Annotated in this window: 52 protein-coding genes and 5 tRNA genes (2 of these 57 cut by a window edge); 24 read left to right on the plus strand and 33 right to left on the minus strand. The window is 54.7% G+C overall.

The genetic code is table 11. From position 1 onward, the window contains the following. The 15 genes from G364_RS0107150 to G364_RS0107220 all read right to left on the minus strand — a co-directional run. Positions 1-463, minus strand: partial view of an assimilatory sulfite reductase (NADPH) flavoprotein subunit gene (locus G364_RS0107150; protein ID WP_019934465.1) — the beginning only. The gene continues 1343 nt to the left of window position 1, outside the view; only the first 463 of its 1806 coding nucleotides appear in the window; its start codon is at positions 461-463; its stop codon lies off the left edge, out of view. A gap of 170 nt (positions 464-633) precedes the next feature. After that, positions 634-4842, minus strand: coding sequence for a DNA-directed RNA polymerase subunit beta' (gene rpoC, locus G364_RS0107155; RefSeq protein WP_019934466.1), 4209 nt, complete (start codon positions 4840-4842; stop codon positions 634-636). Between the two features lie 86 nt (positions 4843-4928). Continuing rightward, positions 4929-8957: a DNA-directed RNA polymerase subunit beta gene (gene rpoB / locus G364_RS0107160; RefSeq protein ID WP_019934467.1), complete on the minus strand. Its 4029-nt coding sequence runs from the start codon at positions 8955-8957 to the stop codon at positions 4929-4931. A 223-nt stretch (positions 8958-9180) separates the two neighbouring features. After that, positions 9181-9549, minus strand: coding sequence for a 50S ribosomal protein L7/L12 (gene rplL / locus G364_RS0107165; protein ID WP_019934468.1), 369 nt, complete (start codon positions 9547-9549; stop codon positions 9181-9183). 54 nt (positions 9550-9603) lie between these two features. Beyond that, positions 9604-10107, minus strand: coding sequence for a 50S ribosomal protein L10 (gene rplJ / locus G364_RS0107170; protein WP_019934469.1), 504 nt, complete (start codon positions 10105-10107; stop codon positions 9604-9606). 245 nt (positions 10108-10352) lie between these two features. After that, on the minus strand, positions 10353-11048 hold the full coding sequence (rplA, locus tag G364_RS0107175) for a 50S ribosomal protein L1 (protein WP_019934470.1): 696 nt from the start codon (positions 11046-11048) through the stop codon (positions 10353-10355). A gap of 4 nt (positions 11049-11052) precedes the next feature. Beyond that, positions 11053-11481, minus strand: coding sequence for a 50S ribosomal protein L11 (gene rplK, locus G364_RS0107180; RefSeq protein ID WP_019934471.1), 429 nt, complete (start codon positions 11479-11481; stop codon positions 11053-11055). A 129-nt stretch (positions 11482-11610) separates the two neighbouring features. After that, a complete protein-coding gene (gene nusG, locus G364_RS0107185) occupies positions 11611-12153 on the minus strand; it encodes a transcription termination/antitermination protein NusG (RefSeq protein ID WP_019934472.1) in 543 nt (180 codons plus the stop codon). A 9-nt stretch (positions 12154-12162) separates the two neighbouring features. After that, the gene (gene secE / locus G364_RS0107190) at positions 12163-12534 is read right to left on the minus strand and encodes a preprotein translocase subunit SecE (protein WP_019934473.1); all 372 of its coding nucleotides are present in this window, start codon (positions 12532-12534) and stop codon (positions 12163-12165) included. Positions 12535-12599: 65 nt separating this feature from the next. After that, positions 12600-12676, minus strand: a tRNA-Trp gene (locus tag G364_RS0107195). A 52-nt stretch (positions 12677-12728) separates the two neighbouring features. Beyond that, positions 12729-13913 (minus strand): elongation factor Tu, encoded by a 1185-nt coding sequence (tuf, locus tag G364_RS0107200; protein ID WP_019934474.1) that lies wholly within the window; start codon positions 13911-13913, stop codon positions 12729-12731. Between the two features lie 98 nt (positions 13914-14011). Further along, positions 14012-14087, minus strand: a tRNA-Thr gene (locus tag G364_RS0107205). A gap of 2 nt (positions 14088-14089) precedes the next feature. After that, a tRNA-Gly gene (locus tag G364_RS0107210) sits at positions 14090-14164 on the minus strand. Between the two features lie 66 nt (positions 14165-14230). Further along, a tRNA-Tyr gene (locus tag G364_RS0107215) sits at positions 14231-14315 on the minus strand. A 10-nt stretch (positions 14316-14325) separates the two neighbouring features. Next, positions 14326-14401, minus strand: a tRNA-Thr gene (locus G364_RS0107220). A gap of 244 nt (positions 14402-14645) precedes the next feature. On the opposite strand from G364_RS0107220, the gene coaA reads away from it, so the two are divergent. From coaA to G364_RS0107240, 4 genes are all read left to right on the plus strand, one after another. Further along, positions 14646-15587 (plus strand): type I pantothenate kinase, encoded by a 942-nt coding sequence (coaA, locus tag G364_RS0107225; RefSeq protein ID WP_019934475.1) that lies wholly within the window; start codon positions 14646-14648, stop codon positions 15585-15587. 85 nt (positions 15588-15672) lie between these two features. Next, positions 15673-15924 (plus strand): GlsB/YeaQ/YmgE family stress response membrane protein, encoded by a 252-nt coding sequence (locus G364_RS0107230; protein ID WP_019934476.1) that lies wholly within the window; start codon positions 15673-15675, stop codon positions 15922-15924. A gap of 78 nt (positions 15925-16002) precedes the next feature. Next, complete coding sequence (locus G364_RS16430) at positions 16003-16404, plus strand: NUDIX hydrolase (protein WP_019934477.1); 402 nt, start codon at positions 16003-16005, stop codon at positions 16402-16404. A gap of 258 nt (positions 16405-16662) precedes the next feature. Further along, positions 16663-18096, plus strand: coding sequence for an aspartate ammonia-lyase (locus G364_RS0107240; protein WP_019934478.1), 1434 nt, complete (start codon positions 16663-16665; stop codon positions 18094-18096). A gap of 61 nt (positions 18097-18157) precedes the next feature. On the opposite strand, the gene metL is transcribed toward G364_RS0107240, so the two are convergent. After that, positions 18158-20590, minus strand: a complete 2433-nt coding sequence (metL, locus tag G364_RS0107245) for a bifunctional aspartate kinase/homoserine dehydrogenase II (protein ID WP_019934479.1) — start codon at positions 20588-20590, stop codon at positions 18158-18160. Further along, on the minus strand, positions 20591-21751 hold the full coding sequence (gene metB, locus G364_RS0107250) for a cystathionine gamma-synthase (protein WP_019934480.1): 1161 nt from the start codon (positions 21749-21751) through the stop codon (positions 20591-20593). Between the two features lie 176 nt (positions 21752-21927). Here metB and metJ point away from each other — a divergent pair, with 176 nt between their 5' ends. Continuing rightward, positions 21928-22254, plus strand: a complete 327-nt coding sequence (gene metJ, locus G364_RS0107255) for a met regulon transcriptional regulator MetJ (protein ID WP_019934481.1) — start codon at positions 21928-21930, stop codon at positions 22252-22254. Positions 22255-22408: 154 nt separating this feature from the next. On the opposite strand, the gene cysQ is transcribed toward metJ, so the two are convergent. After that, positions 22409-23221: a 3'(2'),5'-bisphosphate nucleotidase CysQ gene (cysQ, locus tag G364_RS0107260; protein ID WP_019934482.1), complete on the minus strand. Its 813-nt coding sequence runs from the start codon at positions 23219-23221 to the stop codon at positions 22409-22411. 2 nt (positions 23222-23223) lie between these two features. Next, complete coding sequence (nudE, locus tag G364_RS0107265) at positions 23224-23781, minus strand: ADP compounds hydrolase NudE (protein ID WP_019934483.1); 558 nt, start codon at positions 23779-23781, stop codon at positions 23224-23226. 158 nt (positions 23782-23939) lie between these two features. On the opposite strand from nudE, the gene hslR reads away from it, so the two are divergent. The 3 genes from hslR to pckA all read left to right on the plus strand — a co-directional run bounded on the left by hslR (position 23940) and on the right by pckA (position 27134). Then, on the plus strand, positions 23940-24332 hold the full coding sequence (hslR, locus tag G364_RS0107270) for a ribosome-associated heat shock protein Hsp15 (protein ID WP_019934484.1): 393 nt from the start codon (positions 23940-23942) through the stop codon (positions 24330-24332). Positions 24333-24353: 21 nt separating this feature from the next. Continuing rightward, positions 24354-25217, plus strand: coding sequence for an Hsp33 family molecular chaperone HslO (gene hslO / locus G364_RS0107275; protein ID WP_019934485.1), 864 nt, complete (start codon positions 24354-24356; stop codon positions 25215-25217). Positions 25218-25520: 303 nt separating this feature from the next. After that, a complete protein-coding gene (gene pckA / locus G364_RS0107280) occupies positions 25521-27134 on the plus strand; it encodes a phosphoenolpyruvate carboxykinase (ATP) (RefSeq protein ID WP_019934486.1) in 1614 nt (537 codons plus the stop codon). Positions 27135-27192: 58 nt separating this feature from the next. Here pckA and G364_RS0107285 read toward each other — a convergent pair whose 3' ends face one another. Then, the gene (locus tag G364_RS0107285; protein WP_019934487.1) at positions 27193-29682 is read right to left on the minus strand and encodes a putative bifunctional diguanylate cyclase/phosphodiesterase; all 2490 of its coding nucleotides are present in this window, start codon (positions 29680-29682) and stop codon (positions 27193-27195) included. A 58-nt stretch (positions 29683-29740) separates the two neighbouring features. After that, complete coding sequence (locus G364_RS0107290) at positions 29741-30643, minus strand: LysR family transcriptional regulator (protein ID WP_019934488.1); 903 nt, start codon at positions 30641-30643, stop codon at positions 29741-29743. Positions 30644-30785: 142 nt separating this feature from the next. Between G364_RS0107290 and G364_RS0107295 the strand changes: the two genes are divergently transcribed. Both G364_RS0107295 and G364_RS0107300 read left to right on the plus strand, forming a co-directional pair. After that, positions 30786-33077: an FdhF/YdeP family oxidoreductase gene (locus G364_RS0107295; RefSeq protein WP_019934489.1), complete on the plus strand. Its 2292-nt coding sequence runs from the start codon at positions 30786-30788 to the stop codon at positions 33075-33077. 314 nt (positions 33078-33391) lie between these two features. Continuing rightward, positions 33392-33868 (plus strand): Lrp/AsnC family transcriptional regulator, encoded by a 477-nt coding sequence (locus G364_RS0107300; RefSeq protein ID WP_026344760.1) that lies wholly within the window; start codon positions 33392-33394, stop codon positions 33866-33868. Between the two features lie 194 nt (positions 33869-34062). Here the strand turns inward: G364_RS0107300 and tdh are convergent, their stop codons facing one another. Beyond that, the gene (tdh, locus tag G364_RS0107305; RefSeq protein WP_019934491.1) at positions 34063-35088 is read right to left on the minus strand and encodes an L-threonine 3-dehydrogenase; all 1026 of its coding nucleotides are present in this window, start codon (positions 35086-35088) and stop codon (positions 34063-34065) included. 11 nt (positions 35089-35099) lie between these two features. Further along, a complete protein-coding gene (locus G364_RS0107310; protein WP_019934492.1) occupies positions 35100-36290 on the minus strand; it encodes a glycine C-acetyltransferase in 1191 nt (396 codons plus the stop codon). Positions 36291-36578: 288 nt separating this feature from the next. Between G364_RS0107310 and rfaD the strand changes: the two genes are divergently transcribed. Then, the gene (gene rfaD, locus G364_RS0107315) at positions 36579-37535 is read left to right on the plus strand and encodes an ADP-glyceromanno-heptose 6-epimerase (protein ID WP_019934493.1); all 957 of its coding nucleotides are present in this window, start codon (positions 36579-36581) and stop codon (positions 37533-37535) included. Between the two features lie 88 nt (positions 37536-37623). Beyond that, entirely contained in the window at positions 37624-38727 is a 1104-nt protein-coding gene (locus tag G364_RS0107320) for a glycosyltransferase family 4 protein (protein WP_019934494.1), read from the plus strand. Between the two features lie 2 nt (positions 38728-38729). Here the strand turns inward: G364_RS0107320 and G364_RS0107325 are convergent, their stop codons facing one another. Further along, on the minus strand, positions 38730-39428 hold the full coding sequence (locus G364_RS0107325) for an RIO1 family regulatory kinase/ATPase domain-containing protein (RefSeq protein ID WP_156816471.1): 699 nt from the start codon (positions 39426-39428) through the stop codon (positions 38730-38732). A 6-nt stretch (positions 39429-39434) separates the two neighbouring features. Next, positions 39435-40508 carry a glycosyltransferase gene (locus G364_RS0107330; RefSeq protein WP_019934496.1) on the minus strand — a complete coding sequence of 358 codons (1074 nt, stop codon included), beginning with the start codon at positions 40506-40508 and terminating at the stop codon, positions 39435-39437. Between the two features lie 143 nt (positions 40509-40651). Between G364_RS0107330 and G364_RS17030 the strand changes: the two genes are divergently transcribed. From G364_RS17030 to waaA, 3 genes are read left to right on the plus strand one after another with little or no spacing between them, the layout of a single operon-like run. Further along, positions 40652-41752, plus strand: a complete 1101-nt coding sequence (locus G364_RS17030) for a glycosyltransferase (protein ID WP_083928706.1) — start codon at positions 40652-40654, stop codon at positions 41750-41752. A gap of 56 nt (positions 41753-41808) precedes the next feature. Beyond that, positions 41809-42840 (plus strand): lipopolysaccharide heptosyltransferase II, encoded by a 1032-nt coding sequence (gene waaF / locus G364_RS0107340; RefSeq protein ID WP_026344761.1) that lies wholly within the window; start codon positions 41809-41811, stop codon positions 42838-42840. Between the two features lie 2 nt (positions 42841-42842). Then, positions 42843-44108 (plus strand): lipid IV(A) 3-deoxy-D-manno-octulosonic acid transferase, encoded by a 1266-nt coding sequence (gene waaA / locus G364_RS0107345; protein WP_019934499.1) that lies wholly within the window; start codon positions 42843-42845, stop codon positions 44106-44108. Here the strand turns inward: waaA and G364_RS0107350 are convergent. Continuing rightward, a complete protein-coding gene (locus tag G364_RS0107350) occupies positions 44093-44803 on the minus strand; it encodes a 3-deoxy-D-manno-octulosonic acid kinase (protein ID WP_019934500.1) in 711 nt (236 codons plus the stop codon). The two genes, waaA and G364_RS0107350, sit on opposite strands and share 16 nt — an antisense overlap. An 85-nt stretch (positions 44804-44888) precedes the next feature. On the opposite strand from G364_RS0107350, the gene G364_RS0107355 reads away from it, so the two are divergent. Both G364_RS0107355 and G364_RS0107360 read left to right on the plus strand, forming a co-directional pair. Continuing rightward, entirely contained in the window at positions 44889-45950 is a 1062-nt protein-coding gene (locus tag G364_RS0107355) for a glycosyltransferase family 9 protein (protein ID WP_019934501.1), read from the plus strand. Beyond that, positions 45947-46723: a glycosyltransferase family 2 protein gene (locus tag G364_RS0107360; RefSeq protein WP_019934502.1), complete on the plus strand. Its 777-nt coding sequence runs from the start codon at positions 45947-45949 to the stop codon at positions 46721-46723. The genes G364_RS0107355 and G364_RS0107360 overlap by 4 nt, the downstream gene beginning before the upstream one ends. Here G364_RS0107360 and G364_RS0107365 read toward each other — a convergent pair. Continuing rightward, positions 46692-47711 carry a glycosyltransferase family 9 protein gene (locus G364_RS0107365; RefSeq protein ID WP_019934503.1) on the minus strand — a complete coding sequence of 340 codons (1020 nt, stop codon included), beginning with the start codon at positions 47709-47711 and terminating at the stop codon, positions 46692-46694. The genes G364_RS0107360 and G364_RS0107365 overlap by 32 nt on opposite strands. A 78-nt stretch (positions 47712-47789) precedes the next feature. Between G364_RS0107365 and coaD the strand changes: the two genes are divergently transcribed. Next, complete coding sequence (gene coaD, locus G364_RS0107370) at positions 47790-48275, plus strand: pantetheine-phosphate adenylyltransferase (protein ID WP_019934504.1); 486 nt, start codon at positions 47790-47792, stop codon at positions 48273-48275. Between the two features lie 340 nt (positions 48276-48615). Here the strand turns inward: coaD and mutM are convergent, their stop codons facing one another. The 4 genes from mutM to radC all read right to left on the minus strand — a co-directional run bounded on the left by mutM (position 48616) and on the right by radC (position 50747). After that, positions 48616-49428, minus strand: coding sequence for a bifunctional DNA-formamidopyrimidine glycosylase/DNA-(apurinic or apyrimidinic site) lyase (mutM, locus tag G364_RS0107375; protein WP_019934505.1), 813 nt, complete (start codon positions 49426-49428; stop codon positions 48616-48618). A gap of 93 nt (positions 49429-49521) precedes the next feature. After that, on the minus strand, positions 49522-49692 hold the full coding sequence (gene rpmG / locus G364_RS0107380; protein WP_019934506.1) for a 50S ribosomal protein L33: 171 nt from the start codon (positions 49690-49692) through the stop codon (positions 49522-49524). 11 nt (positions 49693-49703) lie between these two features. Continuing rightward, positions 49704-49940: a 50S ribosomal protein L28 gene (rpmB, locus tag G364_RS0107385; RefSeq protein WP_014291125.1), complete on the minus strand. Its 237-nt coding sequence runs from the start codon at positions 49938-49940 to the stop codon at positions 49704-49706. A gap of 132 nt (positions 49941-50072) precedes the next feature. Further along, entirely contained in the window at positions 50073-50747 is a 675-nt protein-coding gene (gene radC / locus G364_RS0107390) for a RadC family protein (protein WP_019934507.1), read from the minus strand. Positions 50748-50863: 116 nt separating this feature from the next. Between radC and coaBC the strand changes: the two genes are divergently transcribed. The 4 genes from coaBC to mscS are packed head-to-tail and all read left to right on the plus strand — an operon-like array spanning position 50864 to position 54022. Then, on the plus strand, positions 50864-52072 hold the full coding sequence (gene coaBC / locus G364_RS0107395) for a bifunctional phosphopantothenoylcysteine decarboxylase/phosphopantothenate--cysteine ligase CoaBC (RefSeq protein ID WP_019934508.1): 1209 nt from the start codon (positions 50864-50866) through the stop codon (positions 52070-52072). Beyond that, positions 52059-52514 carry a dUTP diphosphatase gene (gene dut / locus G364_RS0107400; RefSeq protein WP_019934509.1) on the plus strand — a complete coding sequence of 152 codons (456 nt, stop codon included), beginning with the start codon at positions 52059-52061 and terminating at the stop codon, positions 52512-52514. Before coaBC ends, dut begins: the two co-directional genes overlap by 14 nt. Positions 52515-52526: 12 nt before the next feature. After that, on the plus strand, positions 52527-53126 hold the full coding sequence (slmA, locus tag G364_RS0107405; RefSeq protein ID WP_019934510.1) for a nucleoid occlusion factor SlmA: 600 nt from the start codon (positions 52527-52529) through the stop codon (positions 53124-53126). 41 nt (positions 53127-53167) lie between these two features. Further along, complete coding sequence (gene mscS / locus G364_RS0107410; RefSeq protein ID WP_019934511.1) at positions 53168-54022, plus strand: small-conductance mechanosensitive channel MscS; 855 nt, start codon at positions 53168-53170, stop codon at positions 54020-54022. Between the two features lie 52 nt (positions 54023-54074). Here mscS and pyrE read toward each other — a convergent pair whose 3' ends face one another. Continuing rightward, entirely contained in the window at positions 54075-54716 is a 642-nt protein-coding gene (pyrE, locus tag G364_RS0107415; RefSeq protein WP_019934512.1) for an orotate phosphoribosyltransferase, read from the minus strand. A 46-nt stretch (positions 54717-54762) separates the two neighbouring features. Then, complete coding sequence (gene rph, locus G364_RS0107420) at positions 54763-55485, minus strand: ribonuclease PH (RefSeq protein ID WP_019934513.1); 723 nt, start codon at positions 55483-55485, stop codon at positions 54763-54765. Positions 55486-55638: 153 nt separating this feature from the next. On the opposite strand from rph, the gene G364_RS0107425 reads away from it, so the two are divergent. After that, positions 55639-56502: a YicC/YloC family endoribonuclease gene (locus tag G364_RS0107425; protein WP_019934514.1), complete on the plus strand. Its 864-nt coding sequence runs from the start codon at positions 55639-55641 to the stop codon at positions 56500-56502. 88 nt (positions 56503-56590) lie between these two features. Continuing rightward, positions 56591-57287, plus strand: the 5' portion of a protein-coding gene (locus tag G364_RS16435; RefSeq protein ID WP_019934515.1) for a glycosyltransferase family 32 protein. It continues 110 nt past the right edge of the window; the window shows 697 of its 807 coding nt (coding positions 1-697); its start codon is at positions 56591-56593; its stop codon lies off the right edge, out of view.

A 57287-nucleotide genomic window follows, 5' to 3' on the forward strand; every position in this document is an offset into this window, starting at 1 on the left:
GGCCAATCACGCCGTAGCTCAGGCCATCCAGCTTGCCGGCCTTGCCGGACTTCAGCTGCTTGTGGAATTCAATGGCATCATCGGGCGCTTCGCCCTCACCGTTGGTGCTGGCCACAATGATCACATGGGTTTCTTTCTTGAGCTGCTTGATTTTGTAGTCGGCAACATTATACAGCTCGGCAGCAATGCCGCTGGCATCAGCCTGGGCCTTGAGGGTCTCGGCCACCCCTTTGGCATTGCCGGTTTGTGAGGCGTAGAGAATCGTCAGCTTGCCTGCGGGCTGAGCCGCCACAGCGGCAGTGGGAGCAGCCGCAATGGCCTGGCCGTGCTGGCTGATGCCGTAAAAATAACCGCTGACCCAGGCCAGCTGAGTGGCGTTGAGCTCGGCCGCCACCTGAGTGAGCTTGTGCACCTGTTGTTCGTTCAGCGGGCTGGCGGCCGCCGCAAGTTCTTTTAAAAGCATGACATTGCCTTCCACTTTTCCAGAGTGGATACAGCTTAAGCCATATTTATACTTAACAATAAAGAATAAAGGGTGATTTTTTATGCATTAAAAGAATATCCAAATATGCTTACCAATAAAAAAGGGCTTCCTTGCGGAAGCCCTTGTCTTATCAGCGAGTTAGTTACTGCTTATTCACCAGTGTTACCGGCGTTCAGCAGATCGGCCAGGCTCTGCTCTGCTTCATCGGCAGAGATTTTCACCGGCTGCTCTGGCTGACGGCGGGCCTGACGCTTCTGATGGTAGGCAAAACCGGTACCAGCCGGTACCAGACGACCCACAATCACGTTCTCTTTCAGACCACGCAGATCGTCTACCTTGCCGGCCACGGCCGCTTCGGTCAGTACGCGGGTGGTTTCCTGGAAAGACGCCGCCGAGATAAAGGACTCGGTGCTCAAAGACGCCTTGGTAATACCCATCAGAACATGACGGTAAGCAATGGTACGCTTGCCTTCGGCTTCCAGAGCACGGTTAGCCTGACGGATGCGAACCACTTCGGCCTGTTCACCAGTGATAAAGTCGGAATCACCGGCGTCCATGATCTCGGCACGACGCAACATCTGACGAACCACGGTTTCAATGTGCTTGTCGTTGATCTTAACGCCCTGCAGACGGTAAACCTCCTGCACCTCGTTAACGATATAGTTCGCTACCGGGCTGATGCCACGCAGACGCAGAATATCGTGCGGAGACTCAGGACCGTCGGCCAGTACTTCGCCCTTCTCAACCTTTTCACCTTCAAACACGTTGAGGTGACGCCACTTCGGAATCATCTCTTCGTAGGCATCGCCTCCTTCCAGCGGCGTGATCACCAGACGGCGCTTGCCTTTGGTTTCCTTGCCGAAGGAAATGGTACCGGAGACTTCGGCCAGAATGGCCGGCTCTTTCGGCTGACGGGCTTCGAACAGATCCGCAACACGCGGCAGACCACCGGTGATGTCCTTGGTACCGCCGGATTCCTGCGGAATACGGGCCACCGCATCACCCACGTTTACCTGAGCACCGTCTTCCAGGCTCACGATGGCGCGGCCGGGCAGGAAGTACATGGCAGACAGGTCGGTGTCGGGAATAAACACGTCCTTGCCGGCGTCGTCCACCAGTTTCACAGTGGGCCGCAGCTCTTTACCGGAGCTGGGACGCTCGTTCACGTCCATCACGACGATGCTGGACAGACCGGTCAGTTCATCGGTCTGACGGCTGATGGTCACGCCGTCGATCATGTCGATAAACTTAACCCGGCCCGCCACTTCGGTAATGATGGGATGAGTGTGCGGATCCCAGTTGGCTACCACCTGACCAGCCTGCACCTGACCGCCGTCCGGCTGCTCCAGCAGGGCACCGTAAGGTACCTTGTGGTTTTCCCGGGTCTGACCCATCTCGTCGATAATGGTCAGCTCGGAAGAGCGGGACACGATAACGGTCTTGCCGTCCATATTGGTAACGGTCTGAGCATTCTGCAGCTTGACGGTACCGCTGTGCTTGATCTGAATGCTGCTTTCCGCCGCTGCCCGCGATGCCGCACCACCAATGTGGAAGGTACGCATGGTCAGCTGAGTACCCGGCTCACCGATGGACTGGGCAGCGATAACACCGACTGCTTCGCCCTGGTTAACCAGATGGCCACGAGCCAGGTCACGACCGTAACAGTGAGCACAGACGCCGTGATCGTTATCACAGGTAATAACGGAGCGTACTTTCACCCGGTCTACCGAGCTGTCTTCCAGCAGGTCACACAGTTTCTCGTCGAGCAGCGTGTTGCGGGCTACCAGAATTTCGCCGTCAGAGGCAGGCTTGATCACGTCTTCCGCAACCACCCGGCCCAACACCCGCTCACGCAGGGGCTCAACCACGTCACCACCTTCAATCAGCGGCATCATCCACAGACCTTCGTGGGTACCACAATCGTCGGTAGTGATCACCAGATCCTGGGCCACGTCGACCAGACGACGGGTCAGGTAACCGGAGTTGGCGGTTTTCAGTGCGGTATCGGCCAGACCCTTACGGGCACCGTGAGTCGAGATGAAGTACTGCAGTACGTTCAGACCTTCACGGAAGTTCGCAATAATCGGCGTTTCAATGATGGAGCCATCCGGCTTGGCCATCAGACCACGCATACCCGCCAGCTGACGGATCTGGGCAGCACTACCCCGGGCGCCGGAGTCGGCCATCATAAAGATACTGTTAAAGGAGTCCTGCAGCTCTTCTTCACCGTCACGGTTAATAACGGCATCTTTCGACAGGTTTTCCATCATCGCCTTGGACACGCGCTCGTTGGCACTGGCCCAGATATCGATAACCTTGTTGTAACGCTCACCGGCGGTGACCAGACCAGACTGGAACTGATCCTGAATCTCGGTTACTTCGGCTTCGGCTTCATCAATGATGTGCTTCTTGGCATCCGGAATCACCATGTCGTTAATGCCGACAGACACACCAGACAGAGTGGCGTAGTGGAAACCGGTATACATCAGCTGGTCGGCGAAAATAACAGAGTCTTTCAGACCCAGCATACGATAGCAGCCGTTCAGCAGACGAGAGATCTGCTTCTTGCCCATGGCCTGATCGATCATGCTAAAAGGCATACCTTTGGGCACGATCAGACTCAGAATGGCCCGGCCAATAGTGGTATCGCGAATCGCCGTTTTTTCTACCAGGGTACCGTCTTCCATTTTTTCAAAGTCGGTAATGCGCACCTTGACCCGGGCATGCAGCTCGGCGTGACCGGCACGGTAAACCTTTTCGGCTTCCTTGGCACTGGTCAGCAGCATACCTTCGCCCTTGGCGTTGATCTTGTCGCGAGTCATGTAATACAGACCCAGTACCACGTCCTGAGACGGAACAATGATCGGCTCGCCGTTGGCGGGAGACAGAATGTTGTTGGTGGACATCATCAGCGCACGGGCTTCGAGCTGGGCTTCCAGGGTCAGCGGCACGTGTACCGCCATCTGGTCACCGTCGAAGTCGGCGTTATAGGCCGCACACACCAGCGGGTGCAGCTGAATGGCCTTACCTTCAATCAGTACCGGCTCAAACGCCTGAATACCCAGACGGTGCAGGGTCGGCGCACGGTTCAGCAGTACCGGATGCTCACGGATCACCTCATCGAGGATATCCCACACCACAGCCTCTTCCCGCTCAACCATTTTCTTGGCCGCCTTGATGGTGGTGGCCAGGCCGCGGGTTTCCAGCTTGCCGTAGATGAAGGGCTTGAACAGCTCCAGCGCCATCTTCTTGGGCAGACCACACTGATGCAGACGCAGGGTCGGACCCACGGTAATAACGGAACGACCGGAGTAGTCGACGCGCTTACCCAGCAGGTTCTGACGGAAACGACCCTGTTTACCCTTGATCATGTCGGCCAGGGACTTCAGCGGGCGCTTGTTGGAGCCGGTGATGGCGCGGCCACGACGGCCGTTATCCAGCAGGGCGTCCACGGACTCCTGCAGCATGCGCTTTTCGTTGCGCACGATAATATCGGGCGCGGCCAGATCCAGCAGGCGCTTCAGACGGTTGTTCCGGTTGATCACCCGGCGGTACAGATCGTTCAGATCGGAGGTCGCAAAGCGGCCACCGTCCAGGGGTACCAGCGGACGCAGATCCGGCGGCAGCACCGGCAGCACTGTCATCACCATCCACTCGGGCTTGTTGCCGGAGAAATGGAAAGCTTCCATCAGCTTCAGGCGCTTGGTGATCTTCTTGCGCTTGGTTTCGGAGTTGGTCTGATCCAGCTCTTCGCGCATGGTGTTGATCTCGCCTTCAAGATCAATATCACGCAGCAAAGACAGCACGGCTTCGGCACCCATCTTGGCGTCGAATTCGTCACCCCACTCTTCCAGCGAGTCCAGATACTGTTCTTCAGACAGCATCTGACCACGCTCCAGGCTGGTCATGCCCGGCTCGATCACTACATAGGACTCAAAATACAGCACCCGCTCGATATCGCGCAGGGTCATGTCCAGCAGCAGGCCGATACGGCTCGGCAGCGACTTCAGGAACCAGATGTGGGCAACCGGGCTGGCCAGCTCAATGTGGCCCATGCGCTCACGGCGCACCTTGGTCTGGGTCACTTCAACGCCGCACTTTTCACAGATCACGCCACGGTGCTTGAGACGCTTGTACTTGCCGCACAAACACTCATAGTCCTTGACCGGACCAAAGATCCGGGCGCAGAAAAGGCCGTCACGCTCCGGCTTGAAGGTACGGTAGTTGATGGTCTCAGGCTTTTTGACTTCGCCAAAGGACCAAGAGCGGATCATGTCGGGCGAGGCCAGACCGATTTTGATACCGTCAAACTCTTCAGTCTTGTTCTGCGCTTTCAAAAACTTAAGCAAGTCTTTCACGTTAGTCTCCTGTGAGGAGTTCTACCTGGGTGCCCCACCCTGTTAACAAGCGAGGGGCACCGTTATTTCCGAGGCAGTCTGATGCCTTAATTTTCTTCCAGCTCGATGTTGATACCCAGGGAGCGGATTTCCTTCAGCAGTACGTTGAAGGACTCGGGCATGCCCGGCTCCATGCGGTGATCGCCGTCCACTATGTTCTTGTACATCTTGGTACGGCCATTTACATCGTCCGACTTGACGGTCAGCATTTCCTGCAAGGTATAGGCGGCACCGTAAGCTTCCAGTGCCCACACTTCCATCTCACCGAAGCGCTGACCACCAAACTGGGCCTTACCGCCCAGCGGCTGCTGGGTGACCAGACTGTAGGAACCGGTAGAACGAGCGTGCATCTTGTCGTCCACCAGGTGGTTCAGCTTCAGCATGTACATATAGCCCACGGTCACCGGACGCTCAAAGGCGTTACCGGTACGGCCGTCGAACAGGCGGATCTGACCGGACTCGGGCAGGTCAGCCAGCTTCAGCAGACGCTTGATTTCATGCTCGCGGGCACCGTCAAACGCCGGCGTGGCAATGGGCATGCCGTTGCGCAGGTTATTGGCCAGTACGCGCACTTCGTCGTCGGAGAAGGTAGACAGATCCACTTTCTGACGAACACCGTCACCCAGATTGTAGACTTCCTGAATGAATTCGCGCAGACGGGCCAGCTCCTGCTGCTCCTTGATCATGCGGTCAATCTTTTCACCGATACCCTTGGCAGCGAGGCCCAGGTGGGTTTCCAGAATCTGACCGATGTTCATCCGCGAGGGTACACCCAGCGGGTTGAGCACGATATCGACCGGACGGCCCTGCTCGTCGTGAGGCATGTCTTCAACCGGGACAATGGTGGATACCACACCCTTGTTACCGTGACGACCAGCCATCTTGTCACCGGGCTGAATGCGACGCTTCACCGCCAGGTAGACTTTAACGATCTTGAGCACGCCCGGTGCCAGGTCATCGCCCTGCGTGATTTTGCGGCGCTTGTTCTCGAACTTCTTGTCGAAGTCGGCCTTCAGCTCGGCGTACTGCTCGGCGATCTGCTCAAGCTCAATCTGCTTGCCTTCGTCGTCCAGGGCCTGCTCCAGCAGTTTTTCGCGGGCCAGTTTGGCGACCTTGTCGGCACTCATGCCGGCCGCAGTCAGCACAGAGCGGGCACGGGCGAAAATGCCGTCTTCCAGAATGCTGAATTCTTCGGTCAGATCTTTCTTGGCCTGCTTGAGCTGCATGTGCTCAATGTCCTGAGCACGCTTGTCCTTCTCGACGCCGTCACGGGTAAAGACCTGAACGTCGATCACGGTACCGTACACAGAGTTGGGCACGCGCAGGGAAGAGTCTTTAACGTCAGACGCCTTCTCACCGAAGATGGCACGCAACAGTTTCTCTTCCGGGGTCAGCTGGGTTTCGCCCTTGGGCGTTACCTTACCTACCAGAATGTCACCGGGCTTCACTTCCGCACCCACATACACAATACCGGACTCATCCAGCTTGTTCAGGGCGGCTTCACCCACGTTGGGAATGTCGGCAGTGATCTCTTCCGGACCCAGTTTGGTGTCGCGGGAGATACAGGACAGTTCCTGCACATGAATGGTGGTCAGGCGATCTTCCATCACCACCCGCTCGCTGAGCAGAATGGAGTCTTCGAAGTTGTAGCCGTTCCAGGGCATAAAGGCCACGCGCAGGTTCTGACCCAGCGCCAGTTCACCCAGGTCGGTAGACGGGCCGTCGGCCAGTACGTCACCGCTGATCACCCGCTCACCCGGCATCACGCAGGGACGCTGGTTAATACAGGTGTTCTGGTTGGAACGGGTGTACTTGGTCAGGTTGTAGATGTCGATACCGGCTTCGCCGGGCAGCATCTCTTCCTCGTTCACCTTCACCACGATGCGGGACGCGTCAACGTAGTCAACCACACCGCCACGCTTGGCCACGGCGGTTACGCCGGAGTCAACGGCCACGGCGCGCTCAATACCGGTACCTACCAGCGGCTTGTCCGCCTTAAGGGTCGGCACGGCCTGACGTTGCATGTTCGAGCCCATCAGTGCCCGGTTGGCGTCATCGTGTTCCAGGAACGGGATCAGTGAAGCAGCCACAGACACAATCTGCTGCGGGCTCACGTCCATATACTGAACCTGATCGGCGTTCATGTAAGTGGCTTCGCCCTTGTGACGGGACGGTACCAGCTCATCAAGCAGACGACCTTCTTCATCGATGGCGGCGTTGGCCTGGGCGATCACGAAGTGACCTTCCTCGATGGCAGACAGGTAATCCACTTCATCGGTGATTCGACCATCCACTACCCGGCGGTACGGAGTCTCGAGGAAACCGTACTCGTTGGTGCGGGAGTAGCAGGACAGCGAGTTGATCAGACCGATGTTCGGGCCTTCAGGGGTCTCGATGGGGCACAGACGACCATAGTGGGTCGGGTGTACGTCCCGCACCTCAAAGCCGGCGCGCTCACGGGTCAGACCGCCCGGGCCCAGAGCCGAAATACGACGCTTGTGAGTCACTTCGGACAGCGGGTTGTTCTGATCCATAAACTGGGACAACTGGCTGGAACCGAAGAATTCCTTCACCGCGGCGCTGATCGGCTTGGCGTTGATCAGATCCTGCGGCATCAGGGTATCCAGATCGCCCAGAGACAGACGCTCTTTCACTGCGCGCTCAACACGAACCAGACCTACACGGAACTGGTTTTCGGCCATTTCGCCCACGGAGCGAATGCGGCGGTTACCCAGGTGATCGATATCGTCGACTTCGTCGTTACCGTTACGAATGGCGATCAGCTGCTTCATGACGTCGACAATGTCGGACTTGGTCAGGGTACCCGGACCATTCAGCTCTTCACGCAGCAAACGACGGTTGAACTTCATGCGGCCAACGGTAGACAGATCATAACGATCATCGCTGAAGAACAGGTTTTCGAACAGGGTCTCGGCGGCTTCGCGGGTGGGCGGCTCGCCCGGACGCATCATGCGATAGATTTCCACCAGCGCTTCAAGGCGGTTGGTGGCGGAATCGATACGCAGGGTCTCGGACATGTAAGCGCCGTGATCCAGTTCGTTGGTGAACAGGGTCTCGAACTGCTTGATGCCGGCCACAGACAGATTGGCCATGGTTTCCAGGCTAAGCTCGCTGTTGGCAGCCACAATCACTTCGCCGGTATCGGCGTTGATGTAATCCTTAGCGGCCACTTTACCAACGGCATATTCAACCGGTACTTCCAGCTGCTCAACGCCGGCTTTTTCCAGCTGACGAATATGGCGTGCAGTAATGCGACGACCGGTTTCCACCAGTACTTCGCCGTCAACCATAATGTCAAAGGAAGCCGTATCGCCCCGCAGACGCTCGGGCTTAAGCTCCATCATCAGCTTGCCGTCGATCACTTCAAAACGGGTAGTTTCAAAGAAGGTCGACAGTATGTCTTCAGTGGTGAAGTCCAGGGCACGCAGAATAATAGACGCCGGCAGCTTGCGGCGACGGTCAATCCGGACAAACAGGTTGTCTTTAGGATCGAATTCAAAATCGAGCCAGGAACCACGGTAAGGGATCACGCGGGCGTTATACAGGACCTTACCGGAGGAGTGGGTCTTGCCGCGATCGTGATCGAAAAACACACCCGGGCTGCGGTGCAGCTGGGAGACGATTACCCGCTCGGTACCGTTAATAACAAAGGTACCGTTCTCAGTCATGAGCGGGATTTCGCCCATGTAGACTTCTTGCTCTTTGATGTCCTTGACAGTACCGGCCGCAGCCTCTCTGTCGTACAGGACCATACGCAACTTGACGCGCAACGGCGCCGAGTAGGTCACGCCACGGATTTGACATTCCTGCACGTCAAATACGGGCTCACCCAGACGATAGCTGACATACTGCAGCTCGGCAGTGCCAGAATAGCTAGTGATAGGGAAAACGCTGCGGAAAGCCGCTTCCAGACCGTACTCGCCCTGAGGATCTGCTTCAATAAACTGTTTGAAGGAGTCAAGCTGGATTGACAGCAGGTAAGGCGTGTCCAAGACCTGGTCACGCTTACCGAAGTCCTTACGAATGCGTTTTTTCTCTGTATAAGAGTAAACCATAGGGTTCCTCAGCTCGCTGATAAGTGACCCACTCTGCCCAAATGGGACAGCTCTGATAACATCGTTTCTTATTGGCCGAATGTCTCGACAACACTCGGTGGCTGGAACAACGAGAGGCTAAAACGAGGTGAAAATTCCTCTCATCCCACAGCGCAAAAGGGCCGGTGAATAAAGATTCACCAGCCCTAGCCCGATTGCTCAGGCCGCTAAGCTATAGTCTAGCTTATTTGAGCTCAACAGAAGCACCGGCTTCTTCGAGTTCTTTCTTCAGAGCTTCGGCTTCGCCTTTGCTCAGAGCTTCTTTGATCGCAGCCGGGGCGGACTCAACCAGACCTTTGGCTTCTTTCAGGCCCAGGCCGGTAGCACCACGAACGGCTTTGATAACGGCAACTTTGTTAGCGCCGGCACCGGTCAGGATTACGTCGAACTCGGTCTGCTCTTCAGCAGCAGCAGCACCGGCGTCGCCAGCTACAGCAACAGCAGCAGCGGCAGAAACGCCGAACTTCTCTTCCATAGCTTCGATCAGTTCAACAACCTGCATTACAGACATTTCTGCAACGGCTTCGATGATTTGGTCTTTAGTGATAGACATGACTCAAATTCCTAATGTTCTGAAGTATACGGTAATCAAGCAGCCAAACGCGCCTTAGGCGGCTTCGGCTTCTTTCTTGTCGCGCAGGGCAGCAAAGGTACGAACCAGCTTGCCAGCGGAGGCTTCTTTCATGGTCGCCATCAGCTTCGCAATTGCTTCGTCGTAAGTCGGCAGCGTGGCGAGGCGGTCAATGTCGGCCGCAGGGATAAATTCGCCCTCGAAAGCCAGACCTTTCACCTCAAACTCTTTCTGTTCTTTAGCAAAATCTTTGAACAGACGAGCAGCCGCACCGGGATGCTCGTTAGAGAATGCGATCAAAGTAGGACCAACGAATACGTCTTTCAGACATTCGTAGCTGGTCTCTTCCACTGCCAGGCGAGCCAGAGTGTTACGGACTACCTTAAGGTAGATACCGTTTTCACGGGCTTGCTTGCGCAGAGTGGTCATGGCAGCCACAGTTACGCCGCGAGAATCGGCAACAACTGCAGACAGGGCGCCCTTGGCAGCTTCGTTGACTTCAGCAACAATTGCTTTTTTGTCGTCGAGTCTTAATGCCATTGGCTAAACTCCTGGATTCCACCTGGGAAATTCCCAGATTAAACACACGCCTCTGTTCAGAGGCACCAAGGTGGCGAATTCCAGAAGAAAGGAAAATTTTTCTGCTTTCTAACTGGGTCCCGGCACCATCTACGCTGGAACATTAAGCCTTACGGCTCCAGCGGTCTTGGACGGGAGTCGAAGCCCCCAACCAAATAACAAGGCGCAAGATCTTACGAAAAACCCCGCGCCTTGTAAATGCTTAATTAAGCGTCAAGACCAGCCTGATCAACAGTCAGGCCTGCACCCATGGTGGTGGACAGGCTGACTTTCTTGATGTACTGGCCTTTGGAAGAGGCCGGCTTGGCACGCTTCAGCGCACCCAGCAGGGCTTCCAGGTTGCCTTTCAGCTGTTCAGCGTCAAAGTCAGCCTTGCCGATGGTGGTATGGATGATACCGTTCTTGTCGTTACGGTAGCGCACCTGACCCGCCTTGGCATTTTGCACGGCTTCGGCAACGTTCGGGGTTACTGTGCCAACCTTGGGGTTAGGCATCAGGCCGCGCGGACCAAGGATCTGGCCCAGCATACCCACAACGCGCATGGCGTCGGGAGACGCGATAACCACGTCGAAGTTCAGCTCACCGGCTTTAACTTGCTCGGCTAGGTCTTCCATGCCCACCAGGTCAGCACCGGCAGCCTTGGCGGCCTCGGCGTTGGCACCCTGAGTGAACACGGCAACGCGTACGTCACGACCGGTGCCGTGGGGCAGTACAGTGGCGCCACGAACGTTCTGGTCGGATTTACGAGCGTCGATGCCCAGGTTAACGGCAACGTCGATGCTTTCAACAAACTTGGCAGTGGCCAGTTCTTTCAGCAGAGCGATGGCTTCATTGATTTCGTACTCGCGAGTGGCATCTACACGCTCACGGATGGTACGCATACGCTTGGTCAGTTTAGCCATTGTCTCAGCCCTCCACTACCAGGCCCATGGAACGGGCAGAACCTTCGAGGCAACGCACGCGGGCGTCAACGTCAGCACCGGTCATGTCCGGCGCTTTGATGCCGGCAATTTCTTCCAACTGAGCGCGGGTCAGAGTACCAACCTTGTTCTTGTTCGGTTCACCGGAACCGGATTTAACACCAGCAGCTTTCTTCAGCAGGAAGGCAGCAGGAGGAGTCTTGGTTTCAAAGGTGAAGGAACGGTCGCTGTATACGGTGATAACAACCGGGATCGGAGAACCCTTTTCCAGGCTTTCTGTACGGGCGTTGAACGCTTTACAGAATTCCATGATGTTAACACCGTGCTGACCCAGAGCAGGACCTACGGGCGGGCTCGGGTTAGCTGCACCAGCTGCAACCTGCAGCTTGATGTACGCTTGTACTTTTTTAGCCATTGATAATTACCTCAAAAATGGGTGTTAGCGCCTCGGAGCAATACTCCTCTAACGGCTCCCCAACAATAAAAGGGCGGCAAATTGTAGTGCAATTTGCCGCCCTTCTCAAGAGCTTCGCTCGAATTATGCTCAGGTTTTTTCGACCTGACCGAACTCCAGATCCACCGGGGTAGAGCGGCCAAAAATAAGCACAGACACTTTCAGGCGGCTTTTTTCGTAATCCACTTCTTCCACCACGCCGTTGAAGTCGGCAAAGGGACCGTCGGACACCCGCACCACTTCGCCGGGCTCGAACAGGGTTTTCGGTTTCGGCTTGTCTACCGCATCCTGCAAACGGTTCAGGATAGCATCGGCTTCCTTGTCGGAAATCGGCGCCGGACGCTCGGGCGTGCCGCCGATAAAGCCCATAACACGAGGAATGCTGCGCACCAGGTGCCAGGTGCCATCATTCATCTGCATCTGCACCAGCACATAACCGGGAAAGAATTTGCGCTCACTCTTGCGCTTCTGGCCGGCACGGATTTCCACTACTTCTTCAGTGGGCACCAGCACTTCGCCAAACTGATCTTCCATGCCGTGCATCTTGATATGTTCACGCAGCGACTTGGCTACACGGCCTTCATATCCGGAAAACGCCTGGACCACATACCAACGCATTCTTTGTTCTGACATGGTGAATCCTTATACTCCGGTAACCAGGTTGACCAGCCATACCAGCAGGCCATCCAGCAAAAACAGAAACAGGCCCACCAAAGCGGTCACGGCCAGTACAATAAGTGTGGTCTGAATGCCTTCCTGGCGGGTGGGCCAGACAACCTTGCGCATTTCAAGGCGCGACTCACGGGCAAAGGCAAAACTGCTCTGGCCCTTTTTGGTCTGGTATGCCAGCAGACCGGCAATACCAACAGCCACCACCACACCGGCAGCACGAATATAGACCGCCTGCTCACTGTAGTAATAATTGCCGACCACGGCCGCAATCAGAATAATGAAAACCAGACCCCACAGCAGGGTATCTTTTGCCCCGCCCTGGCTCTCGGTATTTGCACTCATAAGCTACCTGTCTAAATATTCCGAGTCTGTTACAGACGCAAAAACCCCGCCGACGGCGAGGTAAGTGGCAGGGGCGGAGGGACTCGAACCCCCAACCGTCGGTTTTGGAGACCGCCGTTCTACCAATTGGAACTACGCCCCTAATACAACAAAGCCCCTATTATAGGGGCTTTGTGACGCGATTGTAAGCGCTATTACTCGATGATTTTGGCTACTACACCAGCACCAACGGTACGGCCACCTTCACGGATAGCGAAACGCAGACCTTCTTCCATCGCGATGGGAGCAATCAGGTTTACGTCCATCTTGATGTTGTCGCCGGGCATAACCATTTCAACGCCTTCCGGCAGTTCAATGGTACCGGTCACGTCAGTAGTACGGAAGTAGAACTGAGGACGGTAGCCTTTGAAGAACGGAGTGTGACGGCCGCCTTCATCTTTGGACAGTACATACACTTCGGACTCAAAACGAGTGTGCGGAGTGATGGAGCCCGGCTTGGCCAGTACCTGACCACGCTCAACGTCTTCACGCTTGGTACCACGCAGCAGAACACCTACGTTCTCACCGGCACGGCCTTCGTCCAGCAGTTTGCGGAACATTTCAACACCGGTACAGGTGGTCTTGGTGGTATCTTTGATACCAACGATTTCGATTTCTTCACCAACCTTAACGATACCGCGCTCTACACGGCCGGTAACCACGGTACCACGACCCTGGATGGAGAATACGTCTTCAATCGGCAGCAGGAAAGCACCGTCAACAGCACGCTCAGGATCCGGAATGTAAGAATCCAGGGCGTCGGCCAGTTCCAGAATTTTTTCTTCCCACTGAGGATCACCTTCCAGGCCTTTCAGAGCGGAGCCCTGAATAACCGGCGTGTCGTCGCCCGGGAAGTCATACTCGGACAGCAGCTCACGCACTTCCATTTCTACCAGCTCGAGCAGCTCTTCATCGTCAACCATGTCACATTTGTTCATGAATACAACGATGTAAGGTACACCTACCTGGCGGGCCAGCAGGATGTGCTCACGGGTTTGCGGCATGGGGCCGTCGGTAGCAGCTACTACCAGGATAGCGCCGTCCATCTGAGCAGCACCGGTGATCATGTTTTTCACGTAGTCAGCGTGACCGGGGCAGTCAACGTGAGCGTAGTGACGAGCTTCGGTGTCGTACTCAACGTGAGAAGCGGCGATGGTGATACCACGGGCCTTTTCTTCCGGTGCGTTATCGATCTGATCGTAACCACGGGCAGAGCCACCCATTTTTTTGGCCAGAACAGTAGTAATGGCAGCGGTCAGAGTGGTTTTACCGTGGTCAACGTGGCCGATGGTACCAACGTTAACGTGCGGTTTCGTACGTTCAAATTTTTCTTTAGACATGCTCGTCCCTCTAACTGGTTGGGTGGTGAGCTATACCACGCGAATCACAAGCAGGAAGTATATAACAAAAAAGGCCTGAGGGTGTTGTAGTAAAGAAGTGGTGCTGATACCCAGAATCGAACTGGGGACCTCACCCTTACCAAGGGTGCGCTCTACCATCTGAGCTATATCAGCACTGGAGCGGGCAGCGGGAATCGAACCCGCATCATCAGCTTGGAAGGCTGAGGTAATAGCCATTATACGATGCCCGCGGGGGTCTTTACTTGAACGACCTCAAACCGCTTTTTAATGCCCGTCTCGGGACGAACACTGGAACTTGGTGGAGGGAGCTGGATTCGAACCAGCGAAGGCGGAGCCGTCAGATTTACAGTCTGATCCCTTTGGCCACTCGGGAACCCCTCCAGATTTTAAATGGTGCCGGCAGAAGGAGTCGAACCCTCGACCTACTGATTACAAGTCAGTTGCTCTACCAACTGAGCTATGCCGGCACACGAGCGGGACGAACTATAGGGCATGGCCATGCCTGTATGCAATACCCTTTTGCAAAGTTTTTATAAGGGCCGGAACCGTTCGGGCAAAAAAACATCAGAAGCTGCGCTTTCACTGCTCATCTGTTATATCCGCGTTAATGAGAGCGGGTGCACATAACCACCACCAACGGACTCGTTGTTGCCTTGTTGTACCCGATAGCTTTGGTGTATGGTCGAGCGGCGACTCACAGGACAACCCTTGATGAAGACAGATACCCATTCTCCATACCTGACCTTTTCCCGCCAAACCTGGTCAGAACTGCGCGAGTCCGTGCAACAGCCGTTAAGCGAAGATGAACTGATGCGTCTGCGCAGCATGAACGATCGTATTTCACTGGCTGAGGTCAGAGACATTTATCTGCCGCTGTCACGCCTGCTTAATCTGTATATAAAAGCAAAGCAGCGTCGCTGCAAGGTACTGGATCAGTTTCTGGGCAATGAACACCAGCGCGCACCTTATATCATCAGTGTGGCGGGTTCGGTGGCGGTGGGCAAAAGTACTACTTCCCGTATTCTGCAGGCCCTGCTGGAACGCTGGCCCCAGCATCCGCGGGTGACGCTGGTCACCACGGACGGCTTTCTTTACCCTAATGCCGAGCTGGAACGACGCGGGCTGATGAAAAAAAAGGGCTTTCCCCAGTCTTACGATATGCGCCGGCTGGTACAATTTGTATCGGATATCAAATCCGGCAAGCAGGATGTACGGGCTCCCGTCTATTCTCACCTGTCCTACGACATAGTGCCCGGTGAAACCGTGGCCGTAGAACAGGCCGACATTGTGATTCTTGAAGGCCTGAATGTGCTGCAAAGCGGCATGGATTACCCCCATGATCCCCACCGCGTGTTTGTTTCGGACTTTGTCGATTTCTCCGTTTATGTGGATGCCGACGAGCGGCTGCTGAAAACCTGGTATGTGGAGCGTTTTCTCAAGCTGCGATCCGGTGCCTTTGCCGATCCCGACTCTTACTTTCATCACTATGCCCGTCTCAGCGAAGAAGAAGCGGTAGCTACCGCCAGCCGTATCTGGCAGGAGATCAACTACAAGAACCTCAAGCAGAATATATTACCCACCCGGGACAGAGCCGAGCTGATCCTGACCAAAGGGCATCATCACCAGATAGAACAGATACGACTCAAAAAGTAATGAGTCAGCCTGCGCTTTTCACCCAAGCCGCATGCCGCACTGAGCTATGCTTCAGACAGTATAAAAAATAACCAAAGGGGTTTTTATGGGGTTCTTAAGCTGGATTATCTTCGGGTTAATTACCGGCTTTCTGGCCAAATGGATAATGCCGGGCCGGGACGGTGGCGGCTTTATCATGACCACGCTGCTGGGAGTGGCGGGCGCATTTGTTGGTGGCTGGATCGGTGTACAGCTGGGCTTTGGCAGCGTGACCGGCTTTAACCCGGGAAGTATTATTACCGCCGTTATCGGTGCGCTGTTTTTGCTGTTTGTCTACCGGCTGATCAGCCGCTCCTGATGCCTGTACATTAAATTCGCCGAAGCCGGTCTGGGTTTGGCACAATCTTTTTTCATTTGTTCAGCCAGGAAATCACTCATGCAGGCACCCAAAGTCGGCGTTATCGCCGTAGTCTGGCATCAGCAGCAGGTACTGCTGGTGCAACGTAAACACGCGCCCCATGCCGGCCACTGGGGTTTTCCCGGCGGCAAACTGGAATGGGGTGAAACCATGAGCGCAGGGGCCGCCCGTGAATTACAGGAAGAAACCGGTGTCATCGCCCGCATGGACGCGCCCTTTGCCTGCTACGACGTGCTGGCCGAAGAAGCCGGTGAACTGGCTCATCATTATGTGATGGTGGCAGTGCGCGGCCACTATCAGAGCGGTACTCCGGTGGCCGATGACGACGCCGAGGCCGTGGCCTGGTTCAGCCCCAACGCCCTGCCCTCTCCTCTATGTCCAAACCTTGCAGAAATCATCACCCGCTCACAAAAAGCCTGAGCATTAATCATGGCAGTTGCCTTTAACAAGCCCTGTTGCTGCTCTATGATTGAGCGCCTGCCTTCGCCGGGGTCCGGCCCGGTACTTTTCCGCGATAACGCCGGCCGGCTTTGTGACAACCACACTGGCTGGTTGCCGTTACGGCACACCGGCGTGCAGCTCTCTTTGCGCCATGACAAACGCAATCATCGGCACAGTCTTGCCAAGCAGGCGTGTCGGTACTTTTAGTTGTAGTACCCATTAGATACAGAGGAAATAATGAGCGAAAATACCAACCTTAAGCTGGAGAATGACACAGAAGGAATTCGCATTGAAAAGGATTCTCTTGGAGAACAGCGGGTTCCGGTAAATGCCTGGTATGGTGCCCAGACCCAACGCGCCAAACAGAACTTTGATATCACCGGTGTTCCCATCAGCCACTTTCCCGAACTCATCCGCGCGCTGGCCATGGTCAAGGCCGCCGCCGCCCGTGCCAACCATCGTCTGGGCCTGCTCAGCAACGAAAAAGCCGATGCCATTCAGGCCGCCTGCTCCCAGCTGCTGCGGGGCGAGCATCACGATGCCTTTATTGTTGACCTTATTCAGGGAGGTGCCGGCACCTCAACCAACATGAACGCCAACGAGGTCATCGCCAATCTGGGCCTGGCCAGACTGGGTTTTGACAAAGGCGACTATCAGCACCTGCATCCCAATAACGATGTAAACCGCTCCCAGTCCACCAACGACGTTTACCCCACTGCATCCCGCCTGGCCATTGTAGAAGCCGCTCAGGGCCTGAAGCTGGCGGTAAAAGAGCTGCAGCACAGCCTGGCCGCCAAAGGCGCAGAGTTTGCCGATGTGCTCAAAATGGGCCGCACTCAGATGCAGGACGCCGTGCCCATGACTCTGGGTCAGGAGTTTGACGCTTTTGCCTATAATCTGGGGGAAGAAGAAGCCCGCATCAACGCCGCCTGTGCTTTGTTGTGCGAAGTGAACCTGGGCGGTACCGCCATTGGCACCGGCATTAATGCTCCTGCCGGCTATGGCGAGATTGCCGTGACCGAACTGGCCGACATCAGCGGTCTGCCTGTCAGTCAGGCGGGCAACCTGATGGAAGCCAGTTACGACATGGGGGCTTTTGTTACCTTCTCCAGCACGCTCAAGCGCCTGGCAGTAAAACTGTCCAAGCTCAGTAACGATTTGCGTCTGCTGTCCAGCGGCCCGCGCACCGGCTTTAATGAAATTGATCTGCCCGCCATGCAGCCCGGCTCTTCCATTATGCCCGGCAAGGTCAACCCGGTGATCCCCGAGGCCATGACTCAGACCGCCTTTCAGGTGATTGGCACCGACACCACCATTACCCTGGCAGCCGAGGCCGGTCAGCTTCAGCTCAATGCCATGGAACCGCTGATCATCTACAACCTGCTCAATAACTGCCGGATTCTGAGCAAATCCATTCGCATGCTGGATCAGCTGTGTATTCGCGGCATCGCCGCCAACCGCGAACAGTGTGATCGCCACGTGCAGCAGAGCATCGGCATTGTTACCGCTCTGGTACCGCATATCGGCTATGACAACGCCAGCCGCATTGCCGGCAAGGCCCTGCTCACCGGCAAGGGCGTGGCCGAGCTGGTACAGGAAGAACAGCTGCTGAGCGACGATCAGCTGGCTGAAATACTGTCACCGCAAAATATGGTGCGCCAGCAGGGCTGAACAGCCTGTGTGAACCAAGCGTGATAATGCCGGGCAAAGCCCGGCATTTTTGTAAACGGAATTACAAGGCAGCCAGCAGCTGCCACAAATCTGCCTGCACGGCGGCTGCGGTCACTTCCCGGCCGGCTCCCGGGCCCTGAATGACCATGGGGTTCTGCCGGTAGTGGCGGGTTTCAATGGCAAACACATTATCCCCGGGGCGCAGAGGCACAAAAGGATGATTGGCGGGTACCACTTCCAGTCCTACGCTGGCTGCTTGTGTTTCGGCATTAAAGCGGGCCACATGACGCAGTACTCCTCCCCGGTGCTGGGCCTCTGCCAGCCGCTCGGCCAGCAGGTCATCAAGCTGATGCAGGCACTCAAGGGCGCTTTCCTTGCTCAGCGCCGCCAGCTCATCAGGCACCAGGCTGGTGACGTTCACCTGAGAGGGATCCAGCTCAAAGCCTGCTTCCCGGGCCAGTATCACCAGCTTGCGCTTGACGTCCTGGCCATTGAGATCGTCTCTGGGATCCGGCTCGGTCAGGCCCTGCTGCCAGGCCTGCAGCAGCAGCTCGGAAAACGGCTGACTGCCGTCAAAATGCTGAAACAACCAGCTTAAGGTGCCGGAAAACACGCCGCTGATGGCACGAATCTGCTCGCCCGACTGGCGCAGCTGATGCAGGCTGCTTTGCACCGGCAGGCCGGCACCTACAGTGGCGTTGCTGAGAAACTTGACCCTGTGCTCGGTCAGCGCCTGTTTAAGGGTGGCATAAAAGCCCGAGTCGGCAGCGCCGGCCTGCTTGTTGGCCGCAATCAGGTGAATGCGTTGCTGCACCATGGCCGGATAATACTGCACCAGACTCTCTGATGCGGTGCAGTCCAGTGCCACCATGGTATCAAAGCCGTGCTCTTCCAGATCTTCCAGCCAGTCGGGCCATACCAGCGTCTGGGGCTGAAAGTTATTCAGCGCTGTGTCTGCTTCCACACCCTGGCTGGCCAGCATGGCCCCTTTGGTATCAAACACGCCGTAGAGGGTCAGGCGCAGGTTCAGCTCCTGCTCCAGCCGTGCCTTCTGCTCTTTGTAAAGCCGCAGCCAGGCCTTGCCGATATTGCCCCGGCCAAACAACAGCACTCCCACCCGGCGGGGCCGGCTGAACAGACTCTGGTGCAACCGCAGCAACAGAGGATCCAGGGCGGTTTTGCGCACCACACCCACCAGACTCAGGCCATTTTTAGCCGGCTGAATAAACTCCAGCGGTTGTTCGTTCAGGGCATGATAAAATTGCAGGCACTGCTCGGCCTGGCTGGTCACATTTTTGCCTACCAGCGCCACCAGCGAAAAGCCTTCACGCTGCTGCAGCCCTTCAAAGCCACCCGCCGGCTGATGATCCCGCAACACCAGAAAGGCCTGCTCCGCCTGTTCACGGGTATAGGCAATCTGCCACAGCTTGCGGTCAGGCCGGCGCTTGCAGGCCAGCGGTGCCAGACCACGCTTGCCCAGCCAGTCAGTGAGGGCATCCACCCGCTCCTGATAACGGTCGGAAATGGTCATTTCCACCAGCACGGTATCGTCCACTGCGGTCACAATGCGCGCACCCTGTTCCCGGCGCGGGCGGCGCTCGATGCGGGTGTGGCCGTCATCAGGGTGATAACTGCAGCGCAGCATCAGCTGCTGGCGGCTGGCCGCCACCGGACCGAGGGTGCGGCTGTGCAGCACAGGCGAGCCCAACCGGGCCAGCTCGGCAGCTTCTGCCAGCGCCAGCCGCTTAAGCAGATGAGCTTCGGGAATCCGTCGCGGATCGGCACTGAACACACCGGGCACATCACTCCAGATAGTGGTATGAGAGCTGTCGGCCAGCGCGCCCAGCAGAGTGGCGCTGAAGTCGGAGCCATTGCGCCCCAGCAACCGGGTGCGGCCCTCTTTATCGGCGGCAATAAAGCCCGTAACCACCTGCATTTGCTGCGGGTGCTCGGCCAGAATGTGTTCCAGCAGGCGGCGGGACTCGTCTTCTTCCACCTGCACCGGCGTACCCGATACCCGCAGAAAACGCCGGGCATCCAGACTGTGTGCAGTTACTCCCTGCTGCTGCAGCACTGTGGCCAGCAGGCGGGATGACCAGACCTCACCAAAGGCCTGAATATAGCCGCGCTGATAGTCATCCAGCCGGTCATGCTCAAGCACATAAGCAATGCTGACAATGTCTTCGCCAAGAGCCGCCAGCAAAGGGGCCGCCGCCTCGGCAGGCAGAGTGCTTGCTATCAGATGGCGCTGAAAGGCATGCAGGCCGGCCAGGGCTTCGGGCGCGGCGGTGTCACCGCTGGCAAACAGATTGAGCAGCTCAATCAGCCGGTTGGTGGTTTTACCCGGTGCCGAGACCACTATGAGGGCGTCAGGCTGCTGCAGCTGATGAATAATGCCGGCTACCCGGTGAAAACAGGCGGCATCGGCCAGGCTGCTGCCGCCAAACTTGTGTACCGGTCGGTGTGCGCCGGGCTCGGGCTCAAGAATAGTCATTTACTTGCTGAGTACCTTAAATGCGTTTTCCAGATCCTTGATCAGATCGCTGCTATCCTCAATACCCACCGACACCCGCAGCAGCTGCTGGCTGATGCCCGCCTCAATCAGAGCTTCCGGGGTCATGGCCGCGTGGGTCATGGTGGCAGGATGGTTGATCAGGCTTTCTACGCCGCCCAGCGACTCGGCCAGGGAGAACAGCTGCAGCTCATGCAGGAATGCCTTCATGCCGGCTTCGTCTGCATCCAGCTCAAAACTGAGCATGGCACCAAAGCCTTTTTGCTGGCGGGCGGCGGCTTCATGGCCCGGGTTGCCCGGCAGGCTGGGATGATACACCGCCTTCACTTTTGGCTGGCTTTGCAGAAATGCCACCAGCGCCTCGGCGTTCTCGCAGTGCTGACGCATACGCACTCCAAGGGTACGCAGGCCGCGCAGGGTCAGGTAGTTATCAAACGCTGAACCGGTCAGCCCCAGGCAGTTGGCCCACCAGCGCAGCTCTTCTGCCAGGCCGGCGTCGGCAGCCACCACGGCACCGCCAATGGCATCGGAGTGGCCGTTAATGTATTTGGTGGTGGAGTGCAGCACCAGATCGGCACCCAGCTTGAGCGGCTGCTGCAACGCCGGCGACAAAAAGGTGTTGTCTACCACTGTGAGGGCACCCACTTCTTTGGCGGCGGCACACAGCGCCTGAATATCCACTACCCGCAGCAAGGGGTTGGAAGGCGTTTCAATCCACAGCATACGAGGCTTGCGCGCCATTACTTCAGCCATGGCGGCGGCATCGGTCTGATCCACATAGGCCAGCTCAAACAGTCCCTTGGCGGCCAGAGAGTTGAACAACCGCTGACTGCCGCCGTAGCTGTCGTGGGGCACCACCAGCAGATCTCCGGGTTTAAGCTGTGAGGTAACAATCAGATTAATGGCCCCCAGACCGCTGGCAGTCACGGCAGCACCGCCCCCTTCCTCCAGATGGGTCAGGGCGTCGATCAGGGTCTGGCGGGTGGGGTTACCGGAGCGGGCATAATCAAACTGACGCTTTTCATTAAAATCGGAAAAGGTGAAGGTGCTGGTCAGATAAATGGGCGGCACTACGGCGCCATGCTGCGTGTCGCTCTCAAGGCCGGTACGAACGGCGTGAGTCTGAGTCTTGTAATTTGGCATGTCCTTCTCCTTTGCACACGGCAGCCTGAAACACAATTCTGAGGGAAGGCACAGTAACTCGAACAAAATAAGCCGTCAAGCCACCCAGACGTCTATAAGGCTTTGCTGTTGGATTGCCAACACAAAATGCAGGGGTTACAATTCGCCGGAAAATCATTTCCGAACGCAGGTGCATAATGAAAACTGAATGGAACGGCGACTACATCAGCCCTTACGCCGAGCACGGCAAGAAAAGCGAGCAGGTCAAGAAAATCACCGTCTCCATCCCGCTGAAGGTGCTGAAAGTGCTGACCGATGAGCGTACCCGCCGCCAGGTCAACAACCTGCGTCATGCCACCAACAGCGAGCTGCTGTGTGAGGCCTTTCTGCATGCCTACACAGGCCAGCCCCTGCCTCAGGACGACGACCTGCGTAAAGATGTACCCGATCAGATCCCTGCTCAGGCACGGGAAATCATGACCGCCCTGGGTCTGGAAATTGAAGACTTCGGGCAGGACGACTGAAACACAGCTGGAAGCGATTAGCTGGAAGCTGAAAGCCATTCTCAGCTGATTGAAGTTTCTGAATCGTGCCTGCTTGTTCATGTGTCATTTGCAGGCACGGCTCAAAACTCACCGGCACCACCACTTACAGCTGACAGCTTATGGCTGACAGCTTTCAGTTCGCTTCAGGCTTTAATATCTCCTGCCAGGGCAGGCTTTCATCCCCGAGGGTAATAAAGTTCGGGTTAATCATGCTGTCGCGCTGGTTATAACTGAGCTTTTCCAGCCCCAGGTCCAGAATACGGCCGCCGGCTTCTTCCACTATGCATTGCGTAGCCCCTGTGTCCCATTCACCGGTGGGGCCGATGCGCATATACAAATCGGCTTTTCCTTCCGCCACCAGACAGGATTTGAGCGAACTGGAGCCCAGTGGCACCAGCCGGTAATCCAGCTTATCGGTCAGGCGGGAGCGCACCCACTCCACATTTTGCCGCCGGCTGATGGTAATACAAAGGCTGTTCACCTGTGTCCGGTAATGGCGGGCATGAATCTGGCGTATTTCGCCGCCGGCTTCTTTAAAGGCACCCTGCCCCCGTACCGCGTAATACATCACATCATGCACAGGCCCGAACACCACCCCCAGTACCGGCCTGCCGTGCTCAACCAGAGCGATCATGGTAGAAAAATCACCACTGCCGGCAATAAACTCCTGTGTGCCGTCCAGCGGATCCACCAGCCAGTAACGGGGCCAGGCATTGCGCTCTGCCAGCGGAATATCTCCGCCCTCTTCCGACAGCACCGGAATATCCGCCAGCTCCCGCAAGGCACGGTTCAGATAATCATGAGCCGCCAGATCGGCACTGGTTACCGGACTGTCGTCGTCTTTATTTTCAGCGATGTAACGGCCACTGTTATACATAGACAGAATTAATCTGCCGGATTCTCGGGCTGCCGCCTTTACACCCGGTAGCAGGGCACAGGTATCCATGCTTATTCCTCTTTGTTAAGCCAGTCCTGTAACAAAAACAGACCACAGATGCTGCGGGCTTCCGAAAAGTCAGGCCGGGCCATCAGCTCACCCAGCCGTTCCAGAGGCCAGGGAACGACTTCCAGCGGCTCCGGCTCATCACCTTCACGCTGCTCGGGATACAAGTCCCGGGCCAGCACAATATCCATACGGCTGCCAAAATAGCCGGGGGCAAGACTTACCTGCTTGAGTGGTATCAGGGTGCGGGCACCGTAGCCCACTTCTTCCATCAGCTCCCGGTTGCCGGCTTCCAGAGCCGTTTCTCCGGGGTCGATCAGCCCTTTGGGAAAACCCAGTTCATAACTGTGCGTCCCGGCAGAGTACTCCCGAATCAGTAAAATGGTGTTGTCATCCAGCATGGGCACCAGCATAACGGCACCGCGTCCGCCGCCGCGCATTCTTTCATAAATGCGCTCAACGCCGTTACTGAAACGAAGGTGCACAGATTCAACCCGAAAAAGGCGGCTTTCTGCCACCAGCTCGGTATGCAAAATGGTTGGCTTCTGTTTGTCGTCGGTCATGGCCGGCCCCGTTTAAAATCGCCCTTGTATGAGGTTATCGCAACTGACCGCCAACGTCTGCCGCAGATTGATCACAAAATGTGAATTGGTCCTGTCTTGTATGCCAAAGGGGGTCATCTGATATAATTACATATTCGATTTTGACCGGGGCAACCACCATGAACGCAAAAACGGATATCGTGCGGCTGGACAAGTGGCTGTGGGCCGCGCGCTTTTACAAAACCCGCAGTCTGGCCCGAGACATGATCGATGGCGGCAAGGTGCACTACAACGGCCAGCGCACCAAGCCCGGCAAACAGGTGGAAACCGGTGCCACCATCCGGCTGCGTCAGGGCCACGATGAACGGGAAGTGATCGTACAGGCGTTGTCAGACAAGCGCGGCAAGGCAGAGCTGGCCCAGCAGCTGTACCGTGAAACCGAAGCCAGCCTGGCGCAACGAGAGCATAATGCCAGGGCACGCAAGCTCAACAGTCAGTTTGCCCCAAGCCCGGAGCGCAGGCCCGACAAAAAAGAAAGACGCACCCTGCTCAAAATCAAGCAGGGCCACTGAGCCCAGACAGGATCTATTTTGATGAACAAACCCGACCAACTTCATCGTTATCTGTTCGACCATTATCAGGTGCGCGGCGAGCTGGTGCAGCTGCAGCAAAGTTTTCAGCAGGTGCTTTCCGGCCAGGCCTATCCGGTGCCGGTGCAGCGGCTGCTGGGCGAGCTGCTGACCGCGACCAGCCTGCTGACCGCCACGCTCAAGTTTGAAGGCCATATCACAGTGCAGCTGCAGGGTGACGGCCCGGTCAGCCTGGCGGTAATTAACGGTAACCATCACCAGCAAATGCGCGGTGTGGCCCGCTGGCAGGGCACAGTGCCCGACAGTGAGCGGCTGGCCGATCTGGTGGGCACCGGCTATATCGCCATTACCATTACCCCGGAAAACGGCGAACGTTATCAGGGCATAGTCGAGCTGAACGAAAACTCACTGGCCGCCAGCCTGGAGAACTACTTTGCTCAGTCGGAGCAGCTGGCCACCCGCATCTGGCTGTTTACCGGCCTGCAGGGCGATCATCAGGCCGCTGCCGGCATGCTGCTGCAGTCGCTGCCCAGCGAAGCGGAAGGACAACAGCAGGATTTTGAACATCTGGAGGCACTGACCGGCACGGTAAAGGCAGAAGAGCTGCTGCAGCTGGACGCACAGGAAGTACTGTACCGGCTCTATCATCAGGAGGCAGTGCGCGTATTTGATCCGCAGCCGGTCAGTTTTCAGTGCACCTGCTCAAAAGAAAAGTGCGAGCAGGCCCTGCTGCAGGTAGGCCAGCAGGAAGCCATGGAGCTGATTGAAGAAAAAGGCAAAATTGAAATGCACTGCGACTATTGCGGCCATCATTATCAGTTTGATGGCAGCGATGTGCAGACGCTGTTCAGCCAGACACTGCACTGAACAAAATAGCATCGAATTATTCGGGCCGGCCATTGCCGGCCCGTGTTTATTTTTTAACGTTTGCCTTACGCTCTCTGCTCAAGTTACGCTATTTACTCATTAATAAACAAAATAATGGCACAGTAAATTAACATAAACTCAGCATAATAAACTTAAATTTCACTTACATCCTCTTAATTCGTGTCGCAAAATTATAAATTTTGAACCAGATCCCCTATTTGACACTGAATTCTTGATAAACTCGCATTTCAAAAAATTCAAAATAACCAAGTAACCCCTCTGTACCAAATCCAGGAGTGAACAATGACGCCCAAGGCGCAACAACTCGGCTTATCCCGCTACGGTATCAATGACGTTACCGATGTACTGTATAACCCTTCCTACGAGCAACTGTTTGCAGAAGAAACCCGTGCCGACCTGGAAGGCTATGAAAAAGGCGTGGAAACCAGCCTGGGTGCCGTGGCCGTAGATACCGGCATTTTTACCGGTCGCTCTCCCAAGGACAAATACATTGTTCGCGACGACGTCACCCGTGACACCGTATGGTGGGCTGATCAGGGCAAGAACGACAACAAACCCATGACGCAGGAAACCTGGGAGCAGCTCAAGGGGCTGGTGACTACTCAGCTGTCCGGCAAGCGCCTGTTTGTTGTTGATACTTTCTGTGGTGCCAACGCCGATACCCGCCTGGCCGTGCGTTTTATTACTGAAGTGGCCTGGCAGGCGCACTTTGTAAAAAACATGTTCATTCGCCCGAGTGACGCCGAGCTGGAAAACTTCGAGCCTGACTTTGTGGTCATGAACGGTGCCAAATGCACTAACCCCAACTGGAAAGAGCAGGGTCTTAACAGCGAGAACTTTGTTGCCTTTAACCTGACCGAACGCGTGCAGCTGATTGGCGGCACCTGGTACGGCGGCGAAATGAAAAAAGGCATGTTCTCCATGATGAACTACCTGCTGCCGCTGAAAGGCATTGCCTCCATGCACTGCTCTGCCAACGTGGGCAAAGACGGCGATGTGGCCATCTTCTTTGGTCTGTCCGGCACCGGTAAAACCACCCTGTCTACCGATCCCAACCGTCAGCTGATTGGCGACGATGAGCACGGCTGGGACGACGACGGTGTGTTCAACTTTGAAGGTGGCTGCTATGCCAAGACCATCAAGCTGAGCAAGGAAAACGAGCCGGAAATCTACGCCGCCATTCGCCGCGATGCGCTGCTGGAAAACGTGACTGTCCGTGAAGACGGCACCGTTGACTTTGACGATGGTTCCAAGACCGAAAACACTCGTGTCTCTTATCCCATTTACCACATCGACAATATCGTCAAGCCGGTATCCAAGGCGGGTCATGCCAAGAAAGTGATTTTCCTGACTGCCGACGCCTTTGGCGTACTGCCGCCGGTAGCCAAGCTGACCCGCAGCCAGGCTCAGTACCACTTCCTGTCGGGTTTCACCGCCAAACTGGCCGGTACCGAGCGTGGCATTACCGAGCCGACTCCTACTTTCTCCAGCTGTTTTGGTGCTGCCTTCCTGAGCCTGCATCCCACTCAGTATGCTGAAGTACTGGCCAAGCGTATGGACGCTGTCGGTGCTGAAGCCTATCTGGTGAATACCGGCTGGAACGGCACCGGCAAGCGGATTTCCATCAAGGCCACCCGCGCCATCATCAATGCCATTCTCGACGGCTCCATTGAAAACAGCGAGTTTGTTGAGCTGCCCTACTTCAATGTGGCTATTCCCACCAGCCTGGCCGGCGTGGAAGACGTGTCTATTCTGGATCCGCGCAACACCTATGCCGACCCGGCCGAATGGGACGCCAAGGCACAGGATCTGGCTCAGCGCTTTGTGAACAACTTCGAGAAGTTCACCGACACCGACGAAGGCAAAGCCCTGGTGGCCGCCGGCCCGCAGCTGTAAACCTGCGGCCACACAAGTAAGATAATAATGAGACCCCGGCACTTGCCGGGGTTTTTTATTACTGCAACGGCCTGTGCTGATTCCACTCCGCCAGCCATTCATCAATGGCTCCGGCCGGCATAGGATGAGAAATACCATAGCCCTGCACATAGTGGCAGCCCAGCTGCTGCAGCCGGGTGCCCAGCTCTGGGGCTTCCATCCCCTCGGCCACCACCAGCATTTGCAGTGCAGCAGCAAGCTGCACCACCCCTTCTACCATGCTGACATCGGTGGGATTGGTTAATAAGTCAGTAATAAAGCGTCTGTCTATCTTGATCACATCTACTGGTAAACGATTCAGGCTGACCAGTGACGCATGCTCGGCACCAAAATTATCAAGAGAAATCGTCAGCCCCAAACGCCGGCAATGGTTCAGCACCGCAGACAGCGCCGGCAGATCATTGCGCACCGCCCCCTCCTGAAACTCAAGCTCAAGTCGCTGCGGCGGCACAGCGGCATACAGGTTCAGCAGGTGCTCCAGATTGCTGCAGAAATCCGGATGCAGCAGCTGTCCGGCACTGGCATTAAAGCTGGCCTGATAATCGCGGCCGGCCTGCTGCCATAATGTCATTTGCTCTAACAAGTGACGGATCACCCACTGGCCCAGTTCAAACTCCAGATCACTATCAAGCACGGCCGGTAAAAACTCTGCCGGTGTCAGCAGCCCTCGCGCAGGATGCTGCCAGCGCAGCAGCGCTTCAAGCCCGGTCATGGTGCGGCTGAACAAATCGATTTTAGGCTGGTAGTGCAGCAAAAATTCATTATTTCTGAGCGCATGCAGCAACTCGGCATAAAGCCGGTGCCGTTGTTGATCTTCAAGGTGCAGCATTGGCTCAAAAAACACATAACGCCCCTTACCCTGCTTTTTTGCCTCATACATGGCCTTATCAGCATGGCCGAGCAAGTGTTCACTGTGACTGGCGTCTTCAGGATAAACCGCAATGCCAATGCTGGCAGACACCCGTACCTGATGGCCATGCAGATGAAAAGGTTCATTAACGGCGGATAACATTCGCTCAAGAATATCCGTACATTCCAGCGCATGGTGCAGGCCGGTGATCATCAGCGCAAATTCGTCTCCGCCAAGCCTGGCCACCGCATCACAGCTTCGCACCAGCAAGGTCATTCGCTCAGCCACTTCTACCAGTAACCTGTCGCCGGCAGCGTGACCCAGGGTGTCGTTTATCTGTTTGAATCCATCCAGATCCAGATAACACACGGCTACCATGGTGCTGTTACGCTGGGCCGCGGCCATGGCACGCTCAAGTAACTCACTGAACAACTGCCGGTTGGGAATGCGGGTCAACGAGTCGTAAAGCGCCTGCTGCCTCAGCTCCGCCTCATGCTGCTTGATATGACTGATATCAGTAAGCAAAAACACATGGTTTTGCACCACATCCTGTGCATCTTTAATCACAGACTTGGACAGTAACAGGTTGCGCTCGGTACCATCGCGATGACAAATCACACACTCGCCCTGCCAGTGAGCCGGATCCTGGGTGTTCCCGGGCGGGGCCGGCCTTTCTTCACACTGATGTTCGAACAGGGTTGAGACCCGGCCGGTGACCTGCTCCGCTGTATAACCGGTAATACGGGTAAAGGAAGGATTGACTTTAATTACCCGGTTATCGGCATCCGTCAGCATAATGCCATCGTAACTGGCTTCAAAAACACTGGCTGCCAGTTGCTGTTGTACTTCAAAAGCGCGCTGCTCGGTAATGTCGTGACCCACAGCTATCATGTCACCGTTGGGCAGCATAATGTTGGCCCAGAGTGTTGTCAGCCGCTGTCCCTGCCGGTTCAACGGATGCCATTCTCTGAACTCTGAGCCATGCACTTCCCTGAAGGTATGCCACAGCTGCTGCTGTTCTTTAGGATCAGGATAAAACAGACTAATGGGATCAGGGTGCTGCTCAAGCTCAGCAAAGCTCCAGCCAAAGACCCGTTCACACTCCTGATTCCACAAAATACAGCAGCCCTGAGTATTAAAGCCGTTGATCAAAATGGGCGCGTGCAGAAACAGCACTTTCAGCCGGTTAAGCAAACGTCCGGATGTCAGGTTCAGATCATGTTGTCTGATATCCAGTTCCTGCTCCCGCCATAGCAGAGCACCATGCTCAGCCAGCAGGGCAAGCTGGTTTCGTGCCTGTGTATTCAGCTCCGGCACCGGCTTATCAAACTCCAGCAGCAAGAGCCCGCACACCTGCTTGCGACTCAGAGGCACTGCCGAGTAAAGTCTGGTGATACTCTCGGGCAGCTGACTTGCACTCAGCGGGGTATAAAAAACCCCTTGTTGCCAGACTGCAAGGTAATGCTGATCCTGCCAGCCTCTGAAGCCATCACCCATCACATCCGCAACTGCACTTCCGCCGTGCAGAAAAAAGACAAAGCAGGCCCGGCTGGCCCCCGCACTGTCAGCCGCACTTTTACACAAGTGAAGCCAGATATCAGTGTTGTGCGCATCGGCTGCCTTGCCGAAGATAGCTTCCTTTTTATTCTGCGCTCGCATGTAATGGCTGTCCTGATCGTTTTCGGCATTAGCTAACGTTCAAGCATAGAGCATGTGCTCAGAATACGCGCGACTCAGGCCGCTGCCACAGCTCAGCAGCCACCTCAAAAAACCCTTTGGCGAGCAGGCTGGCCCGGCCATCACTGCCCATCACCAATGCGCCAAGCCGCGACATGGCAGGCAGCGCGAGAGGCCGGCATTGCACCCCGGGCAGCTCACTGAACAGCACGCTGCCCGCTGGCACCAAAGCGCAGCCCAGCCCTGCATGCACCCAGCGCATCAGCCGGTATACAGAATTGGAGGTCAGCACCGGCTGCAGCGGCACCCCTGCCTGCCCGAACCGGGTATCCAGATAATGGCGAAAGTACATACCGGTTTTGGGCAAGCACAACGGCAGCCCTGTCAGACTGCGGGGCGTGAGCTGGCTCGGCAGCCGTTCACCCCAGCCCGCGCCATAAGCCAGCACCACACCCTGCTCGGGCAGAGCCAGGCTACGAAAACGGCTCAGCACCTCGGGCTCAAAGAAACCACCGCCAATATCCAGGGTATTTTGCTCCAGACCGGCCAGTATGTCGTCGGCGGTCATATCATTCATTTCAAAGCTGACACCCTCATGCTGCTGCCGCATTCGCGCCAGCACCGGGCTCAAGTCCATGCAGCTCAGCGGCACCAGCCCCAGACGCACCGTGCCCGTAAGCCGCCCCTTCATGGCGTCAACTTCCAGCCGCAGGTTCTGATACTGACCCAATAACACGCGCGCCCGGGCCAGTACCATCTCCCCTTCGGGCGTAAAACCTTCAAACTGTTTGCCACGGCGCACCAGTGCCACACCCAGATCCTGCTCCAGCTGGCGCAACCGCATCGACAGGGTTGGCTGAGTGACACAGCAGGCCTGAGCGGCCCGGCCAAAGTGCCGGTGCTCCGCCAGCGCACATAAATAATGCAATTGTTTAATGTCCATCAGACCGCGCCTTTCATCACAATTTAAAATTGAAAAGTCTATCTGTAATCAATTTTTTCTATTGCAGTATCAAGCCTTTCAATTAGAAAGACAAAAGCCCGCTCCCTACACTGAGAACATATTCGTTATTCGGACAGCCGTGATGAGTAAAAAGATCAAACCTTATCAGGGAGCAGCCGGTGGCTGGGGTGCCCTGGCTTCCACTACCCGCTTTGTACTGGGCAGTAAAAAGCCCGCTGCCAACATTCGCAACCTGCTGCGGGCTAATCAGGTGAAGGGCTTTGACTGCCCGGGCTGCGCCTGGGGGGATGAGCAGGGCAAGCATTTTTCCTTTTGTGAAAACGGGGCCAAGGCCATCAGCTGGGAGGCCACCCGCCACCAAGTCACGCCGGCATTTTTTCGGCAGCACCCGGTAAGCCAGTTGCGCCAGCAAAGTGACTATTTTCTGGAGTATCAGGGCCGCATTGAGCAGCCCATGTATCTGAACCGGGAAACCGACCACTATGAACCCATTTCCTGGCACGACGCCTTTGCCCTGATCAGCCAACACCTGAACCGGCTGGAACACCCGGATCAGCTGGAGCTGTACACTTCCGGCCGCGCCAGCAACGAAGCCGCCTATCTCTATCAGCTGTTTGGCCGCAGTGTTGGCACCAATAACTTTCCCGACTGCTCCAACCTGTGCCACGAAGCCAGCGGTGTGGCGCTGAGCCGCGCCATTGGCGTGGGCAAGGGCACTGTCACCCTGCAGGACTTTGACCGGGCCGATGCCATTTTTGTGTTTGGTCAGAATCCGGGCACCAATCATCCGCGCATGCTGCACAGCCTGCGCAATGCGTCCCGCCGGGGAGCCGCCATTGTCAGTGTGAACAACCTGAAAGAACGGGGTCTGGAGCGCTTTGCCGATCCGCAAAGCCCGGCAGAAATGCTCACCACTAAAGATTCGACCATCTCCAGCCTGTATCTGTGCCCGCGTCTGGGCGGCGACATGGCACTGGTGCGGGGCATGGTGAAGCTGTTGCTGGAGTGGGATGCCGAGGCGACAAGGCGTAATGAGCCCGGCCTGCTGGATCGGGCATTTATTGCCGAGCACACGCAAGGCCTGGAAGACTACATCGCCATCGTGGCCGCCACCCCCTGGCAACAAATAGAGCAGCAATCGGGGCTGAGTCGAAATGAGATAGAGCAGGCAGCCAAAGTGTACGCCAGCGCCGGGCGGGTGATCTGCACCTGGGCCATGGGCATTACTCAGCACAAGCACTCGGTGGCCACTATTCGCGAAATCACCAATCTGCAGCTGCTGCGGGGCCAGCTTGGCAAACCCGGTGCCGGCCTGTGTCCGGTGCGTGGCCACAGCAATGTGCAGGGCAACCGCACCGTGGGCATTAATGAACAGCCTGCCAGTGAGTTTATTGACAGGCTTGAAGCCCACTTCAAGACGCCCATGCCCCGCCAGCCCGGCCATAATGCCGTGGCCGCCATTCAGGCCATGCTGGACGGTAAATCAAAAGTGTTTATTGCTCTGGGCGGTAATATTGCCGCCGCTGCGCCCGACACTCATGTGACCGCCGAGGCGCTGGCCAATTGTGATCTTACCGTGCAGATCAGCACCAAGCTCAACCGCAGTCATTTAATGGCGGGCCGTGAGGCGCTGATTTTACCCTGCCTGGGCCGCACCGAGGCGGATGTGCAGGCCGGAGGGCCGCAGTTTATTACCGTGGAAGACTCCTTCAGTATGGTGCATGCCTCACAGGGGGTGGGCAAACCCAACAGCCCGCACCAGCGCTCGGAAACCGCCATTATCGCCGGCATGGCTCAGGCAACCCTTGGCGATAAGCCGGTTAACTGGCTGGACCTGGCCGACGACTATAACCGCATTCGCGAGCATATTGCCGCTACTCTTCCCGGCTTTGAGAATGTTAATGAACGGCTGCAGCAGCCCGGCGGCTTTTATCTGGGCAACAGCGCCGCCGACTACCACTGGCAAACTGCCAGCGGCAAGGCCAACTTCTCGGCAGAGGCGCTGCCCGAGCAGCTGCTGCCCGCCAGCGCTGAGGGCGAGCCGGTATCTGTGCTGCAGACCCTGCGCTCCCACGATCAGTACAACACCACCATCTATGGCATGAATGACCGCTATCGTGGCGTGTATGGCCAGCGCATGGTGCTGTTTATGCACACGGACGAAATGCGCCGGCGTGGCCTGCACGAAGGGGATGAGGTGGAAATCATCTCCCTCTGGCACGACGGGGCCGAGCGCAGAGTGGGCGGCTTTAAAGTGGTGGCCTATGATATTCCCGATGGCAACGTCGCTGCCTATTATCCGGAGACCAACCCTTTGGTGCCCCTGCACAGCACCGGTGACGACAGCCACACTCCCACTTCTAAGTCCATCGCAGTATTGATCCGTCGCCAGACCAGCCAGCGAATTGTCTGAGCACAAGAAACACCAAAGCCAGCCCCGAGTGGCTGGCTTTTTGTGCCCTTTACGAACTTGTGGTTCGTTTCTCTGCGCTGTTGCCCTTCTGTTTAAAGTGCCGCGCTTGTGGTGCGCCCCGAACTGATAATCCGGCTTGCGACAGGGTCCGGTGATGCCGGCCTGCTGTTCCCGTTAAGGTGTAAACATAGTAACCCCAAGCCGTGAGTGAGTGGTTGCGAAGTCACCCTTTAAAATCATCCTTTTCGCAATCATTCACCCCATATACACTATTAATTGAATAGTTGTTGTTATGGAGTGTGAATGTGAGCAAACTGATACAACTGGATCGCACCGACAGGCGCATTCTCGACCTGATGCAACGCCATGGTCGCATCAGCAATCTGGAGCTGGCCGAGCGGGTTGGATTATCGCCTTCGCCCTGCTCACGCCGGGTAAAGGCGCTGGAAGACGCTGGCCTGATTGCCGATCATGTCACCCTGCTCAACGCCGCCAAACTGGGGCTGACCCTGCAGGCCTATATTCATATCTCCCTCGACCGGCACACGCCGGAGCGTTTTGAGGCCTTTGATGCGGCCGTGCTGGGCTTTCCTGAAGTGCTGGAATGTGACCTGATCACCGGTACAGAAGCCGACTATCAGCTCAAGGTAATAGTGCGCGATATGGAGCATTATCAGCAGTTTTTGCTGGGCAAGCTGACCCGGCTGGAAGGAGTGACCGGCGTACGCTCCAGCTTTGTGCTCAGGCGCATCAAGCACGATACAGCGCTGCCGCTGGATCATCTGGCTTGAAGTCGGGGACTAGGGAATGGTGTAAAACAATTGCAGGCAACGAGTATGCATACAAAGAGGTTAAAGGGGGCTATTTCGCGACCGATCAAATGCCAGGGATGGCATTTGCCGAGCGACACAGGGAAGTGCTTGAAGTGTGTCGAGAAATAGCACCCTTTGGCCGACTTATTGCGGCATATCAGACAACTTGAAGCTTACTGCCAGTCGAGGATTACCTTGCCGGACTGGCCGGAGCGCATAATGTCAAAGCCCTGCTGGAAATCATCCACCTTGAAATGGTGAGTGATGATGGGGCTGAGATCCAGGCCGGACTGGATTAAGCTGGCCATTTTGTACCAGGTTTCAAACATCTCGCGGCCATAAATGCCCTTGAGCACCAGACCTTTAAAAATAACCTGAGTCCAGTCAATGGCCATATCAGACGGCGGTATACCCAGCATGGCCACCTTGCCGCCATGATTCATCTTGTCCAGCATATCCTGAAACGCCACCGGCACACCGGACATTTCCAGGCCCACATCAAAGCCTTCGGTCATGCCCAGCTCGGTCATCACATCACTCAGCTTTTCGGTGGCCACGTTCACCGCCCGGGTTACTCCCATCTTGCGGGCCAGCTCAAGGCGATATTCGTTTACATCGGTGATCACCACATGGCGGGCACCCACATGGCGGGCTACGGCAGCGGCCATAATACCAATGGGGCCGGCACCGGTGATCAGCACATCTTCACCCACCAGATCGAACGACAGCGCTGTGTGCACCGCATTACCAAAGGGGTCGAAAATGGCGGCCAGATCGTCAGACACTTCATCGGGCAGTTTGAAGGCATTGAAAGCCGGAATAACCAGATATTCCGCAAAGGCACCGTCACGGTTTACACCCACGCCCGAAGTATTACGGCACAGGTGCGTGCGACCGGCACGGCAGTTGCGGCAATGGCCGCAGGTAATGTGCCCCTCGCCTGATACTCTGTCGCCAATAGCAAAGCCACGCACTTCCTGGCCAATGGCCACCACTTCGCCCACATATTCGTGGCCGGTAACCATGGGCACCGGAATGGTATTTTGTGACCATTCATCCCAGTTGTAGATATGAATATCGGTGCCGCAGATGGCGGTTTTACGAATTTTGATCAGCAGATCGTTATGACCCAGCTCGGGCTCGGGTACATCGGTCATCCAGATGCCGGGCTCGGCCTTCAGTTTTGCCAGTGCTTTCATGCTTTTTCTCCTCAAATCACGCCCAGTTCACGGCCAACGTCGGTAAAGGCCGCAATGGCCTTGTCCAGCTGCTCGCGGGTGTGGGCCGCCGACATCTGGGTGCGAATACGGGCCTGGCCTTTGGGCACCACCGGAAAGGAAAAGCCAATAACGTAAATACCTTTTTCCAGCAGCTTGTCGGCCATTTGTGAAGCCAGCGCCGCATCGCCCAGCATTACCGGAATAATGGCGTGATCCTTGCCGGCCAGGGTAAAGCCGGCAGCGGTCATTTGCTCTCTGAAATAAGCGCTGTTTTCTCTCACTTTTTGCCGCAGATCGTCACCGTTTTTCAGCATCTCCAGCACCTTGATGGAGGCCGCTACAATCGCCGGTGCCACCGAGTTGGAAAACAGATAAGGCCGTGAACGCTGGCGCAGCCAGTCGATCACTTCCTTTTTGCCCGAGGTATAGCCGCCTGAGGCACCACCCAATGCCTTGCCAAGAGTACCGGTAATAATATCGACGCGGTCCATCACTCCACAGAACTCATGAGTGCCCCGGCCCTGTTCACCCACAAAACCCACAGCGTGGGAGTCGTCCACCATCACCAGCGCATTATATTTGTCGGCCAGATCGCAAATGGCGCTCAGGTTGGCAATCACGCCGTCCATGGAGAAAACACCATCAGTGGCAATCAGCTTGAAGCGGGCACCATCGGCCTCGGCCTGTTGCAGGCAGCTTTCCAGCTCGGCCATGTTGTTGTTGGCGTAGCGATAGCGTTTGGCCTTGCACAGACGCACACCGTCGATAATGGAAGCGTGGTTAAGCGCATCGGAAATAATGGCGTCTTCCGGGCCAAGAAGAGTTTCAAACAGGCCAGCGTTGGCATCAAAGCAGGAGGTATAAAGAATGGTGTCTTCCATACCGAGAAAAGACGACAACTCGCTTTCCAGCTGTTTGTGCAGATCCTGAGTGCCGCAGATAAAACGTACCGACGCCATGCCAAAACCATGGCTGTTCAGCCCCTGCTGTGCGGCTTGAACCAGGGCAGAATGGTTAGCCAGACCCAGATAGTTGTTGGCACAGAAGTTGATAACCTCCTGCTCACCCACGTGAATGGCAGCACTCTGGGGTGAACTGATCACCCGCTCCTGCTTGTAGAGACCTTCTGCCTTGATGTTTTCCAGCTGCTCAGCTAAATAAGCATAAAATGCCGACGACATAACAAACTCCCGTTTTCCATGTGGCTATCTGGGTTTAACTCAGACCATTTTACTACCTCCGTGTAGCATACTCATAACTTATCCTGCTCAAAAGCACTATTTGTGAAAGGGATCACCGGAAGGAGGCACCAGAGGCACACTGATAACGCCTTTGCCGCCTCTGTGAGTGATAACTAAATAGTAACACAGGCCCACTGTTAGTTTTTCGCAGCTCAGGCGTGATAAACTTGCGGCAAAATTTCTTCGAATTGCCGGACACCCACTCCGGCCAGCAAGAGGCAAACAAGCATGATCATTGTAACTGGCGGTGCCGGCTTTATTGGCAGCAACCTGGTAAAAACCCTGAATGAGCAAGGCCGCACCGACGTGGTGGTGATCGACGACCTCACCGACGGCACCAAGTTCGTCAACCTGGTTGACCTGACCATTGCCGACTATCTCGACAAGGACGAGTTTCTGCACCGCATTGTGTCCGGCGACGAGTTCGAGGAATGGGGCGGTATTGAAGTGATCTTCCACGAGGGTGCCTGCTCCGCCACTACCGAGTGGGACGGCAAGTTCATGATGGAGAACAACTACGAGTACTCCAAGGATTTGCTGCACTACTGCCTGGAGCGGGAAATTCCGTTTATTTATGCCTCTTCCGCCGCCACCTACGGCGGCCGCAACGACAACTTCATTGAAGAGCCGCAATACGAGCAGCCGCTCAACGTGTACGGCTATTCCAAGCAGCTGTTCGATCAGTATGTGCGCCGCCTGATGCCCGAGATTAACTCTCAGGTAGTAGGCCTCAAATACTTCAACGTGTACGGCCCCCGTGAGCAGCACAAGGGCAGCATGTCGAGCGTGGCCTTTCACCTCAACACTCAGTTGCACAAGGGAGAAAACCCCAAGCTGTTTGAAGGCTGCGACGGCTTTGGCAACGGCGGCCAGATGCGCGACTTCATCTATGTGGGCGACGTATGCAAGGTCAACCTCTGGTTCTGGCAGAACCCGGACGTGTCCGGCATCTTCAACTGCGGCACCGGCCGCGCCGAACCCTTCCAAAACGTGGCCGAGGCGGTAATCAAACACCACGGCAAGGGTGAAATCGAATACATTCCCTTCCCCGACCATCTGAAAGGTCGTTACCAGAGCTTTACCGAAGCGGATCTCACCAGGCTGCGCGCCGCCGGCTACCCCCACGAGTTCAAAACCGTGGCCGAAGGCGTGGCCGAGTATATGAGCTGGTTGAATAAAAACTGAACGTCTTTTTTCGGAGTGAAACCTGAATAAAACCAACAGGTTTCACTCTAATATATGTTTTAGATTACTCTAATCAAGAAGCTATTTTATGAGCCAAAAAAAATTATTAGAACTGTGCTTATCCCCTGATTTGGGTGGTTTAGAAATATATATGCAAAAGTGTAGCGAAAATCTTGCTAAAAACTTTGATGTGACGGCAGTTGTCTCAGAAAAAAGTAGATTATCAGAGAGATTAAACTGCAAACGTATTAAAAAAATCCAATTAAGAAGAGGAAATAAATTCTCTTTAATAACCGCATATCAGCTTGCGAAAGTAATTGACAAAAATAAAATTGACATCATCCACTGCCATTGGACCAATGATCTACCGATTGCAGTATTAGCGAAAAAAATATCAAAAAGAAAGCCTAAATTGATACAAAGTCGTCATATGACCATGACGCGGTTCAAAAATGATCCCGCACACAGATTTATATACAAAAATATTAACTACATTATATGTGTAACTAATGCAGTGGAAAGACAGATAAAAAAGTTTATTCCATCAGATATTGTTCCAGAGACATCTGTACTCTATCCTGGCGCAGATATAGTGGAACCGATTACAAGATCAGAAAGAGCTATACTAAGAAATGATACACATGGAAACGAACAGTTTATTGTAGGGATTGTTGGTCGAATTACTCCTGACAAAGGACAATACTTACTAATTGAAGCCACCAAAAAATTAGTGGAAGAAGACATCCCTGTCAAGGCCATCATCGTTGGTCATGCTATGGCCGACAGCTACCTATTGGATTTAAAAGAAAAGACAAAATCTTTAGGTATAGAAAATAACGTATTATTTCATGACTTTACTAATTCTCCTGAAAAGTTTATGCAATCATGTGATGTTATGGTAACCGCATCTAAACAGGAAACTTTTGGACTTGTCACTGTTGAAGCCATGCAGTGTGGAGTAGCTGTTATAGCAGCCAACAGTGGTGGCACCCTTGAAATAATTGATGACAATCTTACAGGGCTACTTTTTAACAATGAAGACTCTGCCGATCTTGCATTAAAGATAAAAGAACTATATGTTGATGACGGCAAAAGAAAAAGACTATCTGATAACGGAAAAAGAAAAGCTCAAACAATGTTTGAAAATAAAAAACATTTCTTCGATCTCGGTGAGCTAATTAAAAAAATATAGGCTTAAATTATGTTTTTTAGTACATTAAGCTCCACATAGCTCCGGTATTTTTCTCCCCTTAGCTTTTCTACATCAAATGATTTTAAGATGGCTGACGCTCTCTTTTTATTATTAGAAGGAAGCTTTTTGACATGAGCGTCAATCCATATAATATTATTATCACAATCAACAAGTATATTATTATAATGTAAATCCCTATGTACATAACCAAGCTTAATTAGAATAGCAACCTCTTCACTAAACTTATCAAGAAATTTGAGCCTGGATGTCTCATTTAACTCATCAAACACCTCACCACCGACTCTGATATTCTTGAGGAATTCAACTAGCAATAAAGAACCATTTTTATTTAACGGATTGAATGACACACCAAAACCATAGCACTCAGGAGTTTTTAAACCTGCCTTTTTTATTATATTTAAGCTACGATACTCTTTAATTGCATCAGTCTGAAAAAAAATTCTTTTTTCAACAAAGTCATGAAAAAACCACTTCAATAAATTCGTTTTTATATTATATTTGTCAGGCTTTACTTTCCCTATCACTTTCTCATTTTCAGATATAAAAAAAGTACTACTCCCTAGCAGCTCAAAGTTTTCTGTTTTGCTATTAGAAATAAAATTTAGTGCACTATAATTCAAACTGGAAAACATTAAATACCTGAACTCGTCAAATATTTTGCAATAAGAAATATTACTCATGGTTATTTATAACTCTTCAAACTTTGGTAAAACCGCATCTTCAGAAAAATCTCTGTAATTATCAACATTAATCTCCAAAGGACTATCATCCATCTCTCTTATGGCTTCAGATAATGCTGACTCATCGTTTAAAGGAACAAGAAACTTTTTGAGATTGCCTTTTAATATCTCTCTTGGGCCACTAGGACAATCAACACTGATCACAGGTGTATGCAGAAAGAGCGCTTCAATTAATACTGTTGGCAAGCCTTCTTGATCAGATGTTAGTATCAATGATTTGGCTTTCTTAATAAATGGGTAAGGGTTTTCATGATAGCCTATCAATTTAACTCTATCATCAAGCCCTAATTTCTTTATCAGATTTTTTATGGACTTTTCCTCTTCAGGCTTACCTTTACCCAATATAACCAGCGGCGTTTTCACGCCGCTATTATGATAAGCACTTAGTAACCTATCATGCCGTTTTCTACGCTCAAACGTCCCTATAAAAATAAAGTACTCTTCAAAAGATAGATCGTACAGAGACTCTTTAGCTTTTTCTCTGATAAGACTCTGATTAAATGGATTATATATTACTGATACATCGTTCTCTTCTAAACCTGCACGTAAAACAAGAGCATCCTTTATACCCGATGATACGGCAATGACTTTACGCCCTAAGTAATGCTTTCTAATTTTTGATATTTCTTTTTTAACTTTCTTTTTATCAAGAGAGCTATCCAAGCTATTAGAGTGAACCCAAAAGTAGATATTATAGCCTGTCAGGTGCCGAGTTATCTTATCGCATGAACAAGAAATAACCACATCCGGACAGTACTTATCCAATTCCTTTTTTATAAAAAGGGCCTGTAGCTTTTCTATAAAAACATTAGAAAATGCTTTAGTCAGCTTATTAATAACACCTAAATTAACCACATTCAAATCAGGTGGTATATGATGCTCGACTCTCTCTCTGAGAGTAAAAACTTTTACATCATTCCCTCTTAACCTCAGCCCCTCAGCTGTATTTAACAATACCTTTTGAGCTCCACCTCCATAAAAATCTGATATTATGAAAGCAAAACGTTTAGAGCTCGTCATAGGGGACCTCAATTCAACCATGTAAAGTAAAATTAACTTTGTATTATGACATATGAAAACAAAACTGACAACAAAACGTTAATGTTATCAGTGTGTAGATATGTTAAAATACTTGCTTAGCATAGCTCAGTGAGATAGCCCACATGACCCGACATGTACTGTTTGTTACAGATCATATGAATGCTGGTGGAGCACCAGTTGTCATTCGTGACCTTGCACTAACTTTAGATGAGCAAGGCATAAAGGTAACCATTGTAATTCTAAGTGATGAAATTTTATCTCACAGACTTCCGGATAGCATTCAAATACACCATGTTTTATTTAAGCACTCAACATGGTGGCAACGACACCATCGATATAATTTGCACGCAAAAGCTCTTGATAACTGGCTTGAAAAAAATAGTATGCTGTCTCCAGATCTTACTGTTGCTCATCTGCACTACTCACACCAGGTTGTAAGCAGAAGTAAAATAAAAAAAGATGCATGGTATTGCATTCACTCAAACCCCTCACTATCATTCCTTGGAAATAAAAAAGGGCTATCAAAGCATATTAAAAAGAATAAAGTAAAAGATCTATACTCCAATAAAAATATTATAGGAGTATCATCTGGAGTAAAATTATCACTAATTAAAAAATTTGGTGTTAATGGTGATAATATCATCCATATACACAACCCTGTTGACATTGAAAAAATAAGAACACTAAGCAATGAAACTATAAGCGACACTCCGGAAAAGTACTTTCTTTTTGTTGGTAGACTTGAGCAGCGCTCAAAGCGTTTTGACAGGTTACTCCAGGCTTACTCCGACAGTCAGATAAAAACACCTTTAGTTATCATTGGAGAAGGTGATGCAAAACAGCTTATAACTGAACACTCAAAGCGACTCAATATAGCAGAAAGAGTGTTCTTGTTAGGTGCTCGTAACAACCCTTATCCTTACATGAAAAACGCCCAGGCACTCATACTAAGCTCTGATTATGAGGGATTCCCTTTGGTGATTGTTGAAGCACTTGCATGTCAAACACCAGTTATAAGTACAAACTGCCCAACCGGGCCCGAAGAAATATTAACAGGCTCTCTTAGTCATTACCTGGTACCGCTGGATAAACCTGACCTGTTTGCGAAAAAACTCCGTGAAGTAAATGACTTAAGACCCTACATTGCAGATGATGTTGTCAGTCACTTGGATAGAAAGCATGTTACTGCTCGCTATCTTGAGTTGATGCACACTGATAATTAGTGCATAAAAGTACATCGTGAAGAAATAATTCAAAAAACTACAAATTGTTGATAAAAATGAAAATTCTGGTTATTGGCCCATCCTGGGTCGGAGACATGGTGATGTCCCAAAGTCTTTACATCACCCTGAAAAAACAGCATCCCGGGGCCGAGCTGCATGTGATGGCACCGGCCTGGTGCTGCGCCCTGCTGGAACGTATGCCTGAGGTCGACAAGGCCATCGTTATGCCTCTGGGGCACGGCGACTTTAAACTGGCTGAGCGCTTTCGACTTGGCCGAGCGCTTGCCAAAGAAGGCTACGACTGGGCCATTATTCAGCCTAATTCGCTCAAGTCGGCGCTGATCCCGCTGTTTGCCGGCATCAAAAAGCGCACCGGCTGGAAGGGCGAGTCCCGCTACGGCCTGCTCAATGATCTGCGCAGCAATAAACGGAACTTTCCGCTGATGGTGGAGCGTTATAATGCTCTGGCCTATCCCAAAGCTCAAATGAACAGCCATCAGGATATCCCTGAGCTGCCCTGGCCGGCTTTTAGCGTAGATGAACGTAATCAGCAAGCGGCACTCAACGAGCTGGATCTGGGCATCGACAGACCAATACTCAGCCTGTGCCCCGGTGCCGAATTTGGTCCTGCCAAGCGCTGGCCGGAACAATATTATGCTGAAGTAGCCAAACAGCAGATTGCGCAGGGCCGGCAAGTGTGGATTTTTGGTTCAGCCAAAGATGTGCCGGTGGCAGAAGCCATCAAACACAGCCTGCCGCCCGAGCTTCAGCAGCATTGTCATGTACTGGCCGGTAAAACCTCACTGCATCAGGCCATCGATTTAATGGCGCTGAGTACTGCCGTGGTGTCCAATGACTCGGGCCTGATGCATATCGCAGCCGCCCTGCAGCGACCACTGGTAGGCGTGTATGGCTCTACTTCTCCCCAATACACGCCGCCACTGGCAGAAAAAGTAGCGGTAGTGCATACGGATATTGAATGCCGGCCCTGTTTTAAACGGGAATGCCCGCTGGGTCATTTAAAATGCCTGAAAGAGCTGCCACCCCAGCGGGTAATTGATGCCCTTGCCAAGCTTAAAGACGATTAATCATGCTTTATCGCCTGCTCTACAACCTGCTTATTCACCTGTTCAGCCCGCTGCTGCTGGCGTTGCTGTACTGGCCGAAGAAAGGCAAGCCAGGCTTTGGCCGGCGCTGGCCGGAACATCTGGGGCTGGTAGCACCGGCCAGCTGCCACCGGCCGGTATGGCTGCATGCGGTCAGTGTGGGTGAAATGGTCGCGGCTACGCCGCTTATTCGGCAACTTAAGGCTGAACACCCGGAATTGCCAATACTGGTGACCACTACCACTCGCACCGGTGCCGATCAGGCAGCAAAGCTGGGTGATCTCATCGAACACCGCTATGCGCCGCTGGATTTCCCCTGGGCGGCGGCGTTGTTTTTACGGCGAATAAAGCCCAGAGCACTGCTGATTATGGAAACCGAGCTTTGGCCCAACTGGCTGACCGCCTGCGGCAGACACAAACTGCCGGTCATGGTGCTCAATGCACGGCTTTCTGAGAGATCTGCTGCAAGATACCGGCGTTTTCATGGTATTTTCCGGCTTTTGTCGAAAAACATCACTCACATTGCCTGCCAGTACCAGGCCGATGCCGATCGCTTTGCCGGACTGGGCATGCCGCAAAACAGGCTCAGCACCACCGGCTCCATCAAGTTTGATATCAGCTACGACGATAATGTGCGGGAACAGGGCAAAATGCTGCGGGCACAGCTGGGAGCACAGCGTCCGGTATGGATTGCCGCTTCCACCCATGAAGGAGAAGACGAGCAGCTGCTGAGTGCTCATCAAGCATTACTGCAGTCTCATCCTGATGCTCTGTTGATACTGGTGCCCCGCCATCCGCAGCGCTTTGAAAAGGTGGCTGCGCTGGTGCAACAGCAGGGTTTCAGGCTGCATCGCCGCACTCAGAAAATGCCGGAAACAAACCCTCAAGTCTATCTGGGCGATACCATGGGCGAATTGCCAATGATGCTGGCCGCCGCCGATATCGCTTTTGTGGGCGGCAGCTTAATCGAGCGCGGTGGTCATAATTTGCTGGAGCCGGCAGCGCTGGGCAAGCCGGTGCTGACCGGCCCTTCTACCTTTAACTTCAGTGATATTACCCGCGAGCTGTTACAGGCAAAGGGCGTCAGTATCGTGAGCGACAGCCAGGAGCTGGCAAATGCACTGGCTCAGTTGTTTGAGCATGAACCACAATGCAGTAGCATGGGTAACGCAGCCCTGAAGGTGGTCAAAGCCAATCAGGGTGCGCTGACGCGCACTCTGTCTGTTATCCGCGCTCAGATACCCTTGTAATACCCCTTCAGCAGGGCTTTCCAGTCCTGCTCGTCCCAATGAAACTCCTGGTGCAGGCCCTGCTCTTTACGGAATGAACGCAGCAGCCGCTCCATATTTTCTTTGGCCCAGCTGCCGGGCTGGCGGAAATGGCATTTGTCAAAATCAATCAGCCAGCTTTTGTCATTATCATCCAGCAGTATGTTATGGCTGTTAAGATCCGCATGATACAAGCCGGCATTGTGAAAGCGCCGGATGGTATAACCAATGCCCTGCCACTGCTCTGTACTGAGTTCCCGCTCTTTAAGAATGGCAACCAAGTCCTGCGCCCCTTCAATGCGGGTAAGAATAATATCGGCACGGTAAACAAAGTTAGAGCGGATCATGCGTGCAGCACAGGGCTGCGGCACCGGCAGCCCTTTGCGATGCAATTTGGCCAGCACGGTAAATTCCGCCATGGCCCGGCTTTTGGACTCGGCCACATGCAGAAAGGTATCTTCCATTACCCGGCCAATCATGCCGCCGCGATAGTAATGGCGCAGCACCTTTTGGCCCACTTCATCTTCCACAAACCAGGTGGTGTTGCGCCCTACCGACTTGCCACGAATGGCGTTTTGTTCACGCCAGTAGTCAATTTCAAAGAAATCACGATGAAAATCACCAAAACATTCCGGATCGTACCAGATAATTTCGGAGCCATGCTCAATGCGTTCCATTACCATCCCCCAGCGAAAAGCTGAATTTTACATGGCTGAAAAGGCTTTGCATAATGCTCGGTCCGGAATCTACAAGAGTTTCTTTATGGCAGTGTTTACCTCGGCACCCGAATCCTTGTGTTTGCTGCGTTTATCCGCCATTGGCGACTGCTGTCATGCGGTTGCGCTGGTGCAGGCCATTCAGCGCCAGTGGCCCCAGACCCGCATTACCTGGGTGACCGGCAAGGTGGAAGCCCGGCTGTTAAGTCAGCTGCATAATGTTGAAATTATTACTTTCAACAAAAGTGACGGCTGGCGGGCCTATACCACCCTGTGGCAACAACTGCGCGGCCGCCGCTTTGATGCCCTGCTGCATATGCAGGCAGCCATACGAGCCAGCATTGCCAGCATGGGCATTCGCGCCCGCTACCGGCTCGGGTTTGAGCGGGAGCGGGCCAAAGATGGCCAGTGGCTGTTTACCAATCTGAAGGTAGCGGCTGAAGGAGAGCATGTGGCCGACGGCTTTATGAGCTTTGGCAAGACGCTGGGAGTAACGGATACCAGGCCCCGGTGGAGCTGGCCCATTGACCCTGAAGCACAAACACTGGCTGCTAAACACCGGGATCAGCGTCCGCTGCTGCTGATTTGCCCCGCTGCCAGCAAGGCCTACAAGAACTGGACCGCTGAGGGCTATGCCGCGCTGGCCGATCATGCTCATCACAAAGGGATGAAGGTCATACTGATTGGCAGCCCGGCCAGAATGGAGCAGGATCTGGCAGCGAACATTCAGCAACTAACGGCAAATATCGACGAAAATCTGGTTGGCCAAACCAGCCTGCCCGAGCTGATGGCACTGATTAACAGCGCCAGCCTGGTGGTGGCACCCGACACCGGTCCGGCCCACATGGCCACCCTCACCGGCACGCCGGTGCTGGGGCTCTATGCCCATCATAACCCGGCCCGTACTGGCCCTTATTATTGCCGGGATTATGTGGTTAGTGTGTACAAAGAAGCCCTGCTGGCAGAAACCGGTAAAACGCCCGCCGAGCTGCCCTGGCGAACCCGGGTAAAGGACGAAAATGCCATGCAGCGCATTACCATTGAGCAGGTCACCGCACAGTTTGACCGCATCTGCCACGACTTTAATCTGTTACAGGAGCCGTCATGAACCGTCCTACCCTCGCCGCCGTGCTGATCGTTAAAAACGAGGCCAACAACCTGGCCGACTGCCTTGCCACTCTCAGCTGGGTGGATGAGATAGTGGTGATGGACTCGGGCAGCACAGACAATACTCAGGCGGTGGCAGAGGCTGCCGGTGCCCGCTTTTTTGTGAATGATCAGTGGCCGGGCTTTGGCCCTCAACGCCGGCTGGCTCAAAGCAAGGTGAATTCCGACTGGGTGCTGTGGATAGATGCGGACGAGCGGGTCACACCGGAGCTGCGCCAAAGTATAGAGGCAGTGCTGAATAACCCTTCCAGCAATACAGTTTATTCCATTCCGCGGCTGTCCTGGGTGTTTGGCCGTTATATTCGCCACTGCGGCTGGTATCCCGACAGAGTGCTGCGGCTCTACCCCAAGGCACTGACCGGCTATAACGACGCCCTGGTGCATGAAAAGGTGGAGACTGGCCCGGGCATACACATAGTGCCGCTTACCGGTGATCTGCTGCATTACACCTACCGTGATTTACAGCATTATCTGGTGAAATCCGCCGGTTATGCTGCCGCCTGGGCCGAACAACGCCAGCAGCGGGGCAAAAAAAGTTCACTCACTCAGGGCCTGCTGCACGGCATTGGCTGCTTTATGAAAATGTATGTGGTGAAGGCCGGTTTTCTTGATGGCAGGCAGGGCCTGCTGCTATGCCTGCTGTCGGCGCATTCCACCTTTGTGAAATACGCCGATCTGTGGATCAGGACAGAAACGACGCCGCCCAGGGAGTAACCTTTTCAGCCACGGCGTTCACATTCACACTGCTCATATCTTCCGCTTCGGCCCCTGCCGGCGGATGAAAGGCCAGATGGCGGCCCTCGCTGTTCAGCGGCCGCCAGCGCAGTGGTGTGGCGGAGCGGCGCAGGGGAAAGAAGCCCACCGTAGGCACATCCAGCGCAGCGGCAATATGCAACGGTCCGGTACTGCCGGCCACAAACAGCTGGCCACAGGCCAGCAGCCGGCAAAAATCAGGCAGCGGCAGGTCACTGGCTACCACAGCTCCCTCACTCACCATGCCGGCCACCTCCCGGGCCAGCGCTTCTTCTCCCGGGCCGGCGGTCAGTAGTACTTGCGCCACAGGAAAGTCCGCCTTCAGCCGGTTAATAAGTCCGGCATATTGCCCCGCACTCAGATTATTGGCCGAGCCGCCGCTGCCCGCATGCACCAACAGCCAGGGCTGCTCAGCGTTAATGCCAAGGCGCTCAGCCTGCTGCTTACGAAAACCGGCCAGATCAGCAGCGTCAAAGCTCAGATAAGGGGCGACCGGCTCCACCGGCGCAATGCCATTTTTAGCCAGAAAGGCGCGCACCAGATCCAGATTGTATTCATACTCCGGCTTGGCCGATTCGGAACGGCGTTGTTTTACCCTGTGGTTATACAGCAGCTGGGCCAGCTTGGTGGCCGGTGCCCAGCGCTGAGCAATGCCCGCCTGCCACATCAGCCTGGCGTTGCGAAAATTAGAAAAAAGACAGATAACAGCGTCGAAATTACCGGTTTCAAGCTGCTTGAGCAGATCGCTCTGTGCTTCAGCATTCCCACCCTTGCCCGGATCAATCAGCACATCATCAATACTGGGACAGAGTGCAGCCAGCGGCTGAGTATAGCCCGGCACCAGAGCGGTAATATGGCAGTCGAGAGACGCCTTCAGCATGGCAAAAGCCGGCCAGGCCAGCATAAAGTCACCGATCTTGTCATTACGTACCACCAGTATTCGTTTCATTCCGCGCTCCCGCTTGCTCATTTGCTGGGGTATTCTACCTTAAAGTTTTTTCTCTGTTTTTGTTTATAAGGAACCGACATGAGCATCAGGGTCATTTACCCCGGCACTTTCGATCCCATTACCAACGGCCACCTGGACCTGATTGAACGGGCATCACAACTGTTTGACGAAGTGGTTGTGGGCGTGGCTTTCAGCCCGAGCAAACGGCCCATGTTTGAGCTGGACGAACGGGTGGCGCTGGTGCAGCAAGTGATTGCCCATGCACAGCTGAGCAATGTGACCGTGGTGGGCTTCTCCGGCCTGCTGGTGGACTTTGCCAGAGATCATAACGCCACCGTGCTGGTACGGGGCCTGCGGGCGGTATCGGACTTTGAGTATGAATTTCAGCTGGCCAACATGAACCGGCGGCTGATGCCGGAACTGGAAAGCGTGTTTCTCACCCCGGCCGAAGAAAATTCCTTTATCTCCTCCACCCTGGTAAAGGAAGTGGCCATTCATGGCGGCGATATCAGCCAGTTCGTGCCCGATGCCGTGCGCAAGGCCATCGCGCAAAAGCTGGGGTAAACGCTCGCTTTTGTGCGAACCCGCAACGCAAAGCGGCAGCGCGGTTGCACTCCGCCGACACGCTACAAGTACTTCCATGTAACGCTCGAAAATGCCATCCGTGGCATTTTATGGTCGGCTCCGGCAATCCCCGCTGCCGCTTTGAGAAGCATCTGTGCTGACTGTCGAATGCTAACCGTCAGCTCCTTGCTCACCTGAGGAGGACAAAGGGTGTCTGCTTCGCCGCGCCCTCTGCGCCAGGGAAGGCGCAGCGGAGCTCCCACGGATGGGTTTACGGCGTGCCGGCGAAGTAGTGCACTTTGGCCGACGAGTATGCGCTTTATGACAAACGGCGGTTTTTTCAACGCTGGCAGCGCCCGCAAAACACAGTGCTGCGGCCATTCATGCGGATTTCCTTCAGCAGGCTGCCGCAGTGCACGCAGGGCTGCTCAGCCCGGCCGTATACCTGCAGCTCCTGCACAAAATAGCCGGGCTTGCCGTCACTGCCGGTAAAGTCTTTTAACGTGGTGCCGCCCTGGCCGATAGCGCGGGCCAGCACGGTTTTAATTTCTTCCGTCAGTTTCACATAACGTGCCCGGCTGATACTGCCCGCTTCCCGCTGAGGGTGGATACCCGCCGCAAACAATGACTCATTGGCATAGATATTGCCCACCCCCACCACAGTATGGTTATCCATAATAAACTGCTTAACGGCCGTTTTTCGGCCCCGGCTGCGGGTAAACAAATGATCATGGTTAAAATCATCGGTGAGCGGCTCCGGGCCCAGCTTCGCCAGCAGCGGGTGTTGTTCTGCAGGCTCGCGGGTCCACAACAGGCAGCCAAAGCGACGCGGGTCGTTCAGCCGCAGCAGCTTGCCGTTGGCAAACTCAATATCGACATGATCGTGCTTTCCCGCTGGGGTGCCATGGGGCAGCACACGCAGGTTGCCGGACATACCCAGATGCAGAATGGCGGTGCCCCAGTCGGTTTCCAGCAACAGATATTTGGCCCGGCGGCGTATGCCGGTCACGGTAAGACCGGCCAGTTCCTGTATCTCTGCCGGCACCGGCCAGCGCAGGCTGGCATTACGCACCACCACCCGCATCACAGACTCCCCCAGCAGATGCGGGGTAATGCCCAGACGACTCACTTCCACTTCCGGTAACTCCGGCATCACTGTCTCCTTCAGGTATCCCGGCGGCAGTATAGCCGGTGCTGCGGGCATAAAAAAACCCGGCCGAAGCCGGGTTTTTAAGAGGGTAAAATCTTACTTGATTTTGCCTTCTTTGTAGATCACATGCTGGCGAACAACGGGATCAAACTTTTTGATTTCCATTTTTTCGGGCATGTTGCGCTTGTTCTTGGTAGTGGTATAGAAGTGACCAGTACCAGCGCTGGAGTTCAGGCGGATTTTCTCGCGAATACCTTTAGCAGCCATGAGTTATCTCCTTAGACCTTTTCGCCACGGGCACGCAGGTCAGCCAGGACACTGTCGATACCTTTCTTGTCGATAATACGCATACCCTTGGTGGTGATGCGCAGTTTTACAAAACGCTTTTCGCTCTCAACCCAGAAACGGTGAGTTTGCAGGTTGGGCAGGAAGCGACGCTTGGTGGCGTTATTCGCGTGAGAGCGGTTGTTACCAACAGCTGGCCGCTTACCAGTTACTTGGCATACTTTAGACATGTCAGTCTTCTCCAAAACTTACTTTTGCTCGAGCAATGATACCCCGATTGGCCGTCTTTCGGGGCAAAATAAGGCGGCAATTTATACAGCAAATTCAGCTCGAGATCAACAACAAGCCAAACGCGCGGCAATTTAAAGCCAGCCACGTTCGGCAAAAGATACGGTTTCGCCATCGCCGACGACCAGATGGTCCAGCACGCGAATATCCAGCAGCCCCAGGGCGGCCTGTATACGCTCGGTGATCATGCGATCCGCCCGGCTGGGCTCGGCCACTCCGGACGGGTGATTATGCACCAAAATCACAGCGGCAGCACCCCGTTTCAGCGCCAGGGCGACGATTTCTCGCGGATAGACCGCCGCGGCATCCAGCGTGCCATAAAATAACTCGTTAAATTCAATCACTCTGTGCTGATTATCCAGCAACAGCAGCGCAAACACTTCCCGGGGCTGATCTCTCAGCTTGAGCTGCAGAAACTCCCGGGTTAAATCGGGGCTGGTCAGGGCGTGCTCCCGCTTTAACCGCTCGTCCAGAAAGCGCCGCATCAGCTCCATGCAGGCCTGCAACTGCACAAACTTGGCCGGCCCCAGCCCAGGCCCTTCACAGAACTGGTGTATATCTGCCTGCAACAGCGCTCGTAACGAGCCAAACTGCTCCAGCAATACGCGAGCCAGAGTCACGGCATCCATGCCTTTAGTGCCAATACGCAAAAAAATGGCCAGTAATTCCGCATCCGACAAGCTGGCCGCTCCCCGGCTCAGCAGTTTTTCCCGCGGGCGTTCGTCTTCCGGCCAGTTTCTGATGCTCATGCTGTTTCTCCTGTCAGAACCAACACATTTGAATCTGAAGCTTAAGCCTAGTCCAAAGACCACAGCCGTCAGTGATTGTGATAATCTTGCCGGCAAGATTTAAGGAGAACACCGTTATGTCTGTTGCAGGAAAACGCATTGTTATCGGCATGAGCGGCGGCATTGCTGCCTATAAGGTGCCCGAGCTGGTGCGCCGGCTGAAAGAGCGGGGAGCCGAGATCAAAGTCATCATGACGGCTTCAGCAGAGGCATTTATTACGCCGCTTACCCTGCAGGCTGTGTCCGGTGAGCCGGTATCCGATGCGTTACTCGACCCGGCAGCCGAAGCCGGCATGGGCCATATTGAGCTGGCCAAATGGGCCGACCTGCTGCTGATTGTCCCTGCCAGTGCCAATACACTTGCCCGGCTGGCTGCCGGCATGGCGGACGATTTGCTCACGACCGTCGCCCTGGCCACCGCGGCCCCGCTGGCGGTGGCTCCGGCCATGAACCAGCAAATGTATCGTCATGCCGCCACTCAGGCCAACCTGGCTACCCTGCAGGACAGGGGCGCTTATATCTGGGGCCCGGCACAGGGAGAGCAGGCGTGCGGCGATGTGGGCCCGGGGCGCATGCTGGAGCCCATGGCGCTGGTGGCAAACGTGGAGCAGCACTTTGCCCCCAAAGCACAGCCCCTGGCCGGCGTAAAACTCATGCTGACCGCCGGCCCCACCCGTGAAGCCCTGGATCCGGTGCGCTATATCTCTAACCACAGTTCGGGCAAAATGGGCTTTGCCCTGGCTGCTGCCGCCCGGGCATTGGGTGCCGAGGTTACGCTGGTCAGCGGTCCGGTTCACCTTGCCACTCCCGCCGGCGTGCATCGCATTGATGTGGAAAGCGCACAAGACATGTTTGACGCCGTGATGGCCGGCATTGCTGAGCAGAATATCTTCATTGCCTGCGCCGCCGTGGCCGATTATTCCCCCAAGATGGTGGCATCGCACAAGATCAAGAAGACTCATGCCGATAATATGGTAGTGGAGCTGGCCAAAAATCCCGACATAGTGGCCACGGTCGCGGCTCTGCCACAAAAGCCCTTTACCATAGGGTTTGCTGCGGAAACTCAGGAGGTGGAGAAATACGCCCTTGATAAACTCACGCGCAAAAATCTCGACATGATCGCCGCTAATGACGTATCCGGCAGCGATCGTGGCTTTAACAGCGACCAAAATGCATTAACCCTGTTCTGGCCCGGCGGGCAGCATCGTCTGCCGCTGGCCGATAAAACCGCGCTGGCCGAACAACTACTGACACTGATTGCGAAGCGATACCATGACATCCATTGAACTGAAAATTCTAGACCCCAGAGTAGGCACCGACTTTCCCCTGCCCGCCTACGCCACCCCTGGCTCCGCCGGCATGGATTTGCGTGCCTGTCTGGATGAGCCGCTCACTCTGGCCCCCGGCGACACTCAGCTGCTGCCCACCGGCCTTGCGATTCACATTCAGGATCCGGGGCTGTGCGCCACCATTTTGCCCCGCTCCGGTCTGGGCCATAAACATGGCATTGTGCTGGGCAACCTGGTGGGATTGATTGACTCCGACTATCAGGGCCAGCTGATGGTATCCTGCTGGAACCGTGGTAAAGACAGTTTCACCATTGCCCCCGGAGAGCGTATTGCTCAGCTGGTTATTCTGCCGGTGGTACAGGCGCAATTCACGCTGGTGAACGACTTTGATCAAAGCGAGCGCGGAGAAGGCGGTTTCGGCTCTTCCGGCCGCCACTAACCGGACAGTTTCATGGCCAATACCACTGCAAATAAGAAAAACCGGCGGGAGCAAATTCTGCAGGCACTGGCGCACATGCTGGAAACCAGCCCGGGCCAGCGCATTACCACCGCCAAGCTGGCAGCAGAAGTAGGTGTGTCGGAAGCCGCGCTTTACCGGCATTTTCCCAGCAAGGCCCGTATGTTTGAAGGGCTGATCGACTTTATTGAAGAGGCGCTGTTCTCCCGCATTAATCTGATCATGCAGGATGAAAAAGACAGCAATCTGCGGCTGTGCTACCTGCTGCAGCTGGTGCTGGGATTTTGTGAACGCAACCCGGGCATTACCCGGCTGCTGAACGGTGATGCGCTGCAGGGCGAACACGAACGCCTGCTGGCCCGCATCAACCAATTGTTTGAACGGCTGGAAACTCAGCTCAAGCAAATTATGCGGGAACGCCGCCTGTATCAGGGCGAGGGCTATGCCGAAAGCGAAACCGTGCTGGCCACTTTGCTGCTGGCTTATATGGAAGGCCGCATTAACCAGTATGTGCGCAGCCAGTTCCGTAAAAAGCCCACAGAACATTTCGACAGCCACTGGCAACTGCTGCACCGGCAGCTGGCAGCGGTGTAACCACGCTTTCCTTTATTTCAATAACAACGAGGCACGACAGAATGGAAACCGAACTGCTTAATGCCGCTTTTTTACAGGATGCGCAAAGCTGGATAGTGAACAATCAGGAGCTGATTATTCGTTATACCGTCAATATTGCTGCTGCGTTAATCACTCTGATCATCGGCTTTATTGCTGTGGGCATGCTGACCGGGGGCATGAACAAGGTGCTCAAGGCGCGCAATGTTGACAGCACTATTTCCGACTTTGTGACCAGCCTGCTCAAATATGGCCTGCTGGCCTTTGTGATTATTGCCGCCCTCAGCCGGGTAGGAGTGCAAACCGCATCTTTTGTGGCCGTGGTGGGTGCTGCCGGTCTGGCCATTGGTCTGGCGCTGCAGGGGTCGCTGTCCAACTTTGCCGCCGGCGTGCTGCTGATTGGCTTTCGCTTCTTCAAGGCCGGCGACTACATTGAGGCCGCCGGCACTGCCGGCACAGTGCACTCGGTACAGATTTTTACCACTATTCTGATGACCCCGGATAACCGCATGATTGTGGTGCCCAACTCCAAAATTCTTAATGACAGAATCGTCAACTATTCCAAAGAGAGCACCCGCCGGCTGGACCTGGTAATTGGCGTATCTTACAGTGCCGATCTTCAGCTCACCAAAGAGGTGCTCACCCGTATTATTGAAGAAGAGCCCCGCGTGCTGAAAGAGCCGGCCTGCCGCATTGCGGTAAATGAGCTGGGTGCATCTTCGGTGGACTTTATCGTGCGCCCCTGGGTGAAGGCGGAAGACTACTGGAATCTGAAGTTCGATCTGCTGGAAAAAATAAAGAACGAGCTGGATGCCAATAATATCGGTATACCCTTTCCGCAGATGGATGTGCATCTGTTCAAGCAGGACAAGGCCTGAACATAAGGTCAGTTTACAAAAAAGCCGCTTTCAGCGGCTTTTTTATTGTTTGTTAAATACCGTACTGTTCCCGGTAAGCCCGCACCCGCTCCAGGTGCTCGCTCATCTCCGGCTGCTCGCTCAGATATTCGATCAAATCGCCAAGAGTAATAATGGCGGTCACCTCGGCGTTGTAATCCCGCTCCACTTCCTGAATGGCAGACAGCTCGCCCTTGCCCTTTTCCTGCCGGTCCAGCGCAATCAGCACACCGGCCAGTTCGGCACCGTTGGCCTGAATAATGTCCATGGACTCACGAATGGCGGTGCCGGCGGTGATCACATCGTCTACCAGCATAATGCGACCAGCCAGAGGGCTGCCCACCAGATTGCCGCCTTCGCCGTGATCCTTGGCTTCCTTGCGGTTAAAGCAGTAAGGCACGTCCTGATCGTACACTTCCGCCAGCTGCACTGCGGTGGCACTGGCAATGGGAATCCCCTTGTAAGCCGGGCCAAACAGCACGTCATACTGAACGCCCGCATCTACCAGAGCAGCAGCATAGAAACGACCCAGACGGGCCAGATCCCGGCCGCTGTTAAACAGGCCGGCATTAAAGAAATAAGGGCTCTTGCGCCCCGACTTCAGGGTAAATTCGCCAAATTTCAGCACCTGCTTGCTCATGGCGAATTCAATAAACTCTCGCTGGTAGGCTTTCATTCTGCTCTCCGCAATGTCATTCAATAAGTTAAGAGGCTGGCCGTGTTCAGCCGGCAATCATCTGGCGCTGATACTCCACCAGCTCATTCACCGCCTTGCGCGCCAGTGCCAGCATGGCCAGCAGCTCGTCGTGGCTGAAAGGGGCTGCTTCGGCGGTGCCCTGCACCTCAATCATGTGGCCTTCGGCGGTCATTACCACGTTCATGTCGGTGTCGGCTTTGGAATCTTCGGTGTATTCCAGATCCGCCACCGGCTGGCCGTCCACAATACCCACCGAAATGGCGGCCACCAGAGTCTTGAGCGGATTGTGCACTATCATGCCCTCGGCCTTCATCCAGTTCAGAGCATGGGCCAGAGCCACACAGGCACCGGTAATGGCGGCGGTGCGGGTGCCACCGTCGGCCTGGATTACGTCGCAGTCCACGGTAATGGTGTATTCACCCAGCTTGTCCAGATCCATGGCGGCGCGCAGCGAGCGGCCAATCAGCCGCTGAATTTCCATGGTGCGGCCACCCTGCTTGCCCCGGGCGGCTTCCCGGTCCATACGGCTGTGGGTGGAGCGCGGCAGCATGCCGTATTCGGCGGTCACCCAGCCCTGGCCCTTGCCGCGCAAAAAGCGCGGCACGCCTTTCTCTACCGAGGCGGTACACAGCACCTTGGTGTGACCAAATTCCACCAGCACAGAGCCTTCTGCATGACAGGTATAGTTAGGGGTAATGGTAACGGGGCGAATTTCGTCTGCCGCTCGTCCTGACGCTCGTTCGGTCATGGTGTTCTCCTGTTGGTCTGAGTGGTGCTGCCCGGCGGGCAAACCGGAGCATTATAAAGAAAGCGCCGGCCCAATGCATGCGGCCCGACATTGGCGACCGCGCCCGGCTGTGTCACACTTCATGATTACCTTTTAACACACAGCAGGAATCACATGATCCACAGCATGACCGCCTTTGCCCGGCAGGAGTTCAAACAGGACTGGGGCACCGCCGTATGGGAGCTTCGCTCGGTAAACCAGCGCTATCTGGAAACCTACACTCGGCTGCCTGAGCAGTTTCGTGGCCTGGAGCCCATGGTGCGGGAAAAACTGCGTGCCAGACTGCAGCGGGGCAAAGTGGAATGCGCCCTGCGTTTTGAAAGCAATCAGGCCAGCCAGGGCGAGCTGCACATTAACAGGGCGCTGGCCGAGCAGCTGATTGAAGGGGCCACCTGGGTCATGGACAAGGCCGGCCAGGGCTCTCTGAATCCGGTAGATATTCTGCGCTGGCCCGGCGTAATGGAAACCCAGGCGCAGGACATGGACGCCATCGGCAAGGCCCTGCTGGACGGGCTGGACACCGTTATTAACGACTTTCTGGCTGCCCGGGCCAGCGAAGGCGACAAACTCAAGGTCCTGATAGAACAGCGCCTGGCCGGCATTGAGCAGGAAGTGGCCAAAGTGAGCGCCAATATGCCCGCCATTATGGAATGGCAGCGCCAGCGCCTGCGGGACCGTTTTGAAGAAGCCAAAATTGAGCTGGACGCTCAGCGGCTGGAGCAGGAAATGGTGTTGCTGGCCCAGAAGGTAGACGTGGCCGAAGAGCTGGACCGGCTCACCGCTCACATCACCGAAACCCGCAAGATCCTGAAAAAAGGCGGCCCCTGCGGCCGGCGTCTCGACTTTATGATGCAGGAATTCAACCGGGAGTCGAACACACTTGGATCCAAGTCTATCAATGCCGACATCACCGCCAGCGCCGTGGAGCTGAAGGTGCTGATTGAGCAGATGCGCGAGCAGATCCAGAACATCGAATAAAAAATCTGGCCTCGCGGCTTGCTAAAAACGGGGCCCTGGCGTGCTAAAGTAACCTGGTCTTAAGGCCGTTAATGCCACAGGAGCCCCCGTGAAGGCGCACATTGTTATTGCCAACCGACTCATCAAGCTTGCTGCCAACATCACCAAGGTGCTGAGCTATGCTTTTCATTACTTTTTTCCAGACAAGCGTTTTACCCTGCCGGCGCGCTCCGGGGCGCTGATTAAAGGCGCGGACAGGGCCATCCCCCGCATCATCTGGCAGACCAATTACACCGATAAAGCCACCCTGCCGGTTTATCTTAACTACCTGTTCAACCGCATTATGTCGCCCACTTTTGAGTATCGCTTCATGATCACAGAGGCGCGGGCTGCGTTTGTGAAAGCCAACTACTCTCCGGAGATTTTTGAAGCTTACTCCCGGCTGCAAATTGGGGCTTCTCAGGCCGATTTCTGGCGTATTCTGGTGCTGCAAAAGTACGGCGGAGTGTATCTGGATATTGATGCGCATGCCGTGTGGCCGCTGGGTTACACCATTCGCCCTGAGCATGAAGAGCTGTATATCATTCGCAAAAACAACGAACTCACTAATTACTTTATTGCCAGCAAACCGAATAACCCCAATCTGCAGAAACTGATTGAACAGGTGCTCACCAATATTCGGGAAAACACCATTCAGGGCGTATACAACCTGACCGGCCCGGGCGTATTCAACAGCGTGCTCAACTACCAACAAGTGCCCACCACCTGGTATCGCCACACCTGCAGCCAGGGCAGCTTTACCAACG

It is taken from the genome of Oceanimonas smirnovii ATCC BAA-899 (assembly GCF_000381965.1).
Lineage (GTDB): Bacteria > Pseudomonadota > Gammaproteobacteria > Enterobacterales > Aeromonadaceae > Oceanimonas > Oceanimonas smirnovii.

Coding starts and splice junctions, on each gene's coding strand:
- G364_RS0107355 (WP_019934501.1), top strand. CDS start 44,889: ATGGCAGTGTTTACCTCGGCACCCGAATCCTTGTGTTTGCTGCGTTTA.
- rplK (WP_019934471.1), bottom strand. CDS start 11,481: ATGGCTAAAAAAGTACAAGCGTACATCAAGCTGCAGGTTGCAGCTGGT.
- G364_RS0107425 (WP_019934514.1), top strand. CDS start 55,639: ATGATCCACAGCATGACCGCCTTTGCCCGGCAGGAGTTCAAACAGGAC.
- secE (WP_019934473.1), bottom strand. CDS start 12,534: ATGAGTGCAAATACCGAGAGCCAGGGCGGGGCAAAAGATACCCTGCTG.
- waaF (WP_026344761.1), top strand. CDS start 41,809: ATGAAAATTCTGGTTATTGGCCCATCCTGGGTCGGAGACATGGTGATG.
- rfaD (WP_019934493.1), top strand. CDS start 36,579: ATGATCATTGTAACTGGCGGTGCCGGCTTTATTGGCAGCAACCTGGTA.
- rpmG (WP_019934506.1), bottom strand. CDS start 49,692: ATGGCTGCTAAAGGTATTCGCGAGAAAATCCGCCTGAACTCCAGCGCT.
- rplL (WP_019934468.1), bottom strand. CDS start 9,549: ATGTCTATCACTAAAGACCAAATCATCGAAGCCGTTGCAGAAATGTCT.
- tdh (WP_019934491.1), bottom strand. CDS start 35,088: ATGAAAGCACTGGCAAAACTGAAGGCCGAGCCCGGCATCTGGATGACC.
- mscS (WP_019934511.1), top strand. CDS start 53,168: ATGGAAACCGAACTGCTTAATGCCGCTTTTTTACAGGATGCGCAAAGC.
- coaD (WP_019934504.1), top strand. CDS start 47,790: ATGAGCATCAGGGTCATTTACCCCGGCACTTTCGATCCCATTACCAAC.
- tuf (WP_019934474.1), bottom strand. CDS start 13,913: ATGTCTAAAGAAAAATTTGAACGTACGAAACCGCACGTTAACGTTGGT.
- G364_RS0107360 (WP_019934502.1), top strand. CDS start 45,947: ATGAACCGTCCTACCCTCGCCGCCGTGCTGATCGTTAAAAACGAGGCC.
- G364_RS0107295 (WP_019934489.1), top strand. CDS start 30,786: ATGAGTAAAAAGATCAAACCTTATCAGGGAGCAGCCGGTGGCTGGGGT.
- G364_RS0107310 (WP_019934492.1), bottom strand. CDS start 36,290: ATGTCGTCGGCATTTTATGCTTATTTAGCTGAGCAGCTGGAAAACATC.
- nudE (WP_019934483.1), bottom strand. CDS start 23,781: ATGACCGACGACAAACAGAAGCCAACCATTTTGCATACCGAGCTGGTG.
- pyrE (WP_019934512.1), bottom strand. CDS start 54,716: ATGAAAGCCTACCAGCGAGAGTTTATTGAATTCGCCATGAGCAAGCAG.
- slmA (WP_019934510.1), top strand. CDS start 52,527: ATGGCCAATACCACTGCAAATAAGAAAAACCGGCGGGAGCAAATTCTG.
- coaBC (WP_019934508.1), top strand. CDS start 50,864: ATGTCTGTTGCAGGAAAACGCATTGTTATCGGCATGAGCGGCGGCATT.
- radC (WP_019934507.1), bottom strand. CDS start 50,747: ATGAGCATCAGAAACTGGCCGGAAGACGAACGCCCGCGGGAAAAACTG.
- metL (WP_019934479.1), bottom strand. CDS start 20,590: ATGACTATTCTTGAGCCCGAGCCCGGCGCACACCGACCGGTACACAAG.
- metB (WP_019934480.1), bottom strand. CDS start 21,751: ATGCCAAATTACAAGACTCAGACTCACGCCGTTCGTACCGGCCTTGAG.
- G364_RS0107240 (WP_019934478.1), top strand. CDS start 16,663: ATGAGCGAAAATACCAACCTTAAGCTGGAGAATGACACAGAAGGAATT.
- G364_RS0107230 (WP_019934476.1), top strand. CDS start 15,673: ATGGGGTTCTTAAGCTGGATTATCTTCGGGTTAATTACCGGCTTTCTG.
- G364_RS0107320 (WP_019934494.1), top strand. CDS start 37,624: ATGAGCCAAAAAAAATTATTAGAACTGTGCTTATCCCCTGATTTGGGT.
- rph (WP_019934513.1), bottom strand. CDS start 55,485: ATGACCGAACGAGCGTCAGGACGAGCGGCAGACGAAATTCGCCCCGTT.
- G364_RS17030 (WP_083928706.1), top strand. CDS start 40,652: ATGACCCGACATGTACTGTTTGTTACAGATCATATGAATGCTGGTGGA.
- G364_RS0107290 (WP_019934488.1), bottom strand. CDS start 30,643: ATGGACATTAAACAATTGCATTATTTATGTGCGCTGGCGGAGCACCGG.
- cysQ (WP_019934482.1), bottom strand. CDS start 23,221: ATGGATACCTGTGCCCTGCTACCGGGTGTAAAGGCGGCAGCCCGAGAA.
- waaA (WP_019934499.1), top strand. CDS start 42,843: ATGCTTTATCGCCTGCTCTACAACCTGCTTATTCACCTGTTCAGCCCG.
- G364_RS16430 (WP_019934477.1), top strand. CDS start 16,003: ATGCAGGCACCCAAAGTCGGCGTTATCGCCGTAGTCTGGCATCAGCAG.
- rplJ (WP_019934469.1), bottom strand. CDS start 10,107: ATGGCATTAAGACTCGACGACAAAAAAGCAATTGTTGCTGAAGTCAAC.
- rpmB (WP_014291125.1), bottom strand. CDS start 49,940: ATGTCTAAAGTATGCCAAGTAACTGGTAAGCGGCCAGCTGTTGGTAAC.
- G364_RS0107325 (WP_156816471.1), bottom strand. CDS start 39,428: ATGAGTAATATTTCTTATTGCAAAATATTTGACGAGTTCAGGTATTTA.
- G364_RS0107365 (WP_019934503.1), bottom strand. CDS start 47,711: ATGAAACGAATACTGGTGGTACGTAATGACAAGATCGGTGACTTTATG.
- coaA (WP_019934475.1), top strand. CDS start 14,646: ATGAAGACAGATACCCATTCTCCATACCTGACCTTTTCCCGCCAAACC.
- nusG (WP_019934472.1), bottom strand. CDS start 12,153: ATGTCAGAACAAAGAATGCGTTGGTATGTGGTCCAGGCGTTTTCCGGA.
- hslO (WP_019934485.1), top strand. CDS start 24,354: ATGAACAAACCCGACCAACTTCATCGTTATCTGTTCGACCATTATCAG.
- dut (WP_019934509.1), top strand. CDS start 52,059: ATGACATCCATTGAACTGAAAATTCTAGACCCCAGAGTAGGCACCGAC.
- pckA (WP_019934486.1), top strand. CDS start 25,521: ATGACGCCCAAGGCGCAACAACTCGGCTTATCCCGCTACGGTATCAAT.
- G364_RS0107285 (WP_019934487.1), bottom strand. CDS start 29,682: ATGCGAGCGCAGAATAAAAAGGAAGCTATCTTCGGCAAGGCAGCCGAT.
- mutM (WP_019934505.1), bottom strand. CDS start 49,428: ATGCCGGAGTTACCGGAAGTGGAAGTGAGTCGTCTGGGCATTACCCCG.
- metJ (WP_019934481.1), top strand. CDS start 21,928: ATGAAAACTGAATGGAACGGCGACTACATCAGCCCTTACGCCGAGCAC.
- G364_RS0107350 (WP_019934500.1), bottom strand. CDS start 44,803: ATGGAACGCATTGAGCATGGCTCCGAAATTATCTGGTACGATCCGGAA.
- rplA (WP_019934470.1), bottom strand. CDS start 11,048: ATGGCTAAACTGACCAAGCGTATGCGTACCATCCGTGAGCGTGTAGAT.
- rpoB (WP_019934467.1), bottom strand. CDS start 8,957: ATGGTTTACTCTTATACAGAGAAAAAACGCATTCGTAAGGACTTCGGT.
- hslR (WP_019934484.1), top strand. CDS start 23,940: ATGAACGCAAAAACGGATATCGTGCGGCTGGACAAGTGGCTGTGGGCC.
- G364_RS0107330 (WP_019934496.1), bottom strand. CDS start 40,508: ATGACGAGCTCTAAACGTTTTGCTTTCATAATATCAGATTTTTATGGA.